The sequence below is a fragment of the Streptomyces sp. NPDC051569 genome (genome assembly GCF_044454085.1).
GTDB lineage: Bacteria > Actinomycetota > Actinomycetes > Streptomycetales > Streptomycetaceae > Streptomyces.
This window is the reverse complement of sequence record NZ_JBITDJ010000032.1, coordinates 1-44,289: the sequence shown is the minus strand read 5'-3', so window position 1 is coordinate 44,289 and position 44,289 is coordinate 1. Positions and strand designations below refer to the sequence as shown.

Below are 44,289 nucleotides of genomic sequence, written 5' to 3'. Positions count from 1 at the left end.
GCTCGCCGTCCGCTATCAGTCGGGACTGCACCTGGCCTCGCTCATCTTGTGGCTCCGCGACACCACCGCATGATCATTTATCAGACACGGCCTAGGGCCGCCCGGCGCGGTCTACCATCACCCCATGACCCGTGTACTGCTCGCCGAGGACGACGCTTCCATCTCGGAGCCGCTGGCCCGCGCCCTGCGACGGGAGGGTTACGAGGTCGAGGTCCGCGAAGACGGTCCGACCGCTCTGGACGCAGGACTCCAGGGCGGCGTCGATCTGGTCGTACTCGACCTGGGGCTGCCCGGGATGGACGGCCTCGAAGTCGCCCGCCGGCTGCGCGCCGAGGGCCACACCGTGCCGATCCTGGTGCTGACCGCCCGCGCCGACGAGGTCGACACCGTGGTCGGTCTGGACGCCGGCGCCGACGACTACGTGACCAAGCCCTTCCGCCTCGCCGAACTGCTCGCCCGGGTGCGGGCGCTGTTGCGGCGCGGCGCCTCCGACCCCGCCCCGGCCCCCGCCACCCACGGCGTACGGATCGACGTCGAGTCGCACCGCGCCTGGATGGGCGACGAGGAGCTCCAGCTCACCGCCAAGGAGTTCGACCTGCTGCGGGTCCTCGTCCGCGACGCGGGCCGGGTCGTCACCCGCGACCAGTTGATGCGCGAGGTCTGGGACACCACCTGGTGGTCGTCCACCAAGACGCTCGACATGCACATCTCGTGGCTGCGCAAGAAGCTCGGGGACGACGCGGCCAACCCCCGCTACATCGCCACGGTGCGAGGCGTCGGCTTCCGCTTCGAGAAGAGCTGACGCACCCGGGGCCGGGCGCGGGGGAGACTTCGCGGCGGGAGGCACCTCGGGGCGGTGCTGTTCGGAACGGCGGCCTCCGGGGCGGTGGGGCCTTCGGGGCGGTGGACCTTCGGGGCCGCCCCGGCTGCGGAGAGGTGCTGTGCGTACCTCTTAGGCTCGGAGCGGCACGCCTGTCATCGCGTCACCCCGCCCGGAGGGCACCTTGCGCCGTCGTCTGATCAACTCCACGCTCGCCGTGGTGCTCGTCGTCATCGCCGTGTTCGGGGTGTCGCTCGTCATCGTCGAGACCCGCACGATCAGCAGCAGCGCCCAGGAGAGCGTCGACTCCGAGGCGCTGCGCCTGGTGAGTATCGTCGACAGCCGCATCCTCGGCGGTGAGAACGTCACCCCGCAGGTCCTGTCCGAGCAGATCGACCCGGACCGCTACGCCCGCATCGCGCTCCCCGGCCGGCCCCCCGTCGAGATCGGCGAACGCCCCACCGGCAGCGTCATCCGGGGCACCGCCCAGGGCGAGGAGGGCGAGAACGTCACGGTCGAGGAGTCCCGCTCCGCCGTCACCCGCGAGGTCGGCCGCACCCTGCTGATCATCGGCGCGGTGGCGCTGCTCGCCGTCATCGCCGCCGTCCTGCTGGCGGTACGTCAGGCCAACAAGCTGGCCTCGCCGCTCACCGACCTCGCGGAGACCGCCGAACGCCTCGGCTCCGGCGACCCGCGCCCCCGGCACAAGCGGTACGCGGTGCCCGAGCTGGACCGGGTCGCCGACGTCCTCGACTCCAGCGCCGAGCGGATCGCCCGCATGCTCACCGCCGAGCGGCGGCTCGCGGCGGACGCCTCGCATCAGCTGCGTACGCCCCTGACCGCCCTGTCCATGCGGCTGGAGGAGATCTCCGCCACCGACGACCTGGACACGGTGAAGGAGGAGGCGATGATCGCGCTGACGCAGGTGGAGCGGCTGACCGACGTGGTGGAGCGGCTGCTCACCAACGCCCGTGATCCGCGCACCGGGTCGGCCGTCGCCTTCGACCTCGACGAGGTCGTCAAGCAGCAGCTGGAGGAGTGGCGCCCGGCCTATCGCGGCGAGGGGCGGGCCGTCGTCGCCTCGGGCCGGGCCGGGATGCGGGCCGTCGGCACCCCGGGCGCGGTCGCCCAGGTGCTCGCCGCCCTGATCGAGAATTCCCTGATGCACGGTGGCGGCACGGTCGCCCTGCGCACCCGCGTCACCGGCAACCAGGCCGTCATCGAGGTGACCGACGAGGGGCCCGGCGTCCCGGCGGACCTCGGGGCGCGGATCTTCGAGCGGACCATCAGCGGACGCAACTCCACCGGGATCGGGCTGGCCGTGGCCCGCGATCTGGCGGAGGCGGACGGCGGCCGGCTGGAGCTGCTCCAGCAGCATCCGCCGGTCTTCGCCCTCTTCCTCAGCCGGGAGGCCCGTACCCGCAAGACGCCGAAGGAGCCGGAGCGTCCGGTCCGCTGAGCCGTCGTCCCGGCGGACCTCGGGGCGCGGATCAGCTGGTCAGGCGGGCCAGTCGGGTCAGCGGGTCAGCGAGTCGCTGGACCGTTCGGCCCCGGCCCCGGCCCCGGCATCGGCCCCGCTTCCGGCGCCGGGGGTGGGCAGCGCCTTGAACACCCATGTCCGGTACGACCAGAAGCGGAACAGCGTCGCGACGCCGATGCCGACGAACTTGAACACGTTGCTCTGCAGCGGGGAGTCCCAGCCGAAGCCGTACGTCGCGGCGTAGAGCATCCCGTTCTCGATCACCAGGCCGATGGCGCTGAACAGCAGGAAGAGCGTCAGTTCCTTCGTACGGCCGCTCTTGTCGCGGTCCCGGTAGGTGAAGTAGCGGAAGCCCGCGTAGTTGAAGGCGATCGACACGACGGTGGCCAGGACACTGGCCCGCACGACGGCCAGCTCGGTGGTGTGCCGCACGACGTTGAAGACCAGCAGGTTGACCAGCAGCCCCGCGCCGCCCACCGCGCCGAACTTGGCCACCTCGTGCACGAGCCGGTCGAGCCGGTCCAGCCGCGCGCGGAGCGCGCCCCGTTCGCTCATAAGACCGCTCAGCCCCGTCCGATGGATGCACCAGTGGATGTACGAATAGATGTCACTACCAGCCATGCTATCCAGCGGCCCCGCAGGCGCCCGCGGGCCAGGCATTCGGGTCTGGATCACGTCTTCGGCGCGGCGGCGGATACCCTGGGTGCGTGACATTTCCGGTAGTCGGCATGGTCGGCGGCGGTCAGCTCGCCCGCATGACCCACGAGGCAGGCATCCCCCTCGGCCTCAAGTTCAAGCTCCTCAGTGACACACCCCAGGATTCGGCTGCCCAGGTGGTGAACGATGTCGTCATCGGCGACTATCGCGACCTGGACACGCTGCGTGACTTCGCGCGCGGCTGCGATGTGATCACGTTCGATCACGAGCATGTGCCGATCGAGCATCTGCGCGTCCTGGAAGCGGACGGTATCCCGGTCAGGCCGGGTCCGGACGCGCTGGTGCACGCCCAGGACAAGGGGGTGATGCGCGCCCGCCTGATGGAGCTGGGTGTCCCCTGCCCGCGCCACCGCATCGTGGCCGACCCGGCGGACGCCGTGGCCTTCGCCGCCGAGGTGGGCGGCTTCCCGGTCATCCTCAAGACGGTGCGCGGCGGCTACGACGGCAAGGGTGTCTGGGTCGTCCGGTCCGCCGAGGACGCCGGGCAGCCCTTCCGGGCCGGGGTCCCCGTCCTCGCCGAGGAGAAGGTCGACTTCGTACGGGAGCTGGCGGCGAACATCGTCCGCTCGCCGCACGGCCAGGCCGTGGCCTACCCCGTCGTGGAGTCGCAGCAGGTCGACGGCGTCTGCGACACGGTCATCGCGCCCGCGCCCGGTCTCTCGGAGGAGCTGTCCGGCGAGGCCCAGCAGCTCGCGCTGCGGATCGCGGCCGAGCTGGGCGTCGTCGGACACCTCGCGGTGGAGCTGTTCGAGACCCGTGACGGACGGATCCTGGTGAACGAGCTGGCGATGCGCCCGCACAACTCCGGGCACTGGACGCAGGACGGCGCGATCACCTCGCAGTTCGCCAACCACGTGCGCGCCGTGCTCGACCTGCCGCTCGGCGACCCGCGCCCGCGCGCGGCGTGGACGGTCATGGGCAATGTGCTCGGTGGCGACTACCCCGACATGTACGCCGCGTACCTGCACTGCATGGCCAGGGACCCGCAGCTCAAGATCCACATGTACGGCAAGGACGTGAAGCCCGGCCGCAAGGTGGGGCACGTCAACACCTACGGCGACGACCTGGAGGACGTGCTGGAGCGCGCCCGCCACGCCGCCGGCTACCTCCGAGGAACGATCACCGAATGACTTCCCCTGTTGTCGGCATCGTGATGGGCTCGGACTCCGACTGGCCGGTGATGGAGGCCGCCGCGAAGGCCCTCGGCGAGTTCGAAATTCCGTTCGAGGTCGGCGTCGTCTCCGCCCACCGGATGCCGCACGAGATGATCGCGTACGGCGAGGACGCGGCGGGACGCGGCCTCAAGGCCATCATCGCGGGCGCGGGCGGCGCGGCCCACCTGCCGGGCATGCTCGCCTCGGTGACCCCGCTGCCGGTGATCGGCGTCCCCGTACCGCTCAAGTACCTCGACGGCATGGACTCCCTGCTCTCCATCGTGCAGATGCCGGCCGGGGTCCCGGTCGCCACCGTCTCGGTCGGCGGCGCGCGGAACGCGGGTCTGCTCGCGGCCCGTATCCTCGCGTCCCACGACCCCGAGCTCCAGACCCGGATGCGCGAATTCCAGCAGGAGCTGAACGACCAGGCGACGGAGAAGGGCAAGCGACTGCGCGCCAAGGTCGAGGGCTCGGACAGCTTCGGATTCGGGAAGTGACGGCCGTGAGCGGTACGGGCTCCGCGGACTCCAGGGGTTTTCTCGAAGAGGCGCGTGCGCTGCTGGCCACCGCGCCCGTGGTCGACGGCCACAACGACCTGCCGTGGGCGCTGCGCGAGCACGTCCGCTACGACCTCGACCGGCTCGACATCGCCGGTGACCTGTCCGGGCAGCTGCACACGGACATCCCCCGGCTGCGGCGCGGCGGCGTCGGCGCGCAGTTCTGGTCGGTGTACGTACGGTCCGACATGGCCGGCGACGACGCGGTCAGCGCGACGCTGGAACAGATCGACGTGGTCGGCGCCCTGCTCGCCCGCTACCCGCGTGACCTGGTCCGCGCGCTCACCGCCGACGACATGGAGACCGCGCGCCGCGACGGCAGGATCGCCTCGCTGATGGGCGCCGAGGGCGGCCACTCCATCAACAACTCCCTCGCCACACTGCGGGCCCTGCACACCCTGGGCGTCCGCTACATGACGCTCACCCACAACGACAACATCGCGTGGGCGGACTCGGCGACGGACGCCCCGGGCGTGGGCGGGCTCTCGGCCTTCGGCCGCGAGGTGGTCCGCGAGATGAACCGGACCGGCATGCTGGTCGACCTCTCGCACGTGGCCGCCACGACGATGCGTGACGCGCTCGCCGTGACCGGGGCGCCGGTGATCTTCTCGCACTCCTCGGCCCGGGCGATCTGCGACCACCCGCGCAACATCCCGGACGACGTGCTGGCGCTGCTGCCGGCCAACGGGGGCGTGGCGATGGCCACGTTCGTACCGAAGTTCATCCTCCCGGCGGCGGTGGCCTGGACCCAGGCGGCGGACGAGAACATGCGGGCGCGCGGCCTGCACGCACTCGACACCACCACCGAGGCGATGAAGATCCACGAGGCGTTCGAGGCGGCCCACCCCCGCCCGGCCGCCACGGCCGCCACGGTCGCCGACCACCTCGACCACATGCGCGAGGTCGCCGGCATCGACCACATCGGCATCGGCGGCGACTTCGACGGCACGGCGTTCACGCCCACGGGCCTGGAGGACGTCGCGGGCTACCCGAACCTGATCGCGGAACTCCTCTCCCGCGGCTGGTCCACGGCGGACGTCTCCAAGCTGACGTGGCACAACGCGGTCCGCGTGCTGCGCGCGGCGGAAGACGTGGCCCGCGCGGCCCAGGCCGAGCGCGGCCCGTCACTGGCGACGATCGAGGAGCTGGACGGCGGCGCGGCGAGCTGACGGCGCGTGTGAGGGTGCCCGTGCGAGGGCGCCCGTGTCAGGGTGCCCGTGTCAGGGCGTACGGCCGAGGGGGTACGGGACAGTGAGTCGTCCCGTACCCCCCCCGGCCGTTCGCGATACCGGCACGACGGCCGTCACGCCCCGCGAGCCGTACCGGCAGCGAACCGTGCCCCAGCAGCCGCGCCCGAGAGGCGTCAGGCGCGCGGGCGGCCCATCGCGCGGTACGTCCAGCCCGCCCCGCGCCACAGCTCCGGGTCCAGGGCGTTGCGGCCGTCCAGGATCAGTCGGCGCGACACCGCCTCACCCAGCAGCGCCGGGTCCAGCTCGCGGAACTCGTGCCACTCCGTGAGGTGCAGTACGACGTCGGCGCCGCGCACCGCGTCCAGCGCGGAGTCCGCGTAGCCCAGCGTCGGGAAGAGCCGCTTCGCGTTCTCCATGCCCTTGGGGTCGTACACCGTGACCTGGCCGCCCTGAAGGTGGATCTGGCCGGCGACGTTGAGCGCGGGGGAGTCCCGTACGTCGTCGGAGTCGGGCTTGAACGTCGCGCCGAGGACCGCGACCCGCTTGCCGAGGAACGACGAGTCGCCGCCCACGGCCTCGCGCGCCAGCTCCACCATGTGGCCACGGCGGCGCATGTTGATCGAGTCGACCTCGCGCAGGAACGTCAGCGCCTGGTCCGCGCCCAGTTCACCGGCGCGGGCCATGAACGCCCGGATGTCCTTCGGCAGACAGCCGCCACCGAAGCCGATCCCCGCGCGCAGGAACTTCTTCCCGATCCGCTCGTCGTGCCCGAGCGCCTCCGCCAGCTTCTGCACGTCGCCGCCGGCCGCCTCGCAGACCTCCGCCATCGCGTTGATGAACGAGATCTTCGTGGCCAGGAAGGAGTTGGCGGAGGTCTTCACCAGCTCGGCGGTCGGGAAGTCCGTCACGACGAAGGGCGAGCCCTCGCCGATGGGCGTCGCGTACACCTCGCGCAGCAGCCGCTCGGCGTGCTCGCTGCGCACGCCCACGACGACACGGTCCGGGTGCAGCGTGTCCTGCACGGCGAAGCCCTCGCGCAGGAACTCCGGGTTCCACGCCAGCTCCACGTCGGCGCCGGCCGGGGCCAGTTCGGTGATGCGGGCCGCGAGCCGCTCCGCGCTGCCCACCGGCACCGTGGACTTGCCGACGACCAGCGCGGGCTTGCCCAGGTGCTTGGCGAGGCTCTCGACGGCGGAGTCGACGTACGACATGTCGCAGGCGTACTCGCCGTGCTTCTGGGGGGTGTTCACACAGATGAAGTGCACATCGCCGAACTCCGCGATCTCCGCCCAGTCCATCGTGAACCGCAGCCGCCCGGTCGATCCCTCGATACCGGCCACGTGCTTGCGCAGCAGTTCCTCAAGTCCGGGCTCGTACATCGGGACCCGCCCCGCCGACAGCATCTCGATCTTCTCCGGGACCACATCGAGGCCGAGGACCTCGAAGCCGAGCTCCGCCATGGCCGCGGCGTGGGTGGCGCCGAGGTAGCCGGTGCCGACCACGGTGATCTTGAGGGCCATGAGGTGCTCCAAGGAGATACGGGCGGGACAACGCTGCCCGAGCATATCCGCGCGCCGTCGCGGCCCGGCGGGGGCACTTGCCTATCGGCGGACCGCCACCGCCCGGTCGCCGGCGGGCCGGTTGTAGGGAAGCTCACCTATCCCTACGGCGGCGCCGACCCCTAAAATCGTGTTACTTAACGGTAGTTAGCATCCTGGGGAGTGAGAGACCGTGGCCGGATCGGCTGATTTCGACCTGTACCGCCCGTCGGAGGAGCACGACATGCTCCGCGAGGCCGTACGCGCGCTCGCCGAGGCGAAGATCGCGCCGTTCGCGGCGGCGGTCGACGAAGAGGCCCGCTTCCCGCAGGAGGCCCTGGACGCCCTGGTCGCCTCCGACCTGCACGCGGTCCACGTCCCCGAGGAGTACGGCGGCGCGGGCGCCGACGCCCTCGCCACCGTGATCGTCATCGAAGAGGTGGCGCGGGTCTGCGCCTCCTCCTCCCTGATCCCGGCGGTGAACAAGCTCGGCTCGCTGCCGGTGATCCTCTCCGGCTCCGCCGACCTGAAGCGGAAGTACCTGGGCCCGCTCGCCAAGGGCGACGCGATGTTCTCGTACTGCCTCTCCGAACCGGACGCGGGCTCCGACGCGGGCGGCATGAAGACCAAGGCGGTACGGGACGGCGACCACTACGTCCTCAACGGCGTGAAGCGCTGGATCACCAACGCCGGCGTCTCCGACTACTACACGGTCATGGCGGTCACCGACCCCGACCGGCGCACCAAGGGCATCAGCGCGTTCGTCGTCGAGAAGTCGGACCCCGGCGTCTCCTTCGGCGCCCCGGAGAAGAAGCTCGGCATCAAGGGCTCCCCGACCCGTGAGGTCTACCTCGACAACGTCCGGATCCCCGCCGACCGCCTGATCGGCGCGGAGGGCACGGGCTTCGCCACCGCGATGAAGACCCTCGACCACACCCGCGTCACGATCGCGGCCCAGGCCCTCGGCATCGCCCAGGGCGCGCTCGACTACGCCAAGGGCTACGTCCAGGAACGCAAGCAGTTCGGCAAGCCGATCGCCGACTTCCAGGGCGTCCAGTTCATGCTCGCCGACATGGCCATGAAGCTGGAGGCGGCCCGCCAGCTCACCTACGCGGCGGCCGCCAGGTCGGAACGCGTCTCGCAGGGCAGCGCCAAGGAGGACCTGACCTTCTTCGGCGCGGCGGCGAAGTGCTTCGCCTCGGACGCCGCCATGGAGATCACCACGGACGCGGTGCAGCTGCTCGGCGGCTACGGCTACACACGTGACTACCCGATGGAACGCATGATGCGCGACGCGAAGATCACGCAGATATACGAGGGCACGAACCAGATCCAGCGCATCGTGATGGCGAGGAACATCCCGTAACGGCGGGTCCGATCCGTCCGGGTACGAGGAGGGGGGCACTCCGGCGGAGTGCCCCCCTCAGGCCTGCCCGGAACGCTGCTAGTCGCCGGAGACCGTGACCTTCTCGTCGTTGTTCAGCTGCCCCACCAGCTCCTTGACCTTGGCCTTGTCCCAGACGAGGTTGCCGCCCACGCTGCCTGAGATCGGCATGTTCATGGAGGTGCCCTCGCCGCCCGTGACGCCCTTCATCGCGAAGAACATCTGGCTCAGGGACCACAGGGACATGTCCTTGTCCACGATCAGCGTGTCCAGGCCCGAGCCCAGTGTCGGGTAGAGCTTGAAGGGGTTGAGGATCGTGCCCGGCGTCGCGGTCTGGGAGGCCAGCGCGGCCAGGAACTTCTGCTGGTTCTTCGTACGGTCCAGGTCGCTGCGGGCGAACGCGTACCGCGTCCGGACGAAGGCCAGGGACTGCTCGCCGTCGAGGGTCTGCTTGCCCGCCTGGAAGTCGGCGCCGGACTTCTTGTCCTTGAACGCCTTCGGGATGTCGATCTCCACCCCACCGATCGCGTCCACGATGCCGGCGAAGCCGGCGAAGCCGATCTCGACGTAGTGGTCGATGCGCAGACCGGTGTTGAACTCGACCGTACGGACGAGCAGTTCGGGGCCGTCCTCCGCGTACGCCGCGTTCAGCTTCGTCTGGCGGCCCGTGCTCGGGAAGAGCTTGCCCGACTCCGAGCCGCGGAACGACGGGATCGTCACGTTGGAGTCGCGCGGCAGCGAGACCAGCGTCGGACCGCTGGACCCGTCGTGCAGGATCATCATCGAGTCCGTGCGCTTGCCCTCGGCCGAACCCGTGTGGAGCGCCTTCTTCTCCTCGGCGGACATGCCCTCGCGGCTGTCCGAGCCGACGATCAGATAGTTGGTGCCGTCGCCGGCCTTCGGGCGTTCGATGACCTTGGCGAGGTCGACATCGCGCCGGAGCTTGGAGTCGGCCCAGAAGTACGTACTGATGGAGACACCGAGGACCACGACGACCAGCACCAGCGCGCCGATCTTGATACGGCGGCGCCAGTCCGGGGCGTGCCGGGGCACGGGGGCGCCGCCCGGCGGGAACGGGGGCGGGGGTCCGCCGGCGTGGCCGCCGCCCCCGGCCGGGCTGCCGTAGACCTGGCCCGTGTTGTACCCGCTGTCGTACCCCTGGCCGTATCCCTCGTCGTACCCGCCCGACTGCTGCGGAGGGACGCCGGGCCGGGGCCGTACGTGCGGCATCGCGCGCGCGCCCTCGGGCTGCGCGCCCGCGCTGCCGCGCCCGTGGCGGTCACCGCGCTCGCGGCCGTCGCCGTTCCACTGATCGGGCCAATCATTCATGCGGACCAGTGTGCCGGGGAGGGGGGTGCGGCTGACAGAGCGGGTGGGGAATCGGACCGGGGCTGTTGCGAATCTGATGCAATGCGGACCCGGAGCGGATCATTCCGGACCCCCGCATAGGGTGGAGGGCATGACAGATCAGGCCCGGCATCCGGAAAATGACATTCCGGGCAAGCCCACCTCCGCCTCCCGGACCACGCTCAGCCACATCATGACCGGCAGCGACACCAACCTCCTCGGTACGGTGCACGGTGGCGTGATCATGAAGCTGGTCGACGACGCGGCCGGCGCGGTCGCGGGCCGGCACTCCGGTGGGCCCGCCGTCACCGCGTCCATGGACGAGATGGTCTTCCTGGAGCCGGTACGGGTCGGCGACCTGGTCCATGTGAAGGCACAGGTGAACTGGACGGGCCGGTCCTCGATGGAGGTCGGCGTGCGGGTGCTGGCCGAGCGCTGGAACGAGTCGACCCCGGCGACCCAGGTCGGCAGCGCGTACCTGGTCTTCGCGGCCGTGGACGCGGAGGGCAGGCCGCGCGCCGTACCGCACGTGATCCCGGAGACGGAGCGCGACAAGCGGCGCTACCAGGAGGCCCAGATCCGCCGTACGCACCGGCTCGCCCGGCGCCGCGCGATCAAGGAACTGCGGGAGAAGCGCGCGGCCGACGGCATCCAGGACTAGAACCGCCGACGGCATCCAGGATCAGAACCTACGGGCAGACCACCTGGTCGCCGGTCACCGTCGCGAACTGCCCCTGGGGCGGCTCCTCGGCCCGTACCGGCGACACCGCCTTGTAGTCCCGGCCCGCCACCACCTTGAGCGTCGCACCCTGCAGCTTCACCGCGCGCAGCTCGCTGCCGGGGAGTGCGGCCGCCAGGGATTTCGCCGAGCGGTCCCAGCGCGGGTCGTACATCACGACCGTGCGCCGCAGATCGCGGCCGGATGAGGTGAGCGGCGTGCCGGTCGTGTCGAAGCCGGTGGCGCGCAGCGCGTCGTCGACCCGCTTGCCGAGACCGTCCGTACGGGTCCCGTTCACGACCTGCACCCGGATCGTCCGCGGCCGCACGTCGACCAGCAGGGCGTTCTTCAGCTGTTCCGGCCGCGTCTGCGGCTGCGTCCGGGGCGCCGGTTGCTTCCGCGCGTCGGGCCCGGGTCCGGGCCGGGCTCCGGTGCCGGGCCCCGAACCCGGCCCCTTCCCCGGCGCCGCCTGCGGCGTGCTCGGCGGTGTCAGCGGCCTGTCCTCGCGCAGCGCCTGGAACAGCCTCTTCGACTTCACCGGGTCCCACTTCACCGTGGAGCCGAGGCCCTTGACCGCGACCGCGGCGCCGAGGAGCGGCACGGACGTGAACTCCGACGAGGAGGGGGAGAAGCCGCGCATCGCCTCGTTCATGGCGATCAACTGCTCCGCGCCGAAGCCCTTGTCGGCCCGGACCGAGCCGAGCATCGTCGAGGTGATCTTCCGGAACTTCACCGGGTTCAGCAGGACGCCGCTGCTGGTCGCCTGATGGATCAGGGCCGCCACGAACCGCTGCTGCCGCTGCATCCTGCCGAGGTCGGCCGCGCTGTCGATGTGCCGGGACCGTACGTACTGGAGGGCCTGGCCACCGTTCAGCTTGTGCGTGCCGGGCGTCAGGTCGAGTCCGCTGTACGAGTCCTTCAGCGGCCGGGGCGTACAGATCCGTACCCCGCCCAGCGCGTCCACCGTCTTCATGAAGCTGGTGAAGTCGACCTCCAGATAATGGCTGATCTTCACGCCGGTCATCTGCTCCACGGTCCGGACCGTCAGGCGGGGCCCGCCCTCCGCGTACGCCGCGTTGATCTTCACGGCGTGGGCCTTGTGGTGCTCGCCGGTGGTCGTGTCGGTGTGCTCCGGCAGCCGCGCGTAACTGTCGCGCGGCAGGCTCACGACACTGGCGCGCTTCCCGTCCTTCGACAGGTGGACGAGCATGATCGTGTCGGTGCAGTGGCAGGGCGCGCCACCGAGCCGGTACTTCCGCCGCTCCGCCTTCGTGATCTTGTCGCGGCCGTCGGTGCCGACGAGCAGGAGATTCAGGCCGTGGCCCGCGCCGGGGCGGTTCTTCATGTCCTTGAACGGATCGACCCGGCCGATCCCCGTGTCGAGGCTGGTGACCACCGCGTGGCCGATCCCGCCGGCGCCCAGGACCATGACGGAGAGGGTCGTCGCCGCCCGCATACCCCAGCGCGGCCGCCCGCCCGGCCGCCGGCCCCTGCCCGGCCGGGCTCCTCGCCCGCCCGCCCGGGGAGTACGGGAGGAGCGGGCGGACGGGCGACCGGAGAGATCGCGGGAGGAGTCGTGGGAGGAGCGGGGTGGCGTGGGCACGGGGGAACACCTCCGCGGTGGGGATCGGGAGCACGGTGGGCCCATACGATCAGCGCCACCGGCCGGCAACAGGGCGGCGCGCGTCGCTGTCCCCCGTTCGCGGTAACGTGGCGGCCAAACCGCCAGCTCCCGAAGGCCGGCCATGGCCCGTGCGCGACCCTGGCCGAGGCCGGTCGCCGGGCCTCGAAGGATCCCGAAGGACTACATGCCTGCCCTGCCGCCCGCGGTCTCCGTGATCATGCCGGTGCTCAACGAGGAACGCCATCTGAGGAACTCCGTCCGGCACATCCTGGAGCAGGAGTACGACGGTGAGATGGAGGTGGTGATCGCGCTCGGACCGTCCACGGACCGGACCGACGAGATCGCCGCGCAGCTCGTACGGGAGACGGCGGACCAGCGCGCCCGCGTCCACACCGTCCCCAACCCGACCGGCCGCACCCCGGCCGCGCTGAACGCCGCGATCAAGGCGTCGAAGCACCCCGTCGTGGTGCGGGTCGACGGCCACGGGATGCTCTCGCCGAACTACATCGCCACCGCCGTCAGGCTGCTGGAGGAGACCGGCGCGCACAACGTCGGTGGCATCATGCACGCCGAGGGCGAGAACGACTGGGAGCACGCGGTCGCCGCCGCCATGACCTCGAAGATCGGCGTCGGGAACGCGGCCTTCCACACCGGAGGCCAGGCCGGCCCGGCCGAAACCGTGTATCTGGGTGTCTTCCGGCGCGAGGCGCTGGAACGGCTGGACGGCTACAACGAGGAGTTCATCCGCGCCCAGGACTGGGAGCTGAACTTCCGTATCCGCGAGTCCGGCGGTGAGATCTGGTTCTCCCCGGAGCTACGGGTGCAGTACCGGCCCCGGCCCTCCGTCCGGGCGCTCGCCAAGCAGTACAAGGACTACGGCCGCTGGCGGCATGTCGTCGCCCGCTACCACTCCGGCTCGATCAACCTCCGCTACCTCGCCCCGCCGACGGCCGTGTGCGCGATAGCCGCGGGCATCGTGGTCGGCGCGGTGCTCACGCCCTGGGGCCTGATCGTTCCGGCCGGCTACCTCGCGGCGATCGCCGCGGGCTCGGTCCCGGCGGGCAGGGGACTGCCGCTCAAGGCCCGGGCCCAGATCCCGGTGGCCCTGGCGACCATGCACATGTCGTGGGGATACGGCTTCCTCACGAGCCCCCGCTCGCTCGCGAAGCGGGTCATCGAGAGCCGCCGCCCGGCGGCACGGCCGGTCGAGGCGTAACCCGTACCGCCGGAGAAAACCGTACCGCCGGAGAGAACCGTACCGCCGGAGAAGTCGTACGGCGGCCCCACGCGGCGCGGGACAGAGCGAGCGCCGCCCGGTGGATCACCGGGCGGCGCTCGCGTCGCCGGGGCTTTCGCCACGCACCCTAGAAGCGGTACGGCTTGTACACGTCCATGCAGGCGTTCTTCTCCGAGCCGTTGATGGCGTCCGCCGTGTCCGGGATGCCACCCGCCTCGGGCCTGGCCTCCTTCGGATAGGCCGAGCCGCTGCGCCAGTCGGCGCCCACGACGACCGTCACGCCCGAGACATCCGTGGAGATCTTCACCGAACCGGCCGGGATGCCGAGCGCCTTCGCCACCGCCAGCGCGTCCCCCTCCAGATCGGCGCTGGGGAAGCTGACCGTCGTCTTCTCCTGCCGGCTCGGCTCGGAGTCGGACTTGGCCAGCGTGAACCCCTTGCCGTTCAGCAGCTTCGCGATGTCACCGGCGCGGCCCGGTACCGGACTCTGCGCCCCCCCGGTGCCGTTGCGCACGATCACGCCGGTGTCGGCCGGGTCCGCCGCCGGGTCCTTGGAGAGGGTCTCGGCCGGCTTCTCGGCGGTCTCGCCGGTGTCGGCCTCGCCGCCGTTGCGGTCGAAGGCCACGTCCTGACGCAGCATCGTCCACAGCTTGGCCGCGTCCGCCTCGCGCGGGACCAGGTGATTCGCGTTCCGCGGGTCCGTCAGCCAGGGCATCGTCGTCATCGTGATGCGGTTCGACGGCACGCTCTTGAGCTGCATCGACAGGTCGTACAGCTGCTTGACCGTGCCGATCTCCTCGGAGACCTCCAGCGACTTGGTGGCGGCCTCCGCGAGCGTGGTCAGCCGTACCGTGTCGGTGAAGACGTTCTGCGACTGAAGCTCGCGGATCATCGCGTTCATGTACATGTGCTGGGCCTTGGCCCGGCCGAGGTCGCTCACGAAGGCGTGCCGCGTTCGCAGCCACTGGAGCGCCTGCTTGCCCTTGATCTGATGCGGGCCCGCCGTCAGCTTGAGACCCGAGCCTCCCGGGACGCCGGGCAGCGGCCGGTCCCAGATGTTGTCCTTGACGCAGACCTCGACGCCACCGATCGCGTCGGCCATCTTCACCACACCGGAGAAGTCGATCGTCATCCAGTGGTCGATGTAGACACCGGTCAGGTTCTCCCAGGTGCTGAGGGTGCAGCCGGGGCCGCCGCGCGCCAGTGTCTCGTTGATGATCGTGTTGGTCTTCGGGTAGATCTTGCCGGTCTTCGCGTCCTTGCACTCGGGGATGTCCACCCGGGTGTCGCGCGGGATGCTCACGACCGAGGCGTTCTTCCGGTCGGCGGAGACGTGGACCAGCATCTGCACGTCCGCGAGCGGTGGGTTGCCGATGCTGTCCCGGCTGCCGCCGAGTGCGACGTTCTCCGCCTTGTTGCGGCTGTCGGAGCCGATCAGCAGGATGTTCAGCGGGGTCTGGCCCACCGCGTTGGCGGCCGGTTTCGTCAGGCCGTCGGTGCCGTTGGCGCGCTCGCCGCTGCGGATGTTGCCGTTGAGGTGCCGGTAGTACAGATAACCGGCGCCGGCCGTCACGAGTATCAGCAGGGAGAGAACCGCGGCGGCCCAGCGAAGTATTCGCCATCTTCGGCGTCTCGCACGCGACTGCCGGCCGTCGCCGCCTTCGCCGCTCTCCGGGGCGGCGTCCGTGCCGCCCGCGCCGTCACCGGCACCCTCCGGCCGCGTCGGATCCCCGGCACCGGCGGCCGTGTCCTCGCCGCCGCCGCTACCGCCGCCGCTTCCACCACTACCGCCGCCGTTGCCTTCACGGTCGCCGTCGCCGTCGCCGTCGTACAGGCTGTCGTCCCAGCCCAGCTCGCGGGCGTGCGGGACGCCTTCCCGCGTCCCGTCCCGCTGCACGCTGCCCTGCCCCACCCGGATTCCCCTCATCACGCCGACCGTACGAGCCGGTGGTCCGGCGTCACTTGGCACAGACCTGCTTGTCGCCTTCAACCTTCTGCATATTCTCCGGCGCCTTCGCCGGACCGGTGACGGGCACCCCCGCGCCCTTGAAGTCCGGTCCGAGGGTCAGCGTCATCGCCTCAAGCCCCTCGGCGTCCACCGTGCCCTGCTGCATCGCCGAAGCCGGAAGCCCCATCATGGCCGCGAGCGCACGGGCCTGATCGGCCTGGTTCGGCGCGTACTCCAGGGTCGTCTTCGCCACGTTCGCCGGGGCGTTGCCCTTGTTGGTCGACTTCGGCACACCCTCGGTGTTCTGCAGCCAGGCCAGTGTCTCCTGGGCGGATCCCGGCGGACCGCCACCGTTGTACACGTCGACCCGGACATCGGCCGCCGCGGCCTTGGGACCCGCGAGGAGCTTCGCCTGCTCGGTCTTGGCCTCCTCCTTCTGCTGCGCGACCTCGGTGAGCGACGTGTCGTTCTGCATCATCGCGAACAGCTGCTTCGCCGGGGTCTCGTTCACCACCACCGTCACCGGCGTGGGCTCGTCGGGATTGTCGATCACCGGCAGGGTGGCGAAGGTGACGTTCTTGGGGTCGACCTTGGCGAGTTCCTTGGCGAGGCCGCTGAGCTTCTCGATGTTGCCGATGCCGGTGTCGACCGTGAGCGCCTTGGTCGCGGCCTCCGCCAGCGACCACAGCTTCGTCGGACTGGTGAGGGTGTCGCTGGACTTCATCTGCCGGATCAGCGAGCTGAGGAACTGCTGCTGGAGCTCGATCCGGCTCAGGTCGCCGCCCAGTCCCACCGAATGCCGGGTACGCACGAAGGCCAGCGCCTCCTCGCCCTGTACGACGTGCTCGCCCTTGGTGAGCCGCAGGTGCGAGTCCCTGTCGTTGATGTCCTTGGCGAGGCAGATCTTGACGCCGCCGACCGCGGTGGACATCGTCTTGACCGCGTTGAAGTCCGCCATCATGAAGTGGTCGATCTTGAGGCCGGTGAGCTCCGCGACGGTGAGCATGGTGCAGCCGGGGTCCCGGTCGTCCTGGCCGAGGCTGGTGTTGAAGCGTTGCCCGGGTGTCCCGGGGATCGTCTTCGTGCTGCCGTCGGCCTTCTTGGTCGTGCACTCGGGGATGTCGGTGATCAGGTCACGCGGGATGGAGAGCACCGTCGCGTTCGTCCGGTCCTTGGAGACGTGGAACAGCAGATTGGTGTCGGCGTGGCCGACGCTGCCCTTGTCGCCGTATCCCTCGTTGCCCGCGCCGGTCCGCTTGTCCGTGCCGATCAGCAGGATGTTGATGGGCTGGTCCTTCTGGAAGCCCTCGCTGCTCCCGCCCTGCACGTCGATCGTCGCGATGTTGCCGTTGAAGTGCTGGTAGGCGTAGTACGCGGTGGCGGAGCCGCCCACGAGCACGAACGCCAGCACGCCGCCGGTCCACAGCAGCCATTTCCTCTTGCCCGACTTCTTGGCCTTGCGCTTACGGCGCCCGGCCGAGGCGGGCGCCGTGTCGGCAGCACCCTTCCCCGCCCGGCGGCTGCGCGGGCCCGGTACGTCGGCGCGCGGCGGGGCGTCCTCGGCGTCGCCGGTGGAGGTCCGTGTCCGTGCGGAACCACCGCGCGCGGCATCGTCGCGCGGGGTATCCGCCCGTGGGGTATCCGACGGTGAAGCACCGCGTCCCGGTGCGGCGCCGCGCTGCTGGGCGGGCGGTGATGACTGCCCTGCGGAGTGGTCCAGTCGCAGTTCGTAATTGCCTGTCTGCGGGTTGAGGACCCATTGGTCGGCGGGGTCGATATCGTCCGCCTGCCCACGGTTCTGCGCATCCACGGTTGCTTGAATCCTCCGTCGGTGCCACGCGAGCGCCTCCCCCGAAGGCGCTCGGTCATTCGATCAGCGGTACCTGGCCTCGCGGCCGGAAACACCGGATCGCGTCACACTATCCGCCCGGTTCGGCGTCGAGCGACGCCGGTGCCGGATTGTGCGGCCCTTACAACCGGGCAATCCGCCCAATCCTCATGGAGTCCCGGTTCGGCGTCGGCCGTTGTTTTACTCACACACCCCGGCTGCCGCGTTCGAGCCGGAAAACGTGGGGGTCGGGACAGGAGCCGCCGTGCCCGTGCCGCCCGGCTTCTCGCGGCTCCCGCCGTCCGTCGTCCCGCCCTCGCCGGGACCGGCGCTCTCGCTGTTCTCGCCGTTCGTCTCGGATGGCGAGACGATGACGGGTTCGTCGCCGCGCAGCCGCTCGAAGAGGTTCTTCGCGTCGGGCTGCACGAGTTCGTCGCGATTCGGGTCGGCGGTGTACGGCTGCCGGGGAACGGTCAGGAACCGCACCTGGTCGATCGGTACGTTCCGCATGGATCGCGCCAGGTCGTACAGGTCGGTGAGGGTGGCCAGACCCGCGTCCGTGGTGATGGACTTCGTCGCCGCGTCCAGCACCGGATAGAGCCGGGTCGGATTCAGCAGCACACCGTCGCTCTGCACCTTCTTGAAGAGGGAGCCCAGGAACCGCTGCTGCCGCCCCATGCGCTCCGTGTCACTGCCGTCGCCGATGCCATGACGGGCGCGTACGAAGCCGAGGGCCTGCTCACCGTCGAGGGTCTGCGGACCGGCGGGCAGCTTCAGCTTCGCCTGCTTGTCATCGACCGGCTCCTTGAGGCAGATGCCGACGCCTCCCACGGCGTCCACCATGCCCTTGAAGCCATGGAAGTCGATCACCATGTGATGGTCGACGCGGATGCCGGTGAGATTCTCGACCGTACGGATCGTGCAGGCCGCGCCGCCGAACTCGAAAGCCCAGTTGAACTGCGCGAACTGCTCCTTCGTGCGGGTGCCGTCCGGCCGGCGGCAGCTGGGTATCTCCACCATCAGGTCGCGCGGGACGGAGACGGCCGTCGCGCTCTGCCGGTCGGCGGCGAGATGCAGCAGGATCGTGGTGTCGGAACGCTGCGAACCGCCGTCATCGCCGCCGTACTTGCTGTTTCCCTGGCCGGAGCGGCTGTCGGAACCGAGAAGCAGGATGTTCTGCGCGTCGAGGACGACGGGAGTGGGGCGTTCCTTCTCGTACGTGTGCAGCTCGGCGGCGGCGGTGGTGTCGGTGGTGATGTTGCCGTCGAGCTTCTGGTAGAACCACCAGCCGGCGCCGGAGGCGGCCAGGACGCTGACGGAGGCCCCGAGGGCGACCCAGCGCAGCCAGTGGCTCGTGCGCCGGAGGGGTGCGGCCGCGTCGTCGGCCGCCAGAGGCTCTTCGGGTGCCGCCGCCCCGTCCGGTTCCTCCGGCCCCTCTGCCTCTTCACGGTCAGCCGGCTCTTCAGGGTCAGCCGGCTCTTCACGGTGACCCGGCTCTTCAGGGGCAGTCGCCTCTTCAGGGGCTGTCGGCCCGGCCGTTCCTTCGGGCTCCGGGCCCGGGGATTCCGTATCCGTCTCCCCGGGCCCGGTCTTCTCGGGTTCCGTCTCCCCGGGCTCGGTCTCCCCGGGCTCGGTCTCCCCGGGCTCGGTCTCCCCGGGCTCGGTCTCCTCGGGTTCCGTCCCGCCGGGCTCGGTCCGTCCGGACCCCTCCCGCGCGGCGGCCTCGGGCGTCGGGTCCGCCGTACCGTTGTCCTCGGATCCAGGCGCCCGGTCCTGCGGCTCTGGTCCGGCCGGATTATTCGGTTCGGCCGGCGTGCCGGCACCTTCGGTCACGTCTGCGTCCATCCTTCAGGGCGTCGGCGGCGCGCTGGGCCGCCGGTTGCTGGGGTAGACGGGCGAAACACGTGCTTGGTTGTGCTGCGATCGCACGTATCGCCGATCATTTACCGCGCTTGACGTTCGGTGCCTGCGGCTCGGTCCGCTCTGTGCTGGATGAGTAGCTTTGGCGGATAGTCGTCTTGCCGGAACGGTGTCCGTCAAACCACGCGGTCGGTCACCCGTTCGCTTTCGACGCGCTTTTCGAGCGCCTCCGCCGACAGTTCCGCCAGGTTTCGGCAGAGCACGACGGACGCTCCCGCCGCGAGAGGAGCGAACAGGCCGGCCGACAGCCCCTCCCAGCTGTCGTAGGCGAGCCCCGACAGGACCCGCGAGCCCGGCGCGAGGCCGTGTTCCCCGGCGTCCTCGCGCGACCGCGCGACCAGCTCCGCCGCCGTCAGCTCCGTACCGCCGACGACGAGCGCGGGCGCGTCCGGATCCACGGGGGCGAACGGGGCGAACCGGTCGCCCTGCGCTGGCACCTCCACCGCGTAGTCGAGGAAGCCCTCCGGCGGCTGGGGGAAGCGGCCGCCCAGCGGGCGCAGCGCGAGGGCCACCCGCTCACCGCCGCAGGCGCGCGCCGCGTCGAGGGAGTCCGGGCCGCTGACGACGAGATCGGCCCCGGCGGGGTCGCCGCCGATCTCGACCGTCACGCCGACCGACGAGCAGGCGAGCAGCCAGACCGCGCTCTGCCAGTGCGCGGGCAGCAGCAGCGCGAGCCGGTCGCCGGGTCCGGCGGCCAGATCGCCCTGGAGCAGATTGGCGGTCTTGGACACCCAATTGGCGAAGGTGGCGACGGACAATTCGACGCGTTCACCGGTGGCATCGTCGTAGAAGGTGACCAAGGGGCGGGCCGGGTCCGCGGCGAGAGCGGATCGCAGCAGGTCGGCGGGGGTACGGTCGCTGGCGTTCACGCGGGAAAGGGTACGCCGGGGGGTCGGCGGACCAGCGCCGTACCGGTGACGGGGTACCCCGGTCGGCCCGACAGGCCGTCAGTTTCCCGGCGGGCGGGGGCGGCGGGACGCCCGCAGGATCAGCACATGCGTGCCTACCTTGCAACCTCGATCGGCGTCGCGTGCACCGCCGCCCTTGTCCTCCCCCTGTCGCTGCCGCCGGGCGCGGCGGCGTCAGCGACAGGGGCCGGGTCCCGGGCCGTCGTGCCGGGTTCCACCCAGTCGCTGCCGCTGGCCGTCCGCCCCACGGCACGAACGGGCGGCGCCGTGGCCGAACGGGGACTCGCCCGGCGTGATGTCAGGGACTTCTCGCTGCTCGGCGTCGTCTGGGACGACGCCGACGAAGAGCTCCACGGCACGGTCCAGGTCCGTACGCGCGCCACCGGGACGCACGCCTGGTCCGGTTGGCAGCTCCTGGAGACGCACAACCAGGAACACGGCGCGGACCCCGATACGGACGAGCGCAGGGCCGGGACCGTGCACGGCTCCACCGCGCCGCTCTGGGTCGGCGACTCGGACGGCGTCGAGCTCCGCGTACGGGCGGTGGAGGAGCCGGGAACGGAAGGGTCGTCCCCGGCGCTCCTGCCACGGGGGCTGCGCCTGGACCTGGTCGATCCGGGGGGCGGGCCGGCGCCGGCGACCGCGACGCCGCCCGCCGCGACGCCGGCGACCGGCGAACCCTCCACCGGTGAACCCTCCACCGGTGAACCCTCCACCGGTGAACCCTCCACCGGTGAACCCTCCACCGGTGAACCCTCCACCGGTGAACCCTCCACCGGCGAACCGCCCGCCGGTACGGCGCAGACGCCGGGCGCCCAAGTCGGCGGGGAACGCGGACCGGACGCCGTCGGGGCCCCCATGACCCTGGAAGAAGAGGCCAGTTCGGCGGTGAACGCGGACCTCGCGGAGCCCGGCGCCACCGAGATCCCGGAGCTCTCCAAGGAGGAGACGGAGGCCCGCCTCGGCGAGTTCGCGAAGCCGTACATCGGCCCCCGGCCGCGCATCATCACGCGCAAGGGCTGGGGGGCGGACGAGAGGCTCCGCGAGAGGAAGTTCGGCTACACCCAGTCGGTCAAGGCCGCCTTCGTGCACCACAGCGCGACGGGAAACAATTACACCTGCGCGGAAGCGCCGTCGGTCCTGCGCGGTATTTACCGCTACCACGTGAAGAGCAGCGGCTGGCGGGACTTCGGCTACAACTTCGCCATCGACAAGTGCGGAAACATTTACGAGGGGCGGGCCGGCGGGGTGGCCAAGGCCGTGATGGGCGCCCACACGCTCGGGTTCAACACGAACAGCACGGGGATCGTGGTCCTCGGCACGTACAGCGGCACCAATCCGCCGGCCGCCGCCACGACCGCCATCGCCAGGCTGACGGCGTGGAAGCTCGGGCTGTACGGGGTCGATCCGGCCGGCAAGGTCACGCTGACGTCCGGCGGCAGCAACAAGTACAAGAAGGGGACGAAGGTCAAGCTCAACGCCATCTCCGGCCACCGGGACGGATTCGTCACCGAGTGTCCGGGACGCCGCCTCTACGGGAAGCTCGGAGCCACCCGTACGGCCTCGGCGAAGTACCAAGGGCGTTGAGCGGAACATATGACTAGGGGGATGTACGACTCACAGGGCGTATGACCGGGGAGGTACCGAAAAGGCTGCATAGACTGGCCGGTCGCAAGTACAGATGTACGAAAGTACGTTGAATGTACGAAAGCGTCGGCCCCAGCAGGAAGCAGAGACGACACGGTGACAGAAGCGATCCTCCTGGTCGGCGGCAAGGGCACCCGGCTGCGGCCACTCACCCTGAACACCCCCAAGCCCATGGTGCCGGCGGCCGGTGTCCCATTCCTGACCCACCAGCTGGCCCGCGCGCGTGCGGCGGGCGTAGAGCACATCGTCCTCGCGACGTCCTATCTCGCCGAGGTCTTCGAACCGTACTTCGGTGACGGCTCGTCACTCGGGCTGCATCTGGAGTACGTCACCGAACGGGAGCCGCTCGGGACGGGCGGCGCGATCCGCAACGTCGCCTCGCGGCTGCGGTCCGGGCCCGACGATCCCGTGCTGATCTTCAACGGGGACATCCTGACGGGCCTCGACATCCGGGCGCTCGTCACGACGCACGCGTCCTCCGGCGCGGACGTCTCGCTGCACCTCACGCGGGTCGAGGACCCGCGGGCCTTCGGCCTCGTACCGACGGACGCGGACGGCCGGGTGACGGCGTTCCTGGAGAAGCCGCAGACGCCGGAGGAGATCGTCACCGACCAGATCAACGCCGGCGCGTACGTCTTCCGGCGTTCGGTGATCGACTCCATCCCGCGGGGCCGGCCGGTCTCGGTGGAACGGGAGACGTTCCCGGACCTGCTGGCCGCCGGGGCGCACCTCCAGGGCATGGTCGACTCCACGTACTGGCTCGACCTCGGCACGCCCCAGGCCTTCGTCCGCGGCTCGGCGGACCTGGTACTGGGCCGGGCGCCGTCCCCCGCCGTACCCGGGCGGTGCGGCGACCGGCTGGTACTGCCGACGGCGCAGGTGTCCCCGGACGCGAAGCTGACGGGCGGCACGGTCGTGGGCGAGGGCGCGACCGTCGGCGCGGGCGCGCGGATCACGGGCAGCGCGATCCTGGACGGCGCCGTCGTGGAGGCGGGCGCGGTGATCACGGACTCCCTGATCGGTACGGGCGCGCGGGTGGGCGAGCGTACGGTCCTGTCCGGCGTGGTGATCGGCGACGGCGCGGAGGTGGGCGCGGACAACGAGCTGCGCGAGGGCGTAAGAGTCTGGTGCGACGCGGTCCTCCCGGCGGCAGCGGTGCGGTTCTCCTCGGACGCGTAGGACGCGTCGCACGCGTTGCACGCCCTGGCGGAAGAGCTTCGCCACCCCGGGCCCGCTCCCGGACTCCACCACGGAGCCCGGAAGCGGGCCCGGTGCCTGCCCGGTGCCTGCCCGGGCGGTGTGGGGGCGGGGGCGGTGCGGGCGGTGCGGGGGCGGTGCGGATCGCGGGACGAAGCCGCTCGCGCCGCTCACCGCCTACCCTCGTGAGTGACCCCGACCCCCGAGGACCCACCCGTGGCAGGCCGCTTCACCCCCCGCCCCCGTCCCGCGCCGACGGCGCGCGCCTTCGCACCCGCGCCCGCCTCCGTGCCGCGTCCCGCATGCCCCGCGGACGGGATCCGGCGGCGCTGGACGCCACCGGCGGGGCCTTATGACCTCGGGCTCGTCCTCGGGCCGCTCCGGCGTGGTCCCGCCGACCCCACCTTCCGGGCCGCGCCGGACGGGGCCCTCTGGCGGACCGCCAGGACCCCCGCCGGGGCGGGAACCCTCCGGGTCAGGGGAGCCGGTGACGCCGTGGACGCCGAAGCGTGGGGCCCCGGCGCTGCCTGGATGCTGGAGCAGCTCCCCGATCTGCTCGGCGAGGCGGATCGGCCCGAGGCCTTCACCCCACGCCATCGCCTGCTCGTCGAGGCGCTGCGCCGCCGCCCCGGTCTGCGCCTGTGCCGCACCGGACTCGTACTGGAGTCGCTGATTCCGTCGGTACTGGAGCAGAAGGTCACCACCGTCGAGGCGTACCGCGCCTGGCGGCTGCTGCTGCTGAAGTACGGGGAGCCCGCCCCCGGCCCGGCCTCCGCCCCCGGCCCGGCCCCCGGGGGGATGCGCGTCATGCCCGACGCGCGGACCTGGGCGCTGATCCCGTCCTGGGAGTGGCACAAGGCCGGCGTCGACGCCAAGCGCTCCTCGACGATCCTGCGGGCCGTCCGGGTCGCCCGCCGGATGGAGGAGGCCGCGGCGATGGAACCGGAGCAGGCCGCCGCCCGGCTGCGACTGATTCCCGGTATCGGCCCGTGGACCGCGGCCGAGGTCGTCCAGCGCTCGAACGGCGCCCCCGACGCCGTCACCGTCGGCGATCTCCACCTTCCGGGCATCGTCGGCCACGCCCTCGGGGGCGACCGGGACGCGGACGACTCGACGATGCTGGAACTCCTCGCCCCGTATGCCGGCCAGCGGCACCGCGCGACCCGGCTCATCCTCCTCAGCGGCGGCACCCCGTCCCGCCGCGCCCCCCGCATGCCGGTCCGCGACATCGCCCCGCTGTAGGGCGTGTCCGGTGGGCCCGCCCGGCCTGTCCGGCGGGCCGCCCGCCTCGGAGCCTGCCGGGTGACCTCTGATCAGGCGGCCGAAGGCCACTCGACGGGGTCTCAGAGCACCTCGATGAACGCCTCCGGCTCCCGTGCCGGCCGGTCCTTCGGCGCGGACGCGGCGTGACCCACCGCCACCGCGCCCATCGGGTCCCAGTCCGCCGGCAGGTCCAGGACGTCCCGTACGACATCGCGGCAGAACATCGTGGAGGAGACCCACGCCGAGCCCAGCCGCTCGCCCGCCAGGGCCACCAGGAAGTTCTGCACGCCCGCGCCCGTGGCGACCACGAACATCTCGCGCTCCGCCGTGTCCCGGCGGGGGTCGCCGTAGGTGTGCGAACCGTCCGTCACCAGGCACGGTACGACCAGATACGGCGCCTTGCGCAGGACGTCGCCGCGCCGGACACGCCGGGCGATCGACTCCTCGGACTTGCCGTCCCGGCGCAGATCGGCGATCCAGGCGTCGCGCATCGCGTCGAGGAGCCGCGACCGGGACCCGGCCGATTCCAGCAGGACGAAGCGCCAGGGCGTCGTGTGGTGCGGGGCCGGGGCCGTGACGGCCGCCGCGACCGCGCGGCGGACCGCGCCCGGGTCGACCGGTTCGTCGGTGAAGTCGCGGACCGTACGCCGCTGGGTGACCGCTTCGCGCACCGCCTCGGACGTGCCGAGCCGGAACATGTCGTCCGCCGCGACCCGGACCATCGCCCGCGCGCCACCGGCCACCTCGGCCGTCCCGGCCGTCCCGGGCGACTCGCCGACCAGCCGGGACTCGCCGACCAGGTGGGACAGTCCGCTCACCACCGCCACCGGCAGTCCCGCGGCCTTGCCCTTCACCAGGTCACCGGCGGCGGCCAGTTCATCGGCGACGGCGACGACCGTAGCGCTGAGCGGATTGCCCTGCGCGTCGGTCCCGCCGCGCAGATCGTCCAGGACCAGCACCCCGGCGGCCCCGATGGCCACATCGGTGAGGCCGTTGCGCCAGGGCCGGCCGAAGGTGTCCGTGACCAGCACGCCGACGTCCACCCCGAGCGCGTCCCGCAGTCCGTCCCTGATCGCCCGCGCCGAGGCGTCGGGGTCCTCGGGCAGCAGCAGAACCGTCCCGGGCGCGGTGTTGGAGGCGTCCACTCCGGCCGCCGCCATCACCAGGCCCTGCCTGTTCTCGACGATGCGCAGAGGCCCGCGCCGCGCCACGACCCGGACGGTCTCCGCGTCGATGGCCGCCTCGCGGTCGGTCGCCCGGATGATCCGGCCTTCGGCCTTGGAGACGATCTTCGAGGTGACGAGCAGGATGTCACCGTCGGCCAGCCCCGGCCCGGCGGCCGCGATCAGCTTCACGAGGTCGTCGCCGGGCCGGACCTCGGGCAGTCCGGGCAGCGCGCGGACGCGGTACGACGTCACGCCCGTACCTCCTCGGCCAGCGCCAGCGCCTCACGCGCCATCGCGGCCGTGGCATCCACGTCCGTCATCATCAAGGGGATGGCCCGGCTGCGGATGCCCGCGCTCTCGACCTCGGGCACCGCCCCCGCGTCCACGGTGTCGACGAGCCAGCCGTCGAGCAGTCCCGAGCCGTAGTGCAGCGCCACGGCCGCGGCTGTCGACTCGACGCCGATCGCGGCGAGCACCTTGTCCGCCATACCGCGTACGGGCGCGTCCCCGACGATGGGGGAGAGGCCGACGACCGGCACCCCCGCCTCCGCGATGGCCTCCCGGATGCCGGGAACGGCCAGGATGGTGCCGATGCTGACGACCGGGTTGGACGGCGGGAAGAGGATGACGTCGGAGGCGGCGATGGCCTCCAGCACACCCGGCGCCGGCTTGGCCTGGTCCGCGCCGACCGGCACGATCGCCTGGGCGTCCACGGACGCCCGCATCTTCACCCAGTACTCCTGGAAGTGCACGGCCTTGCGCTCGCCGTCCACATCGACGGCGACATGTGTCTCGACGCGGTCGTCGGACATCGGCAGCAGCCGCACGCCCGGCTTCCAGCGGGCGCAGAGCGCCTCGGTGACGGCGCTCAGCGGGTAGCCCGCGCCGAGCATCTGCGTACGGACGATATGGGTGGCGAAGTCGCGGTCACCGAGGCCGAACCACTCGGGGCCCACGCCGTATGCCGCCAGCTCCGCCTTGACCTGGAACGTCTCCTCGGCACGCCCCCAGCCCCGCTCTTCGTCGATGCCACCGCCCAGGGTGTACATCACCGTGTCGAGGTCGGGGCAGACCTTCAGCCCGAACAGATGGATGTCGTCACCCGTGTTGCCGATCACCGTGACGTCCGCGTCCGGCGCGGCCTTTTTGAGGCCGCGAAGGAAACGGGCGCCGCCGATACCGCCGGCCAGAACCACAATGCGCATACGGCCCATGCTCTCAGGCCGGTACGACATCCTGGGCCGCCGGGGCGCACGAGGCGGAGCGCATCGGCATCTCTGTCAGGCCCGGATAGTAGATGTGCAGACTTACGGCGGGTTCGATCGCGTCGTTGACGACCTCGTGGACGGAGCCGGGGGCCAGGATCCGCTGCGCGCCCGGTACGAGGATGCGGCTGCCGCTCTCCGTACGCTCCGTCAGTTCGCCCTTGAGCACGGTCAGTACGCCCGAGGAGCGGCCGTGGCCGTGCGCTCCGCTGCCCTGCCCCGGTACCCAGGAGAGCAGCCACACCTCGTAGCCGGGGCCGGTGCGCAGCCGGTGGTACCACCGGGTGGTGGCGTCGTACCGGACGAGCGGGGCCCACCGCGCGCGGTCGGCGGCGAGGGTACGGGCGAGGCCCGTGAACTCGGCCACGGTGGCGGGGTGCTCCCTGGCGGGCTGGAGCAGGTGCTGGACCTCAAGGAGGTCGCCGGCGATCTGGAGGTCGCTGTCGCTGTTCATGGGTGCGGTGATTCCTCGGCAGACATGACGTGCGGGAACGGCGGCGATGGCGGGCATGGCGGCCGTGGGGGGAGATCTCGCGGGTGGTCTCGCGATGTCCGTCGCGTGACGCGGCACGCGACGGACATCGCGAGAGCGCAGGGGGCGACCGAAGAGATCAGAGATCAGAGATCAACGAGAGTGGCTGGAGCCCTCGGGCATCAACAGCTGGAACAGCAACAGCGGGCCTGGACAGCACTGCGGAATCCACGGACGTGGGTCGCTGGGTGCGCGGGCTTCGCTGGCATGTCACCAAAGGTGGCGAATCCGGCCGCCGGTGTCAACTCACTGGCCGATTTGGCGGCAATCATTCACCTCATCCGGTTACTGCGATCACGGAAAGGTTTGTGCCCCCACGCCTGCGGAGACATGGGCCAGCGACCGTGCTCGCAAACATCGCCGCTCCCCGCTTGGCCGGACTGTGATCCGGATCGCTTCCCCGGCCGGACCGCAACAAGGCCGGAGCGCGTGGCGTCCCTCTCGATGAGAGGGGGTGGATGTGGGCAGGCCTGTGGCATGTGTCAGGTTTTTGGTGATTTGAACACTTTCCGCATAGCCTTGGTTCCGCAGAGTGAATACCGGGTCCAATAGCAGATCTCGGCTTGACCGGCCCAGAGCACACACTTGTAATTTCACTCGTGTCGTTCGGCCGAAATCGTTGGCGGCCACACCACGGGGACGCAAAGACAGACGAGGGGCGCACATGACCGAGCTGTTCCAGCAACTGCTGGTCGAGGACGCGGATGAGGAACTCGGCTGGCAGGAGCGCGCCTTGTGCGCCCAGACCGATCCCGAGTCCTTCTTCCCGGAGAAGGGCGGTTCCACCCGCGAGGCCAAGAAGGTCTGCCTCGCCTGCGAGGTCCGTTCCGAATGCCTTGAGTACGCCCTTGCCAACGACGAGAGATTCGGTATCTGGGGCGGCCTGTCCGAACGGGAACGCCGCCGGCTGAAGAAAGCCGCGATCTGACGCGTTCCGACGCTTCCCGTCCGGACCGAGCGTTCTTCGGCACTTCCCGAGCGGTCGCCCAGCACTCTCCGACCGCTCTCCGACCGCTCTCCGACCGCTCTCCCCGGGCACTCCGACCAACGTCGGACCGCCCGATCACCAACCGCCACAACCCCGTACGTAACGAACGGTCCGCGGTCTGCGCCCAACCCGCAGGCGGCGGACCGTCCTGCTTCCCACCCGTTAGTGTGGGCCCCCGTCCGAGACGCTCCAACGCCCCTTCGGGGCGACCCCCGGCCGGAGGGCCCGCCACCTCAATGTCCCCCACCACAGCCGCGTTCGTTCCCGCCACCGCCCCCGAGTTTCCGCGGCACGTCGTGACCGCGGTGCTCGTCGCCCACGACGGCGCGCGCTGGCTGCCCGACGCCCTCGCCGGGCTCCTGAGCCAGGAACGCCCCGTACAGAACGTCATGGCCGCCGACACCGGCAGCGCCGACGACTCCGCCCGACTGCTCACCGAGTCGCTCGGCGCCGACCGCGTCCTGCACCTCGCCCGCAGATCCGGCTTCGGTACGGCCGTCGACGAGGCGGTCCGCACCGCCGGGGTGCTCACCCCCGACGACCTGCCGTATCTGAAGCGGCCCAGCGGCTGGGACCCGGTCACCCGGAGCTGGCGCGACGACGCCTACGACCTGCCGGAACTGCCCCACGGCGAACCGGTGCAGTGGCTCTGGCTCCTCCACGACGACTGCGCGCCCGCCCCCGACGCCCTCGCCGAGCTGCTGCGCGTCGCCGACTCCGACGAGCACGCCGCCATCGTCGGCCCCAAGCTGCGCGGCTGGTACGACCGCAAGCAACTCCTCGAAGTCGGCGTGTCCATCGCCAACAGCGGCCGCCGCTGGACCGGGCTCGACCGGCGCGAACAGGACCAGGGACAGCACGACCAGGTCCGCTCCGTCCTCTCCGTGTCCAGCGCCGGCATGCTCATCCGCCGCGACGTCTGGGACGAACTCGGCGGCTTCGACCGCCGGCTCCCGCTGATGCGCGACGACGTCGACCTGTGCTGGCGCGCCCACGCCGCCGGACACCGGGTGCTCATCGCCCCCGACGCCGTCCTGCGGCACGCCGAGGCCGCCGCCCGTGAGCGCCGTACGGTCGACTGCGCGGGCCGCTCCGTCGTCAACCCGCACCGCGTCGACAAGGCCGGCGCCGTCTACACCATGCTCGTCAACGCGCGCGCCGCCGCACTCCCCTGGGTCCTGCCGCGCCTCGTCGTCGGCACCCTGCTGCGTACCCTCGCCTATCTCGTCGGCAAGGCGCCCGGCCAGGCCGTCGACGAAGTCATGGGACTCTCCGGCACCCTGCTGCGGCCGGGGCGGATCCTCGGCGCCCGGCGGCAGCGTGGCAAGAGCGTCGTCGAGGCGGCCGAACTGCGCCCCCTCTTCCCGCCGCCGGGCGCGACGGTCCGGGCCACCTTCGAACAGTTCGCCGGACGCTTCGGCGGGGACACCGACTCCGACACGGGCGGCTCCCGGCACGGAGTCGTCGAGTCCGGACCCGGCGGTGACGACGCCGACTTCATGGAGGTCGAGCAGTTCGCGCGGCTGAAGAAGCTCGCGCACAAGCCGGGACCCGTGCTCTTCGCGATCCTGCTGTTCGTCTCGCTCCTCGCCTGCCGGGGACTCCTCGGCGGCGGCTCCCTCGCGGGCGGCGCCCTGCTGCCCGCGCCCCCCGACGTCTCCGGCCTGTGGTCCCGCTACGCGGACGCCTGGCACCCCGTCGGCACGGGCGGTACCCAGACCGCGCCCCCGTATCTCGCCGTACTCGCGACCCTGTCCGCGCTCTTCCTCGGCTCCACCGGCTTCGCGCTGACCCTGCTCCTCGTCTGCTCGGTGCCGCTCGCCGGAGCGACCGCCTACTTCGCCTCGCGGTCCCTCGTCGAATCCCGGCTGCTGCGTGCCTGGGCGAGTGTCGCGTACGCCTTCCTGCCCGCCGCGACCGGCGCGCTGGCCACCGGGCGGCTCGGCACGGCCGTCCTGGCCGTCCTGCTGCCCCTGATCGCCCGCGTCGCCGTCTCCGCGTACGGGCTGCGCGCCGGTCTCCACGGCGAGAGCCGTGGCAGCTGGCGGGCCACCTGGGCGTACGCCTTCCTGCTGACCTTCGCGATGGCCTTCACCCCCGTCGTCTGGCCGCTCGCACTGCTGCTCGGCCTCGCGGTCCTCGTACTGCGCCGCGACGACCTCGCCGGGTACGGACCGCGCGTCCTCGCCGCGCTGGGCACCCCGCTCCTCCTCCTGGCGCCCTGGTCGCTCTCCCTGCTGACCGGTCCTTCCGCCTTCCTGCGGGAAGCGGGCCTGGAGTTCGGTACGGGATCGGCGTCCGCGCTCGATCTGCTCGGCATGAGCCCCGGCGGCCCGAAGGCCGCCGGCGGGGTCCTGCTGATCGGTGTCGTCCTCGCCGCGCTCGCCGCCCTGCTGCGCGGCGAGCGGCAGTTCGCCGTCCGCGCCGCCTGGGGCGCCGCGCTCGTCGCGCTGGTCTTCGCCGTCCTCACCAACAACTCCGGCTGGGCCGGACCCGCCACCCTCGTCTACGGCCTCGCGCTGATCGCCGCCGCGGTGGTCGGCGCGGACGGCGCCAAGGAGCGCGTCGCCGCCGAGAGCTTCGGCTGGCGCCAGCCCGTCGCCGCGCTCATCGCCGTCGCGGCGGGCCTCGCCCCGCTGCTCGCCGCCTTCGGCTGGATCATCAGCGGAGCGGCCGGCCCGCTGGAGCGCCGGAACCCGGTCCAGGTTCCCGCGTTCGTCGCGGAGGAGAGCACCACCCGCGACCAGCCGCGCACCCTGATCCTCGGTGGCACCTCCGCCGCCGAGGTCTCGTACTCCCTGGTCCGTGGCTCGGGCGGCCGGCTCGGTGACGCCGAGCTGACCGAGGCGGGCGGCAGCGACCCCCGGCTCGACAAGGTCGTCGCGAATCTCGTAGCGGGCTCCGGCGCAGACCAGACCGCCCAGCTCAGCGGCTTCGCGATCCGCTACGTACTCGTACGGGACGGGGCGCCGCGCGAGATGAGCCGCGTCCTCGACGCGACCCCCGGCCTGAGCCGGCTGAGCCAGCTGGACGGCAGCGCGCTGTGGAGTGTCGGCCGCCAGATCGCGCGGGCCACCATCGTCGACGGCAAGGGGGAGGGCGGGCCGCTGGCCGTCGCCTCCTCGCCGGTCGAGGCGCACACCAAGATCCCGGCGGGCCCCGCCGGGCGGGTGCTGCGGATCGCCGACCGGGCCGCCGAGGGATGGCAGGCCACCCTCGACGGGCAGGTGCTGAAGAAGAAGACCGTCGACGGCTGGGCCCAGGGCTTCGAACTGCCCGCCCAGGGCGGACAGCTGGACCTGACGTACGACGACCCGATCACGCACTCCGCGTGGATCTGGATCCAGGGCGCGCTCGCCGTCGTCCTGCTGGTGCTGGCTCTGCCGGGGCGGCGCCGCGAGATCGACGACGACCTGCCCGAGGAGGACGCCGGGATTCCGGCGCAGCCGGTGGACGGCGAAGGACGCCGGGCCCGCAGGCTGCGGGCAGCGGCGGAGGCCGATGCCGATGCCGAGGCGCCGGAGCCCGCGTTCGCCCCGGAGGCGGGACAGCACGAGGCCGGGTCGTACGAGAACGGGACCGGCCCGTACGAAGCCGGCCCGTACGAGACCGGCCAGTACGAGACCGGCCAGTACGGCAGCGGCCCGTACGAGAGCGGGAGCGGCCAGTACGGGACCGGACAGCAGGAGGCGGTCCCGCCGACGCCCGTCGCGCCCCCCGAGCCGGATCCCTACGGTCAGCCCGCGACGGCCGACGGACAGCCGCCGTACGCGGCGGTGCCCCAGCAGCCGGCGTACGGCGAGTGGGACGGCCGGTACGCCCAGGCGCCGTACCCGGACGAGCAGCACCCCGGCGAGGGGTACGAGGGCGCGCGGTACGGCGAGGAGCAGTACCAGCAGGCCTGCCAGCAGTACCCGGCCGGCCAGTACCAGGACGGCCGGTACGCGGAGGACCAGCACCAGGAAGGCCAGCACCAGGAAGGCCAGTTCCAGCAAGGCCAGTTCCAGGAAGGCCAGTTCCAGGAAGGCCAAGCGCCGTACGACCCGGCGCGGTACGACCCGTACGGCTACGGCCAGGGGCCCTACACCGACGGTCACGAGAACGAGCGCCGCCCGCGCCCCGACGAGAGCAGCAACCAGTGAACCGAACGACTCTCTCGCTCCTCGCGGCCGCCACCGCCCTCGCCGCCGTCACCGGGATCGCCGCGCTCACCGCGCCGGCCGCCGGGGACACGGTGACCGCGTCAGCCCCGGCGCGGCTGCCCGTGGAGCGCACCAGCCTGCTCTGCCCGGCGCCGAGTGTGTCGGACGTCGCGGAGACGACGTACACCTCCTTCACCCCGGCGGGCACGGCCGGCGGTGACGCGGAGGGATCGGCCGAACTGAAGAAGGCCGTGGCCGCCCCGGCCGGCACGGAGACCGGAGACGACGAGAAGGACGACGACAAGAAGAACGGCGACAAGAAGAACGGCGGGAAAGACACCGGGAAGGACACCGGGAAGGGCGGCAAGGCGAAGAAGCCGCCCGCCCCGGACGCCCCGTTCGCCGCCCTCAAGGAACCCGGCAAGCCCGTCGCCGCCGAGGCGAGCGGCGCCGACGCCCCCGCGCTCGTCGGCACGGCCACCGGCCGGCTCGCCCCCGGCTGGACCGCCCAGCAGACCACCACGGTCAGCGTGGGCGGCGCGCGCGGCCTGCTCGGTATGTCCTGCTCCGCGCCCGACACCAACTTCTGGTTCCCCGGCGCCAGCACCGGGGAGTCGCGGCAGGACTACGTCCACCTCACCAACCCCGACGACACCGCGGCCGTCGCCGACATCGAGCTCTACGGGAAGGACGGCGTCCTCAAGACGGAGGTGGGGGAGGGCATCCCGGTGCCCGCCCGGTCCAGCGTCCCGGTGCTCCTGTCCACCCTGACGAGCGAAGCCGCCGACAATGTGACCGTCCATGTCACCACCCGTAGCGGCCGGGTCGGAGCCGTGGTGCACGCGGCCGACGACAAGGCCGGCAGCGACTGGCTGGCCGCCTCGGCCGACCCCGCGAGCCGGGTGGTGCTGCCCGGCATCCCGGCGGACGCGACCGACGTGCGGCTGGTCGTGTACGCGCCCGGCCAGGACGACGCCGACCTGAAGGTGCAGCTCGCCGGCGCGACCGGCACGATCACCCCGGCCGGATTCGAGACCCTGCACGTCAAGTCGGGGATGACCGCCGCCCTGGACCTGGCGGACGTCACCAAGGGCGAGGGCGGCTCGCTGGTGCTCAGCCCGGTGCAGAGCGGCAGGTCGACCCCGGTGGTCGCGGCGCTGCGCGTGGTCCGTGGCAAGGGCGACAAGCAGGAGATCGCGTTCATCCCGGCGACCGCGCCGATCGGCTCGCGTGCCACGGTGGCCGACAACCGCGCCAAGGGTTCGACGCTCTCGCTGACCGCGCCCGGCGCGACCGCCACGGTCAAGGTCACCGCCTCGGCCGGCACCGGCGGAGGCGAACCGGTCGAGAAGACGTACACGGTCAAGGCCGGTACGACCCTGGCCTTCACCCCCCCGGTACCGGAGGGACTGAAAGGCTCGTACGCGCTGACGGTCGAGCCGCGGTCCGGCGGCCCGGTGCACGCGGCGCGCACGCTCGTCCTGCCGGCGGACGGCATCTCGATGTTCACGGTGCAGACGCTGCCGGACGACCGGGGCATGGTGTCCGTACCGAAGGCCAAGGAGGATCTGTCGATCCTCGCCGACTGAGGTACCGAAGGCCCAGGCGCCGAAGGCCGGTCACGGAGCCCGAGCCACGGAGCCCGAGCCACGGCGGCCGGGCCGCCGGCCGGGGCCTCGGTAGCGGGTGAGGCGGTGAGGCGGGTGGGGGCCGAGATGGCCCCCCCCCGCCTCCGTCACTCCTGGCCGTACCGCGGATCGACGGATTCCGGCGACTGCCCCAGCAGCTCCGCGACCTGCTCGACCACGACCTCGTGCACCAGCAGCGCGCGTTCGTCGCGGCCCTTGGTACGGATCTCCACGGGCCGGCGGTAGACAACGACGCGCGCCGGGTGGTCCTTGCCCGCCGGGACCGAGCTGCCGAGCGGCACGGTGTCGTCCAGCGTCGCCGGCACGTCCATGACGAGGAATTCGACGTCGGCGAGCTGCGGCCAGCGCCGCTCCAGCCGGTCCACGGAGTCCCGTACGAGATCACGGAACGACTCGGAGCGGCTGACCGAGAGCGGTACCTGGGGCGGGGCGACGGGCCCGCGCATACCGCGGCCGTGGCGGTCGCGGCGGCGCGGCCGTGGCTCGGTCGGGCGGGGCGGTACAGGACTGTCCATCACTGACGCAGGGTAGCCCTCCCCGGGCCGGGCGATCACGGCCGCGGCCCCCTCAGGCGTCATGTCGCTTTATGAACATTCAGGCCATGATCAGCCTAATTTGCGGCGTCTCAGTGATCGTCGATCACGTCGATCTTGACGGGATTTGCCCCGAGTGGCCACCTCGTCACAGAACGTCGTCGAACTGTTACTCTTCTCCCCGTGCAGGTCAGGCCCGTTACCTGGGGCCACGTTATGCCGGATGCCACAGCGCGACACGGTGGAGTGACCTGGTGGAGAGTCGTCGCGGCCCGCTCAAGAGTGCGGTACCGTCCAACGTCGTGAGCCCTGTACGTCGCTGTTCGCGCACCGCGTGCGGCCGCCCTGCTGTCGCGACACTGACGTACGTCTATGCCGACTCGACCGCGGTCCTCGGCCCGCTCGCCACCTACGCCGAGCCTCATTGCTACGACCTGTGTGCGGAACACAGCGAGCGGCTGACCGCCCCGCGCGGCTGGGAGGTCGTCCGTCTGACGGACGGCTCGGCCCCCACGCGCCCGAGCGGGGACGACCTGGAAGCGCTCGCCAACGCCGTACGGGAAGCCGCGCGCCCCCAGGAGCGTACGGCGGAGGGCGGCGGCAAGGGGCCGCGCGGCGCGGATACGACAGAGGTCGGGCGCCGGGGCCATCTGCGGGTCCTGCGCTCTCCCGAGTCCTGAGCCCCGGCCGCGCCTGAGCCCCGGCCGCGCCTGAGCCCCGGCCGCGCCTGAGTCCTGGCCGCGCCTGACCCTCGCATCGCGCGGGCCGCTTCGCACCGCACGGCGCCGAATGCTGCCGTCATCCCCAGGACATGGGCGGGTAGCTTTTGGCATGACCGCAGTGATCCGACCGCGGTGATCCGGTGGAAGTGGCGTAGTGACAGGTACCTCTGGAGGGTTGGCCGTGGCCGATTTGTCGCAGATCGTAAAGGCGTACGACGTGCGAGGGGTAAACCCGGACCAGCTCGACGACCGGCTCGCGGAGCTCTTCGGCGCCGCGTTCGTGGAGGTCACCGGGGCCGAGGGGATCGTCATCGGCCACGACATGCGGCCCTCCTCGCCCGGCCTGGCATCGAGCTTCGCCCGGGGTGCCGTCGCGCGCGGAGCGGACGCCACGATCATCGGACTCTGCTCCACCGACCAGCTCTACTACGCCTCGGGCGATCTGGACCTGCCGGGCGCGATGTTCACGGCCTCCCACAACCCGGCCCGGTACAACGGCATCAAGATGTGCCGGGCCGGCGCGGCGCCGATCGGCCAGGACACCGGTCTGGCCGAGATCCGGGCGCTGGTCGAAGGGTGGCTCACCCAGGGCCCCCCGCTCTCGGTGACGAAGCCGGGAAGCACCGGGCAGCGCGACACGCTGAGCGACTACGCCGCGTACCTCCTGTCCCTCGTCGACGTCTCCGCGATCCGCCCGCTGAAGGTCGTCGTGGACGCGGGCAACGGCATGGGCGGGCACACGGTCCCGACCGTGTTCGCGGACCTGCCGCTCGACGTGGTGCCGATGTACTTCGAGCTGGACGGTACGTTCCCGAACCACGAGGCCAACCCGCTCGACCCGAAGAACATCGTGGACCTCCAGGCCCGCGTCCTGGCCGAGGGCGCCGACCTGGGGCTGGCCTTCGACGGCGACGCGGACCGCTGCTTCGTCGTCGACGAGCGGGGCGCGGGCGTCTCCCCGTCGGCGATCACCGCCCTGGTCGCCGCGCGCGAACTGGCCAGACACCCGGGCGGCACGGTGATCCACAATCTGATCACGTCCTGGTCGGTCCCCGAGGTCGTCAGGGAACACGGCGGCACCCCGGTGCGCACCCGGGTCGGCCACTCCTTCATCAAGCAGGAGATGGCGGACCACGGCGCCATCTTCGGCGGCGAGCACTCCGCGCACTACTACTTCCGCGACTTCTGGAACGCCGATACGGGCATGCTGGCCGCGCTCCACGTCCTGGCGGCCCTCGGTGGCCAGGACGCCCCGCTCTCCGAGCTGGTCTCCTCGTACGACCGCTACGCCGCCTCCGGGGAGATTAACTCCACGGTCGACGACCAGACGGCCCGCGCCGCCGCCGTCCGCGAGGCATTCGAGACCCGGGAAGGCGTCACCCTCGACGAACTCGACGGCCTGACGGTGACCGCGCCCGACTGGTGGTTCAACCTCCGCCCCTCCAACACGGAACCGCTCCTGCGCCTGAACGTGGAGGCACGGGACGAGAAGACCATGACCCGGATCCGCGACGAGGCCCTGGCCCTGATCCGCGCCTGACCGGGAAAGGCCGGAACGGCGGGCGCCCGCGCAGTCCCCGGCGCCCGCCGGCCGCTCCTCACACGCGGCGCCCGCTCCTTCGCGCCCGCCGGCCGCTCCTCACGCGCGCCGCCCGCCCGAAGGGAAAGCCACGGTGAACCGTGTGCTCCCGGCCGCCCCACAAGCCCCCTGCCCGCGCCCCCGGAACGAGGCCCACCCGGCCGCCCGGCGGTAGGCTGACGTCGCCTATCCACCTGTTCGAAGGGACAACCCCCATGCCGCTCGAAGCCGGCCTCCTGGAGATCCTCGCCTGCCCGGCCTGCCACGCGCCGCTCAGCGACCGCACCGCCGCCGAGACGCCCGAGCTGATCTGCACCAGCGAGGACTGCGGTCTGGCCTACCCGGTCCGCGACGACATCCCCGTACTCCTCGTCGACGAGGCCCGCCGCCCCGCGTAACCACGACCCGTACCAGCGCCGTATCAGCGCCCGGCGACCGGAGGCCCCTGCCCATGCTCGACGAATCGCTGCTCGACGCTCCCGACGCGCTGGCCCGCGCCGACCGACGCGGTCTGCTGCGCGGCGCCGCCGAGGCCGGAGCCCGGGTGAGAACCGCCCTGCGGCACACCGCCGAGGCCGGCGTCGCCGAGCTGAACCCCGAGGGCCGCCCCCGCGCCGTACTCCTCGCGGGCTCCGGCGCCGCGGCGACCGGAGTCGCCGACCTGATCGCCGCCCTCGCCGGCGCCGCGGCGCCCGTCACCCGGCTCCGCCCCACCGGCGTCGCCCCGGCCGCCGGGGCACTGCGCTGGGCACTCCCCGGCTGGGCCGGCCCCGTGGACCTGCTCCTCATCGCCACCACCGACGGCAGCGAGCCCGGCCTCGCGCTCCTCGCCGAGCAGGCGTACCGGCGCGGCTGCACGGTGGTCGCCGTCGCCCCCCGGCAGTCGCCGCTGAGCGAGTCGGTCGACGGCGCGCGCGGCCTCCTCGTCCCGATGGCGACGACCCCGACCGAGGAGTACGAGAAGGAAGCGACACCGGCGGCCGGGCCCGGCGCCCTGTGGTCCCTGCTCGTCCCGCTCCTCGTCCTCCTCGACCGGGTCGGCCTGCTCACGGCCCCGGTCGGGACGCTCCAGCTCGTCGCCGACCGGCTCGACCGCACCGCCGAACGCTGTGGCCCGGCCATCGCGACGTACAGCAACCCGGCGAAGACCCTCGCCGCCGAACTCGCCGACAACCTCCCGCTGATCTGGACGGAGGGCACGGCCGCCGCCCCGGCCGGCCGCCGCTTCGCCGCCGTACTGGCCGAGCTGACGGGCCGTCCCGCTCTCGCCGCCGAACTCCCCGAAGCGATCCCGGCCCATGGCGCCCTGCTCGCGGGCGACCTCGCGGGCGGCGCCGACCCCGGTGACGACTTCTTCCGGGACCGGGTCGAGGACCACCAGGCGCTGCGCGCCAGGATCGTGCTGCTCCGCGACCGCCCGGCGGGCGGGCTGACCGCCGCCCCGGCGGTCCGCGAACTCGCTCTCGGCCATGACACGGCCATCAGCGAACTGGAGCCGGAGGACGGCAGCGAACTCGAAGCCCTCGCCGAGCTGGTCGCGGTCACCGACTTCGCCACCGTCTACCTGGCCCTTGCCGGGGGCGCCCCCGCCTGACCCGAACACCACCGGGCAAGCCACCACCGGGCAAGCCCCAACGGTGCGCCGGCACCGGCGTGCCGCCCGGCCCGCGCCACCACCGGCCCGCGCCACCGCCAGCCCGCGCGCCGCTCTCAGGTCCGCCACCCCGGCGGACCAACCCGCCCCCGCGCCTGCCGCCACGAGCGCGACCCCGCCACCTCGTACAAGGAAGCCACCCCATGGACCGCCTCTCCAACACCGTGCGCCCCTACGCCTGGGGCTCCACGACCGCCATCCCGGAACTGCTCGGCGTCGCCCCCACCGGTGAGCCCCAGGCCGAGATGTGGATGGGCGCCCACCCGGGCGCCCCCTCCCGGCTCGACCGGGGCACCGGCGAGCAGGCACTCTCCGATCTCATCGACGCCGCCCCCGCGGCGGAACTCGGCGCGGCCGCCGCCGGCAAGTTCGGCCCCCGCCTGCCCTTCCTCCTCAAGCTCCTCGCGGCCGGCTCCCCGCTCTCCCTCCAGGTCCACCCCAACCTCGCCCAGGCGAAGGAGGGTTACGCGGACGAGGAGCGCCGCGGCGTCCCGATCGACGCGCCGCACCGCAATTACAAGGACGCCAACCACAAGCCCGAACTGATCTGCGCGCTCACCCCCTTCGACGGACTCTGCGGCTTCCGCGCCCCCGAGGACGCCGCCGAGCTGCTCGCGCGGCTCGACGTCGACTCCCTCAAGCCGTACGTCGACCTCCTCCGCGCCCACCCCGAAGAGGCCGCGCTGCGCGAGGTCCTGACCGCCGTCCTGGCCGCGGACCCGGACGAGATGGCCGCCACCGTCACCGAGACCGCCGCCGCCGCGGAACGCCTCGGCGGCGACTGCACGCCGTACGTGTCGATCGCCCACCACTACCCCGGGGACCCCGGCGTCATCGCCGCCATGCTGCTCAACTACGTCCAACTCCAGCCCGGCGAAGCGCTCTTCCTCGGCGCCGGTGTCCCGCACGCCTACCTCAACGGGCTCGGCGTCGAGATCATGGCCAACTCCGACAACGTCCTGCGCTGCGGTCTGACCCCCAAGCACGTCGACGTCCCCGAACTGCTCCGTATCGTGCGCTTCGAAGCCTCCGAGCCCGGCGTCCTGCGCCCGGAGGCCTCCGCGTCCGGCGAGGAGCTGTACGAGACCCCCACCGACGAGTTCGCCCTGTCCCGCTACACCCTGGCGCCGGGAGCCGCTCCGCGTGATCTCACGGCCGCCACACCGCAGGTCCTGCTCTGCACGGCCGGCACGCCCCGCGCGAACGACCTCCAACTGACCCCCGGCGCCTCGGTCTTCGTTCCCGCCGGCGAGAAGGCCCAACTGTCCGGTAGCGGCACGGTTTTCCGGGCAACAGTAGTGATCTGAACGGTCGGCGGTCACCGGCGGCTGCAACAATGTGCCGCCGTACCGCGGCGCCAGGGCCGCAGCAGCAACGAAGGGACTTCACGCACCCATGAGCGCGTCAGGCGGAACCAAGGCGATCGTGGCGGCGCTCGGCGCCAACCTCGCGATCGCAGTAGCCAAGTTCGTGGCGTTCCTCTTCAGCGGTTCGTCGTCGATGCTCGCGGAGAGCGTGCACTCCCTCGCCGACTCCGGCAACCAGGGGCTGCTGCTCCTCGGCGGCAAGAAGGCGCAGCGCGAGGCGACGCCGCAGCACCCCTTCGGCTACGGCCGCGAGCGGTACATCTACGCCTTCCTCGTCTCCATCGTGCTCTTCTCGGTCGGTGGCATGTTCGCCGTCTACGAGGGTTACGAGAAGATCAAGCACCCGCACCCCATCGAGGCCTGGTACTGGCCGGTCGGCGTGCTCGTCTTCGCGATCATCGCGGAGTCGGTCTCGTTCCGTACGGCCATCAAGGAATCCAACGTCACGCGCGGCCAGCTCTCCTGGAAGGAGTTCATCCGCCGCGCCAAGGCGCCCGAACTCCCCGTCGTGCTGCTCGAAGACTTCGGCGCGCTGATCGGTCTCGTCCTCGCGCTCGGCGGTGTGGGACTGGCCCTGGGCACGGGCAACGGCATCTGGGACGGCATCGGCACGCTCTGCATCGGCGTCCTCCTCATCGTGATCGCGCTCGTCCTGGCCGCGGAGACCAAGTCCCTGCTCCTCGGCGAGGCCGCGGGCATGGATGACGTCGAGAAGATCAAGACAGCGCTCGTCGACGGTGATGTCGTGACCGGCATCATCCACATGCGGACGCTCCACCTCGGCCCCGAGGAGCTGCTCGTCGCGGCCAAGATCGCGGTCGAGCACGACGACACCGCCGCCGAGGTCGCCCACGCGATCAACGCCGCCGAGTCGCGGATCCGCGACGCCGTCCCGATCGCCCGGGTCATCTACCTGGAACCGGACATCTACAGCGCGTCGGCCGCCGCGGCCGGCACCAACCCGGCCAAGACCCCCGGCGGCCCGGTCCCGGAGCCCGACTCCGCCCCCTGACGCGGACGGCCCACCCGGATCCCTCCCGCTGCCGCCCGGCCCCCACCGGCGCCGCGCGACAGCGGGAAACCCGAAGGCCCGGGAAGGCCGGGCACCACCCGGTACCGAAGACCCGGCACCCGAGCCCCGGCACCGAAGATCCACACCGAATATCCGGCACAGAGGCCCCAGCGGAAGGGGCCGACCGAACGCGCCATTTTCCTTGTCCCTTCCCCGTTCGACTGTGGGCCGCTGGGCCCACCGGTGTAGATTCGCTCCCAGAGCCAGACGTCGCTGCTGATGGCGGTCGGGCGTTCCGCCCGCGCGGACCGTCCGAGGGAGAGAGGGCCTCCGACGGACTGCGCCGCGAGCGTCCCGGGCATTCGTATGCCCGCCGCCGCAGAGCCAGCCGTACGTACCCACCCTCGACCCCCTTCACGAGGAGCAGCTCGCTATGACGACTGTCGCCAACCGACAGGACTTCAAGGTCGCCGACCTCTCGCTCGCCGAGTTCGGCCGCAAGGAGATCACTCTCGCCGAGCACGAGATGCCCGGCCTGATGTCGATCCGCAAGGAGTACGCGGCGACCCAGCCGCTCGCCGGCGCCCGCGTCACCGGCTCCCTGCACATGACGGTGCAGACCGCGGTCCTCATCGAGACCCTGGCCGCCCTCGGCGCCGAGGTCCGCTGGGCCTCCTGCAACATCTTCTCCACCCAGGACCACGCCGCCGCCGCCATCGCGGTCGGCCCGGCCGGTACCCCGGAGAACCCCCAGGGCATCCCCGTCTTCGCCTGGAAGGGCGAGACGCTCGAGGAGTACTGGTGGTGCACGGAGCAGGCCCTGACCTGGCCGAACACGCCCACCGGCGGCCCGAACATGATCCTGGACGACGGCGGCGACGCCACCCTCCTGGTCCACAAGGGCGTCGAGTTCGAGAAGGCCGGCGAGGCTCCCGACCCGGCCACGGCGGACAGCGAGGAGTACGGCTACATCCTCCGTCTCCTGAACCGCACCCTCACGGAGAGCCCGCAGAAGTGGACCCGTCTGGCGTCCGAGATCCGCGGCGTCACCGAGGAGACCACCACCGGTGTCCACCGTCTGTACGAGATGCACCGCGACGGCTCCCTCCTCTTCCCGGCGATCAACGTCAATGACGCGGTCACCAAGTCGAAGTTCGACAACAAGTACGGCTGCCGCCACTCCCTGATCGACGGCATCAACCGCGCCACCGACGTCCTCATCGGCGGCAAGGTCGCGGTCGTCTTCGGTTACGGCGACGTCGGCAAGGGCTGCGCGGAGTCCCTCCGTGGCCAGGGCGCCCGCGTGATCATCACCGAGATCGACCCGATCTGCGCGCTCCAGGCGGCGATGGACGGCTACCAGGTCGCCACGCTGGACGACGTCGTCGGCATCGCCGACATCTTCGTCACCACGACCGGCAACAAGGACATCATCATGGCCTCGGACATGGCCAAGATGAAGCACCAGGCGATCGTCGGCAACATCGGCCACTTCGACAACGAGATCGACATGGCCGGCCTGGCGAAGGTCGAAGGCATCGTCAAGGACGAGGTCAAGCCGCAGGTCCACACCTGGACGTTCCCCGACGGAAAGACGCTCATCGTCCTTTCCGAGGGCCGCCTGCTGAATCTGGGCAACGCGACCGGTCACCCGTCCTTCGTGATGTCCAACTCGTTCGCGGACCAGACGCTGGCCCAGATCGAGCTCTTCACCAAGCCGGAGGAGTACCCGACCGATGTCTACGTGCTCCCCAAGCACCTCGACGAGAAGGTCGCCCGCCTCCACCTCGACGCGCTCGGTGTGAAGCTCACGACGCTCCGCCCGGAGCAGGCCGCGTACATCGGCGTCGACGTCACGGGCCCGTACAAGCCCGACCACTACCGCTACTGATCCGCCGCCCTCACCGGCCCGAGAGACACTCCCGGGCCGGTGGGCCGGCGTCCCACCCTCAGCAGTAGGTACCGGCGGTACCGGACAGGCCCCCGCACCCCCGTGTCGGGGGCCTGTCCCGTCGTGGGCCCGAGTCAGGCGCCGAGTACCCGGAAGACCCGAAGGACCCCATGCCCCGCGGCCGTTATTCGCTCCACGATCCGCACGATCACACCCCTCTCGGTGACGAGCACTTCCACTGCGCACCGGGCCCCTCCGGCTGGCGCTACGTCTCGCAGATCACCACCCCCTCGGGCGACCACGCGGGCTCCGTCGATCTGGCCCTCGACGAACTCGGCCGCCCCATCCGCCTCGAGCTCCACGCCGCGAGCTGGCAGGTCCGCGGCGCCGCGATCGACGGCGTCACCTGGGTCCGTACCGACCCGACCGGCACCTACGCCACCGAAGGCAATGTCTCCGCCCATGCCTTCACCGGCATGTCCCCGGCGTTTCTCGTCGCTGCGGCCCGCCTCCTGCGCCTCACCCCCGGCTCCCCCGCGACCCGCGTCCGCCTCGTCGCCTTCACGGACCCGGTCCTGGCTCCCCGCACACTCGACCAGTCCTGGGCCCTGCTGAACAGTGAAGCGCACACCACTGACAACGGACCTCTGATCGTGGACGAGTACCAGGTCAGCGCCCTGGACACCGGTGAACAGCACACGGTTCACCTCGCCGGGGACGTGGTGCTCTCGGCCCCTGGCATCGAACTCGAAGACCTCGAATCCCCTCCCTCGTCCCTGTCCTGACGCCTGCGCCACACCTGCGCCTCCGCGCCTGGCCGGCCCCCGATCGGCCCAAGCCCGCAGAGCCGCCGCACAGCCGCCGCACCGCCTCGGCCGCCGAACGGCTCGCGCCGGTCACCGATGGGGAGTGGACACACCGGCCCCGGGCAGCGGGCTCCCGGTCGACGTCTGATGTGCGCAACACGTTCGCAACCTGTTAGTCTCCTCTTCGCCTCACACGGACCGTTGACACGGCCCGCGTGGGGAGGTAGATTAGAACGGTTGCCTCGAAGCTAGACAAGTTCGAGAGCGGTCGTTAATATCTATACGACCCCCGATGAAATCTTCGATGGAAATCGATATTTCGCGGAGTCCTTCGATCCGTCTGAGAGACGCCCAGGCTGAGAAATCAGCTCGAATGTTTCTGATAAAGTCGGATCAGCCGAAAGGCAAGGCCCCTCCGAAGGCCACCGGAATTCAAGCGGCAAGAACAGCCAAATGAATCTGGTAGAGTCGGAACCGCCGGAAAGGGAAACGCGAAAGCGAGAACC

Annotated in this window: 34 protein-coding genes; 22 read left to right on the top strand and 12 right to left on the bottom strand. The window is 71.6% G+C overall.

The features are described 5' to 3' along the window. The first annotated feature begins 124 nt into the window (after positions 1-124). Together ACIBAE_RS28290 and ACIBAE_RS28285 are read left to right on the top strand one after the other, a co-directional pair. Positions 125-802 carry a response regulator transcription factor gene (locus ACIBAE_RS28290; RefSeq protein WP_161312596.1) on the top strand — a complete coding sequence of 226 codons (678 nt, stop codon included), beginning with the start codon at positions 125-127 and terminating at the stop codon, positions 800-802. A gap of 202 nt (positions 803-1,004) precedes the next feature. After that, positions 1,005-2,279, top strand: coding sequence for an ATP-binding protein (locus ACIBAE_RS28285; RefSeq protein WP_399290806.1), 1,275 nt, complete (start codon positions 1,005-1,007; stop codon positions 2,277-2,279). A gap of 57 nt (positions 2,280-2,336) precedes the next feature. Here the strand turns inward: ACIBAE_RS28285 and ACIBAE_RS28280 are convergent, their stop codons facing one another. Further along, positions 2,337-2,855, bottom strand: coding sequence for a GtrA family protein (locus tag ACIBAE_RS28280; RefSeq protein WP_399290815.1), 519 nt, complete (start codon positions 2,853-2,855; stop codon positions 2,337-2,339). 152 nt (positions 2,856-3,007) lie between these two features. Between ACIBAE_RS28280 and ACIBAE_RS28275 the strand changes: the two genes are divergently transcribed. Genes ACIBAE_RS28275 through ACIBAE_RS28265 form a run of 3 tightly spaced genes read left to right on the top strand, consistent with a single transcriptional unit; the run spans position 3,008 to position 5,897 of the window. Beyond that, positions 3,008-4,147, top strand: a complete 1,140-nt coding sequence (locus ACIBAE_RS28275; RefSeq protein WP_399290803.1) for a 5-(carboxyamino)imidazole ribonucleotide synthase — start codon at positions 3,008-3,010, stop codon at positions 4,145-4,147. Beyond that, positions 4,144-4,668 (top strand): 5-(carboxyamino)imidazole ribonucleotide mutase, encoded by a 525-nt coding sequence (gene purE, locus ACIBAE_RS28270; RefSeq protein WP_399290800.1) that lies wholly within the window; start codon positions 4,144-4,146, stop codon positions 4,666-4,668. The genes ACIBAE_RS28275 and purE overlap by 4 nt, the downstream gene beginning before the upstream one ends. A 5-nt stretch (positions 4,669-4,673) precedes the next feature. Next, positions 4,674-5,897 (top strand): dipeptidase, encoded by a 1,224-nt coding sequence (locus ACIBAE_RS28265; RefSeq protein WP_399290812.1) that lies wholly within the window; start codon positions 4,674-4,676, stop codon positions 5,895-5,897. A 194-nt stretch (positions 5,898-6,091) separates the two neighbouring features. Here the strand turns inward: ACIBAE_RS28265 and ACIBAE_RS28260 are convergent, their stop codons facing one another. Next, entirely contained in the window at positions 6,092-7,438 is a 1,347-nt protein-coding gene (locus ACIBAE_RS28260; protein ID WP_399290797.1) for a UDP-glucose dehydrogenase family protein, read from the bottom strand. A gap of 211 nt (positions 7,439-7,649) precedes the next feature. Between ACIBAE_RS28260 and ACIBAE_RS28255 the strand changes: the two genes are divergently transcribed. Next, complete coding sequence (locus ACIBAE_RS28255) at positions 7,650-8,822, top strand: acyl-CoA dehydrogenase family protein (RefSeq protein ID WP_399290794.1); 1,173 nt, start codon at positions 7,650-7,652, stop codon at positions 8,820-8,822. Between the two features lie 78 nt (positions 8,823-8,900). Here the strand turns inward: ACIBAE_RS28255 and ACIBAE_RS28250 are convergent, their stop codons facing one another. Beyond that, positions 8,901-10,169: an LCP family protein gene (locus ACIBAE_RS28250; RefSeq protein ID WP_399290791.1), complete on the bottom strand. Its 1,269-nt coding sequence runs from the start codon at positions 10,167-10,169 to the stop codon at positions 8,901-8,903. 130 nt (positions 10,170-10,299) lie between these two features. Here ACIBAE_RS28250 and ACIBAE_RS28245 point away from each other — a divergent pair, with 130 nt between their 5' ends. Beyond that, positions 10,300-10,848 carry an acyl-CoA thioesterase gene (locus tag ACIBAE_RS28245; RefSeq protein ID WP_399290789.1) on the top strand — a complete coding sequence of 183 codons (549 nt, stop codon included), beginning with the start codon at positions 10,300-10,302 and terminating at the stop codon, positions 10,846-10,848. 28 nt (positions 10,849-10,876) lie between these two features. On the opposite strand, the gene ACIBAE_RS28240 is transcribed toward ACIBAE_RS28245, so the two are convergent. After that, entirely contained in the window at positions 10,877-12,361 is a 1,485-nt protein-coding gene (locus ACIBAE_RS28240) for an LCP family protein (protein WP_399290809.1), read from the bottom strand. 352 nt (positions 12,362-12,713) lie between these two features. Here ACIBAE_RS28240 and ACIBAE_RS28235 point away from each other — a divergent pair, with 352 nt between their 5' ends. Continuing rightward, positions 12,714-13,745 (top strand): glycosyltransferase family 2 protein, encoded by a 1,032-nt coding sequence (locus ACIBAE_RS28235; protein WP_399290786.1) that lies wholly within the window; start codon positions 12,714-12,716, stop codon positions 13,743-13,745. 148 nt (positions 13,746-13,893) lie between these two features. On the opposite strand, the gene ACIBAE_RS28230 is transcribed toward ACIBAE_RS28235, so the two are convergent. The 4 genes from ACIBAE_RS28230 to ACIBAE_RS28215 form a co-directional block, all read right to left on the bottom strand. Beyond that, complete coding sequence (locus tag ACIBAE_RS28230) at positions 13,894-15,693, bottom strand: LCP family protein (protein ID WP_399290783.1); 1,800 nt, start codon at positions 15,691-15,693, stop codon at positions 13,894-13,896. A 31-nt stretch (positions 15,694-15,724) separates the two neighbouring features. Further along, on the bottom strand, positions 15,725-17,524 hold the full coding sequence (locus tag ACIBAE_RS28225; RefSeq protein ID WP_399290781.1) for an LCP family protein: 1,800 nt from the start codon (positions 17,522-17,524) through the stop codon (positions 15,725-15,727). A gap of 219 nt (positions 17,525-17,743) precedes the next feature. Then, positions 17,744-19,387: an LCP family protein gene (locus ACIBAE_RS28220; RefSeq protein WP_399290778.1), complete on the bottom strand. Its 1,644-nt coding sequence runs from the start codon at positions 19,385-19,387 to the stop codon at positions 17,744-17,746. A 191-nt stretch (positions 19,388-19,578) separates the two neighbouring features. Beyond that, complete coding sequence (locus ACIBAE_RS28215; RefSeq protein ID WP_399290775.1) at positions 19,579-20,331, bottom strand: TIGR03089 family protein; 753 nt, start codon at positions 20,329-20,331, stop codon at positions 19,579-19,581. A 126-nt stretch (positions 20,332-20,457) separates the two neighbouring features. Here ACIBAE_RS28215 and ACIBAE_RS28210 point away from each other — a divergent pair, with 126 nt between their 5' ends. The 3 genes from ACIBAE_RS28210 (at position 20,458) to ACIBAE_RS28200 (ending at position 24,456) form a co-directional block, all read left to right on the top strand. After that, a complete protein-coding gene (locus ACIBAE_RS28210) occupies positions 20,458-21,957 on the top strand; it encodes an N-acetylmuramoyl-L-alanine amidase (RefSeq protein WP_399290772.1) in 1,500 nt (499 codons plus the stop codon). 156 nt (positions 21,958-22,113) lie between these two features. Continuing rightward, the gene (locus tag ACIBAE_RS28205) at positions 22,114-23,196 is read left to right on the top strand and encodes a sugar phosphate nucleotidyltransferase (protein WP_399290770.1); all 1,083 of its coding nucleotides are present in this window, start codon (positions 22,114-22,116) and stop codon (positions 23,194-23,196) included. A 234-nt stretch (positions 23,197-23,430) separates the two neighbouring features. After that, a complete protein-coding gene (locus ACIBAE_RS28200; protein ID WP_399290767.1) occupies positions 23,431-24,456 on the top strand; it encodes a DNA-3-methyladenine glycosylase family protein in 1,026 nt (341 codons plus the stop codon). Positions 24,457-24,557: 101 nt separating this feature from the next. Here ACIBAE_RS28200 and ACIBAE_RS28195 read toward each other — a convergent pair whose 3' ends face one another. From ACIBAE_RS28195 to ACIBAE_RS28185, 3 genes are read right to left on the bottom strand one after another with little or no spacing between them, the layout of a single operon-like run. Continuing rightward, positions 24,558-25,895, bottom strand: coding sequence for a coenzyme F420-0:L-glutamate ligase (locus tag ACIBAE_RS28195; protein WP_399290765.1), 1,338 nt, complete (start codon positions 25,893-25,895; stop codon positions 24,558-24,560). Next, a complete protein-coding gene (cofD, locus tag ACIBAE_RS28190; protein ID WP_399290763.1) occupies positions 25,892-26,848 on the bottom strand; it encodes a 2-phospho-L-lactate transferase in 957 nt (318 codons plus the stop codon). The genes ACIBAE_RS28195 and cofD overlap by 4 nt, the downstream gene beginning before the upstream one ends. A 13-nt stretch (positions 26,849-26,861) precedes the next feature. Then, on the bottom strand, positions 26,862-27,362 hold the full coding sequence (locus ACIBAE_RS28185; protein WP_399290760.1) for a cysteine dioxygenase: 501 nt from the start codon (positions 27,360-27,362) through the stop codon (positions 26,862-26,864). Positions 27,363-28,104: 742 nt separating this feature from the next. Here ACIBAE_RS28185 and ACIBAE_RS28180 point away from each other — a divergent pair. The 3 genes from ACIBAE_RS28180 (at position 28,105) to ACIBAE_RS28170 (ending at position 34,159) form a co-directional block, all read left to right on the top strand. Next, complete coding sequence (locus ACIBAE_RS28180) at positions 28,105-28,368, top strand: WhiB family transcriptional regulator (protein WP_014046372.1); 264 nt, start codon at positions 28,105-28,107, stop codon at positions 28,366-28,368. A 296-nt stretch (positions 28,369-28,664) separates the two neighbouring features. Further along, positions 28,665-32,570: a glycosyltransferase gene (locus ACIBAE_RS28175; protein WP_399290757.1), complete on the top strand. Its 3,906-nt coding sequence runs from the start codon at positions 28,665-28,667 to the stop codon at positions 32,568-32,570. Beyond that, on the top strand, positions 32,567-34,159 hold the full coding sequence (locus ACIBAE_RS28170; RefSeq protein ID WP_399290755.1) for a DUF5719 family protein: 1,593 nt from the start codon (positions 32,567-32,569) through the stop codon (positions 34,157-34,159). Before ACIBAE_RS28175 ends, ACIBAE_RS28170 begins: the two co-directional genes overlap by 4 nt. Before the next feature lie 146 nt (positions 34,160-34,305). Here ACIBAE_RS28170 and ACIBAE_RS28165 read toward each other — a convergent pair whose 3' ends face one another. Beyond that, a complete protein-coding gene (locus tag ACIBAE_RS28165; protein ID WP_399290751.1) occupies positions 34,306-34,734 on the bottom strand; it encodes a metallopeptidase family protein in 429 nt (142 codons plus the stop codon). A gap of 272 nt (positions 34,735-35,006) precedes the next feature. Here ACIBAE_RS28165 and ACIBAE_RS28160 point away from each other — a divergent pair, with 272 nt between their 5' ends. From ACIBAE_RS28160 to ACIBAE_RS28125, 8 genes are all read left to right on the top strand, one after another. Continuing rightward, positions 35,007-35,432 carry a DUF3499 domain-containing protein gene (locus ACIBAE_RS28160; RefSeq protein WP_399290748.1) on the top strand — a complete coding sequence of 142 codons (426 nt, stop codon included), beginning with the start codon at positions 35,007-35,009 and terminating at the stop codon, positions 35,430-35,432. Positions 35,433-35,655: 223 nt separating this feature from the next. After that, positions 35,656-37,014, top strand: coding sequence for a phosphomannomutase/phosphoglucomutase (locus ACIBAE_RS28155; protein ID WP_399290745.1), 1,359 nt, complete (start codon positions 35,656-35,658; stop codon positions 37,012-37,014). A gap of 254 nt (positions 37,015-37,268) precedes the next feature. Then, positions 37,269-37,451 carry a Trm112 family protein gene (locus ACIBAE_RS28150; protein ID WP_399290743.1) on the top strand — a complete coding sequence of 61 codons (183 nt, stop codon included), beginning with the start codon at positions 37,269-37,271 and terminating at the stop codon, positions 37,449-37,451. A gap of 53 nt (positions 37,452-37,504) precedes the next feature. Continuing rightward, complete coding sequence (locus tag ACIBAE_RS28145; protein ID WP_399290741.1) at positions 37,505-38,647, top strand: SIS domain-containing protein; 1,143 nt, start codon at positions 37,505-37,507, stop codon at positions 38,645-38,647. A 203-nt stretch (positions 38,648-38,850) separates the two neighbouring features. Next, entirely contained in the window at positions 38,851-40,014 is a 1,164-nt protein-coding gene (gene manA, locus ACIBAE_RS28140; RefSeq protein ID WP_399290739.1) for a mannose-6-phosphate isomerase, class I, read from the top strand. 88 nt (positions 40,015-40,102) lie between these two features. Then, positions 40,103-41,086, top strand: coding sequence for a cation diffusion facilitator family transporter (locus ACIBAE_RS28135; protein WP_399290736.1), 984 nt, complete (start codon positions 40,103-40,105; stop codon positions 41,084-41,086). A gap of 433 nt (positions 41,087-41,519) precedes the next feature. After that, positions 41,520-42,977 carry an adenosylhomocysteinase gene (ahcY, locus tag ACIBAE_RS28130; RefSeq protein WP_399290733.1) on the top strand — a complete coding sequence of 486 codons (1,458 nt, stop codon included), beginning with the start codon at positions 41,520-41,522 and terminating at the stop codon, positions 42,975-42,977. A gap of 170 nt (positions 42,978-43,147) precedes the next feature. After that, positions 43,148-43,762, top strand: a complete 615-nt coding sequence (locus ACIBAE_RS28125; RefSeq protein ID WP_399290731.1) for a hypothetical protein — start codon at positions 43,148-43,150, stop codon at positions 43,760-43,762. The last annotated feature ends 527 nt before the right edge of the window (positions 43,763-44,289 follow it).

What these genes read in the sequence shown, in the direction of transcription:
- purE (WP_399290800.1), top strand. Translation starts at nt 4,144, where the DNA reads ATGACTTCCCCTGTTGTCGGCATCGTGATGGGCTCGGACTCCGACTGG.
- ACIBAE_RS28260 (WP_399290797.1), bottom strand. Translation starts at nt 7,438, where the DNA reads ATGGCCCTCAAGATCACCGTGGTCGGCACCGGCTACCTCGGCGCCACC.
- ACIBAE_RS28235 (WP_399290786.1), top strand. Translation starts at nt 12,714, where the DNA reads ATGCCTGCCCTGCCGCCCGCGGTCTCCGTGATCATGCCGGTGCTCAAC.
- ahcY (WP_399290733.1), top strand. Translation starts at nt 41,520, where the DNA reads ATGACGACTGTCGCCAACCGACAGGACTTCAAGGTCGCCGACCTCTCG.
- ACIBAE_RS28230 (WP_399290783.1), bottom strand. Translation starts at nt 15,693, where the DNA reads ATGAGGGGAATCCGGGTGGGGCAGGGCAGCGTGCAGCGGGACGGGACG.
- ACIBAE_RS28165 (WP_399290751.1), bottom strand. Translation starts at nt 34,734, where the DNA reads ATGGACAGTCCTGTACCGCCCCGCCCGACCGAGCCACGGCCGCGCCGC.
- ACIBAE_RS28220 (WP_399290778.1), bottom strand. Translation starts at nt 19,387, where the DNA reads ATGGACGCAGACGTGACCGAAGGTGCCGGCACGCCGGCCGAACCGAAT.
- ACIBAE_RS28145 (WP_399290741.1), top strand. Translation starts at nt 37,505, where the DNA reads ATGCTCGACGAATCGCTGCTCGACGCTCCCGACGCGCTGGCCCGCGCC.
- ACIBAE_RS28125 (WP_399290731.1), top strand. Translation starts at nt 43,148, where the DNA reads ATGCCCCGCGGCCGTTATTCGCTCCACGATCCGCACGATCACACCCCT.
- ACIBAE_RS28245 (WP_399290789.1), top strand. Translation starts at nt 10,300, where the DNA reads ATGACAGATCAGGCCCGGCATCCGGAAAATGACATTCCGGGCAAGCCC.
- ACIBAE_RS28135 (WP_399290736.1), top strand. Translation starts at nt 40,103, where the DNA reads ATGAGCGCGTCAGGCGGAACCAAGGCGATCGTGGCGGCGCTCGGCGCC.
- ACIBAE_RS28280 (WP_399290815.1), bottom strand. Translation starts at nt 2,855, where the DNA reads ATGAGCGAACGGGGCGCGCTCCGCGCGCGGCTGGACCGGCTCGACCGG.
- manA (WP_399290739.1), top strand. Translation starts at nt 38,851, where the DNA reads ATGGACCGCCTCTCCAACACCGTGCGCCCCTACGCCTGGGGCTCCACG.
- cofD (WP_399290763.1), bottom strand. Translation starts at nt 26,848, where the DNA reads ATGCGCATTGTGGTTCTGGCCGGCGGTATCGGCGGCGCCCGTTTCCTT.
- ACIBAE_RS28240 (WP_399290809.1), bottom strand. Translation starts at nt 12,361, where the DNA reads ATGCGGGCGGCGACGACCCTCTCCGTCATGGTCCTGGGCGCCGGCGGG.
- ACIBAE_RS28180 (WP_014046372.1), top strand. Translation starts at nt 28,105, where the DNA reads ATGACCGAGCTGTTCCAGCAACTGCTGGTCGAGGACGCGGATGAGGAA.
- ACIBAE_RS28250 (WP_399290791.1), bottom strand. Translation starts at nt 10,169, where the DNA reads ATGAATGATTGGCCCGATCAGTGGAACGGCGACGGCCGCGAGCGCGGT.
- ACIBAE_RS28185 (WP_399290760.1), bottom strand. Translation starts at nt 27,362, where the DNA reads ATGAACAGCGACAGCGACCTCCAGATCGCCGGCGACCTCCTTGAGGTC.
- ACIBAE_RS28175 (WP_399290757.1), top strand. Translation starts at nt 28,665, where the DNA reads ATGTCCCCCACCACAGCCGCGTTCGTTCCCGCCACCGCCCCCGAGTTT.
- ACIBAE_RS28290 (WP_161312596.1), top strand. Translation starts at nt 125, where the DNA reads ATGACCCGTGTACTGCTCGCCGAGGACGACGCTTCCATCTCGGAGCCG.
- ACIBAE_RS28210 (WP_399290772.1), top strand. Translation starts at nt 20,458, where the DNA reads ATGCGTGCCTACCTTGCAACCTCGATCGGCGTCGCGTGCACCGCCGCC.
- ACIBAE_RS28150 (WP_399290743.1), top strand. Translation starts at nt 37,269, where the DNA reads ATGCCGCTCGAAGCCGGCCTCCTGGAGATCCTCGCCTGCCCGGCCTGC.